This window comes from Bradyrhizobium sp. HKCCYLS20291 (assembly GCF_051167715.1).
GTDB lineage: Bacteria > Pseudomonadota > Alphaproteobacteria > Rhizobiales > Xanthobacteraceae > Bradyrhizobium.
In genome coordinates, this window is the sequence record NZ_JBNPTO010000003.1 from 1 (window position 1) to 57,671 (window position 57,671).

Sequence of the window (57,671 nt, forward strand, 5' to 3'; positions counted from 1 at the left end):
TCGGCCGTGATCAAGGGCCAGGCCACCGAAGTCATCGACGTCGGCCACTTCCTGCCGATGGCGTTCGCCGACTGGTTCATCCGCAAGGAGATGGCGACCGAGGCGCAGACGCAGTCGGTGCTCTTGGTCGACGACTCGCCGTTCTTCCGCAACATGCTGGCGCCGGTGTTGAAGTCGGCCGGCTACAAGGTGCGCACCGCGGCCTCGGCGCTCGAGGGCCTCGCGACGCTGCGCTCCGGGCACACCTTCGACATCGTCGTCACCGACATCGAGATGCCGGAGATGAACGGCTTCGAGTTCGCTGAGGCGATCCGCTCCGACCAGAACCTGAATCAGCTGCCGGTCATCGCGGTGTCGTCGCTGGTGTCGCCGGCGGCGATCGAGCGCGGCCGCCAGGCGGGGCTCTACGACTACATCGCCAAGTTCGATCGTCCCGGTCTGATCGCGGCGATGAAGGAGCAGATCGAGGAGCGGGCCCGTGCTGAAGCCAACCGACGCGCTGCTTAACAGCAGCGGCAGGGAGTAGCGTGCGATGAACAGCAAGATCGAAACCACCGAGGGTGCGGCCTCCGAGTTCGTCACCGCCATGATCGGCGGCCAGCTGTTCGGGCTGCCGATCTCGCGGGTGCAGGACGTGTTCATGCCGGAGCGGGTGACGCGGGTGCCGCTGTCGTCGGCCGAGATCGCCGGCGTCTTGAACCTGCGCGGCCGCATCGTCACCGTCGTCGACATGCGCGCACGGCTCGGGCTTGCCCGGGCCGACGACGGCAAGCCGCCGATGGCCGTCGGCGTCGACCTGCGCGGCGAGTCCTATGGCCTCCTGATCGACCAGATCGGCGAAGTGCTGCGGCTGCCCGAGGCGGGCCGGGAGGACAATCCCGTCAACCTCGATCCGCGCATGGCGAAATTCGCAGGCGGCGTGCACCGCCTCGATGGCCAGCTGATGGTCGTCCTCGACGTCGATCGCGTGCTCGAGATCCTGCCCAAAGCCGCAATCGCCGCCTAGCCCTTCAACCGTCCCATTAGGGAGATGAAAATGAGCAGCTGTCTGGTCGTGGATGATTCCAGCGTGGTGCGAAAGATCGCACGTCGTATCCTGGAGGAGTTGGGTTTTTCGGTCGTCGAGGCCGAAGATGGTGAGAAGGCGCTCGAGCTGTGCACCAAGAGCCTGCCCGAAGCCATTCTGCTCGACTGGAACATGCCGGTGATGGACGGCTACGACTTCCTCGGACGATTGCGCCGGCTGCCAGGCGGCGAAGGTCCCAAGGTGGTGTTCTGCACGACGGAAAACGACATCGACCACATCTCGCGCGCGCTGAACGCCGGCGCCAACGAGTACATCATGAAGCCGTTCGACAAAGAAATTGTCGCTGCGAAGTTCCAGGAAGTCGGCCTGATCCAGGCTCTGTCAGCCGAATCCGCCTGATCCCTTCGATTGCCCAGAAGAGGCCGCCCGTGAACCAGCCAGATTATGAATTCCTGCGCAAGATGCTTCGAGACAAGTCAGGTCTCGATCTGTCTGCCGACAAGCAATATCTGATCGAAAGCCGCCTGCTGCCGCTCGCGCGCAAAGCCGGCCTCGCCAGCATCAGCGATCTCGTCCAGAAGCTGAAGGACGGCTCGAGCACGCTCGTCAGTCAGGTCGTCGAAGCGATGACGACCAACGAGACGTTCTTCTTCCGCGACAAGGTGCCGTTCGATCATTTCCGCGACGTGATCATGCCGGAGCTGTTGAAGGCGCGCGCCAGTCGCAAGTCGATACGCATCTGGTGCGCCGCATGTTCGACCGGCCAGGAGCCGTACTCGCTGGCCATGTCGCTCAAGGAGATGAGCGCTGCGCTCAGCGGATGGCGGGTCGAGATCGTTGCCACCGATCTGTCCCAGGAAGTGCTGGAGAAGTCCAAGGCGGGTCTCTACAGCCAGTTCGAGGTGCAGCGCGGACTGCCGATCCAGCTTCTGGTCAAAAACTTCAAGCAGGCCGGCGAGCTTTGGCAGCTCAACTCCGACATTCGCGGCATGGTCCAGCATCGGCAGCTCAATCTGCTGCACGACTTCTCGCAGCTCGGAACATTCGACGTGGTCTTCTGCCGCAACGTTCTGATCTATTTCGATCAGGATACGAAGATCAACATCTTCGGACGGATCGCCAAGTTGATGGAGCCGGATGGATTCCTCGTTCTCGGTGCGGCGGAAACCGTGGTCGGCCTCACCGACGCGTTCAAGCCGCTCGCGGACCGGCGAGGGCTCTATCGTCCGAGCGGCATCGCGTCCACGGCCAAGCCTCCAGTCCCCGGCATGAGCAAGGTCGCGGCGGCGGGACATTGAGCCGCCGACGTCACAGTACAGCGGGACACGAAGATGTCTGAAGAGAACAAGGGCACCGAGCGCGTCACCTTCAGCCGGGGCTACGATGTCTGCATCATGGGCATCGACGGAACCTGGCGGCGCGACTGCCAGCTCAATGCCATCTCGGACAATGACGCGGTCCTGACCGTGGAGGGATCGATCCAGGGCCTGAACTTGAAGGAGTTCTTCCTGCTGTTGTCGTCGACGGGGCTCGCGTACCGGCGTTGTGAGCTGGTCCGCGTCAACGGGGCGGAGATGGATATTCAGTTCATCAAGGGCAAGAACAAGAAGAAGCGTGGAAGCGTGTCCTCCGGTCAGGAAGCGACGGTAGGCTAATGCGTGGCTGCGGCAGTTGGTTTGCGTTCGACGGATTGCGGCGACCCGGTCGTGCGCGCGAGCGCCCGGTTCCTGCGCAAATCCTAAGGTCGGCCACCGCTTTTCGCGGCACCGCTTTACGTGAGCGCAGGATCGGACGTGTATGACAACGATGTCAGTCAATTTTTCCGGGAACGACCCATGTCGGTCATGAGTTCAGAACTTGCAGGCAGCCGGCCGGAGGCCGCGGAGCAAGAGCGGCGGGCACTTCAGCTGCTCGTCGTCGATGACGACGCTGCGCAAAGGACCCTGATCTCGTTGGCGGCGAAGCAGGCCGGTCACGTCGTCACGATCGCCGCGAGCTGCAGCGATGCAATCCGCGAAATCGGCAAGAAGCGTTTCGATTGCGTAACCCTCGATCTCATGCTCGAGGATGGAGACGGGACCGCGGTCCTCAAGGCCATCGCCGACAGCCGCTTTGCAGGCTCGGTGATCGTCATCAGCGGCATGGATGCGGCAAAGCGAATCGCCGCCCGGCTCTATGCGCGTTCCCTGGGGATCGACCTGCAGAGTCTGCCGAAGCCGGTCGACTTGGCCGCACTCCGGATCTTCCTGGCGAACCTGGGCAAGACCGCGTTGGGGCTTCCCGTTGTACACACCTGGGGCGGAGTCGCCGCCGACGGAGTTGCTGCGAAGCACCGGTCTTGAACTTGCCGTACGGTCGGCGCTGGGAATAGAGCCCTCCCGCCGGGTTACACAGCTGCGGCGCCATCTGTCGATAGGCCAAACAAGGGCTAGAGGCGGCGCTGCGCCGGCTTCTTTGTGTTGACTGTCGTGCAGAGATTGCAGTGGTTGATCGAAATGTGACGCGCAGCTCTGATGCGCTTTGATGGCGAACGGCCGCCCTGGCCGCGAATTTGACTCCGATCATGACCAATTCGTACCGATGTGTTTTGCAAGGCAGCAAAACGCCGGAAGGAACGCCTTGAGATCGTGTCGAGTTCGTGTTCTCGTCATGGCGCTTCGCTGATCTGCTGCCGCTACTACTTGTGGGCTAAGGTCATAAGCCGTACAAATACGGGTGCTCAAAACGCCCGCCGAATATGGTATCATAAGACGCGTGCTTCATTGTTTCTTCTCCTTTGCAAGAGCAATCGCCCATGGCCGAACAAACAAATTCCCGCGGTGAGATTTTCGTCGTCGATGACGATCCGGCCGTGCGTGACACACTTTCGATGGTCCTGTCGTCGGGTGGCTACGAGGTGATCTGTTTTGCCGATGGCGCCGCGTTGCTGGCCGTCGCGCGCAGCCGGACACCGGCCTGTATCCTGCTCGATGTTCACATTCCCGGAAAATCCGGCCTCGACATTCTCAGGGAATTGCATGGTGAGGACTACCCGGCGCCTATTTTCATGATCTCGGGCCAGGGCGATATTCCGATGGCCGTGAATGCCATCAAGTACGGCGCCCTCGACTTCATCGAGAAGCCCTTCCGCGGCAGCGAGATCGTCGCGCGCCTGAACGAGGCCATCGGCGCGTTCGCGCGGCGACAGAAGGAAAACGCCTCGCCGAAGATCGGCTCGCTGCATTTTCCCGGACGGGAGCCGCTCACGCGGCGCGAGCGCGAGGTGCTGGAACAGTTCACGGCCGGAGCGTCGAACAAGGAGGCCGGGCGCACGCTCGGCATCAGCCCACGCACGATCGAGGATCACCGCGCCAACATCATGAAGAAGCTCGGCGCACGAAACGCCGCCGATCTGATTCGCATCGTCATGACGGCCTCGCGCACCAACTGACGGTGCGCCGGCGGTCGGTGCGGGGCGAGTCGCAGTCTTGAAGCGGTGCTGGAAACGGCCTCAATCCGCGGCGAGCGCCGTGCGGATCATCTTCGCGAGTTCGGATTTGCGATACGGCTTTGCCAGCAGCAGCAGTCCCTCGTCGAGCCGGCCGTGATGGACGATGGCGTTCTCGGTGTACCCGGAGGTGAACAGCACGCGCTGCCCCGGGCGGATGCGCTGGATCTCCGAGGCGAGCTGACGCCCGTTCATGGTGCCCGGCATGATGATGTCGGTGAACAGGAGATCGAACGGCTGGCCCTCATTGACGATCGACAGCGCTTCAGCGGCGTTCGCCGCCTCGAGGGTCGCATAGCCCAGCGCGTGCAGCTGGGCGAGAACATAGCCCCGGACCAGCCGGTCGTCCTCCACCACCAGGATCGTCTCGTGACCGCCCTTGACGGCCGGTGCAGCGCCTGACGACGGCGCGATCGCGCCCTCGCTTCCGGGCGGCAGATACATGCGGATGGTGGTGCCGTGTCCCTCCTCGCTGTAGATTCGAATATGCCCGGCCGACTGCTTCACGAAGCCGTAGACCATCGATAGTCCGAGGCCCGTTCCCTTGCCCGGCCCTTTCGAGGTGAAGAACGGATTGAACACCTTGTCGATGATGGCCGCCGGAATGCCGCTGCCGCTGTCGCTGACCGCGATCATCGCGTAGCGCCCCGGGCGGACGTCGTCGTACAGGCTCGCATAGTTCTCATCGAGATCGGCCCAGCCGGTCTCCAGGATGAGCTTGCCGCCGTTCGGCATCGCGTCGCGGGCGTTCAGTGCCAGGTTGATGATGGCGGTGGCAAGCTGGTTGGGATCGACGTGGGCTGCGCAGGTCTCCTCGCGGAACACCGATTCGATCTCGACCTGCTCGCCCAGCGTCGGACGCAGCAGTTTTGCCGTATCGATGACCAGCGTGTTGACGTCGACCTCGCGCGGCTGCAGCGGCTGCCGGCGTGCGAACGCCAGCAAATGCTGGGTGAGGTCGGCGCCGCGCCCGGCGGCCTCGTCGATCATCCTGGTGATTGCGGCGAGCTGCGGCTCCTTGGCGACAGCGGCGGCGAGGATCTCGATCGTGCCGGTGATCACGGTCAGGATGTTGTTGAAGTCGTGGGCGATGCCGCCGGTGAGCTGGCCGATCGCCTCCATCTTCTCGGATTGCCTGATGCGCTCTTCTGCGGCCACCTTGTCGGTCAGGTCGCGGAAGAAGCCGTTGAAGACGAATCCGTTGCGGGTCTTCAACGCGGTGACGCTCACCTCGGCCTTGAATTCGCGGCCGTCGCGGCGTCTCACCATCACCTCGCGCCGCCGTCCGATGCCCAGCGCGCTGGCCTGGCCTGTCAGCAGAATGCGGCCGAGCGCGGCGCGCAGCTCCTCGCCCTCTTCGCCGACGGTGATCAGGTCGAAGATGTCCTTCCCGATGATCTCCGCGCGCGGCCAGCCGAAGATCTTCTCTGACTGGGAGTTCCAGTTGAGAATGCGGCCCTTGTCGTCGATCTGGATGAAGGCATCGAGCGCAGTCTCGATGATGTTGCGGGCCAGCTGCTCGCTCTCGCGCAGGGTCTCCTGCGCCAGGCGGCTCTCCGTCATGTCGCGCCCGATGAAGAAGTGGCGCTGCACCGGCTCGGACCAGCTCGACGTCCAGGCCAGCGTCACCACGCGGCCGTCCTTGTGGATGTAGCGGCTGTCGGTGTTGAGCGCGCGGAGCCCCTGGCGCGAGGCTCGCAGCTCTTCGCGCGACTTGGCCAGATCGTCGGGATGAATGAAGTCGGCGCAGCTGCGGCCGATCATTTCGGCCGGCGCATAGCCGAGAATGGCCTCCACGCTCGGCGACACCTGCACCAGGACTCCGGTGCGGTCGGTGATCAGGATGAGATCCTGAGAGGTTTCGAATATGCGCCGGCGCTCTTCGGTCTGCTGCCGCAGCGCCTGCTCGGTCCTGCGGCTCTCGGTGATGTCGCGTGCGATCTTGGACGCGCCGATGATCTGGCCGGTCGGTGATTTGATCGGCGACACGCTGAGCGAAACCAGGATGGGCTCGCCGTCCTTGCGGATGCGCACGGTCTCGAAATGCTGGATCCGCTCGCCGCGCGCGACGCGGACCAGGATGTCCTGTGCCTCGGACATCCGGTCGGGCGGAACCACGAAATCGCTCGGGCGGCCGACGGCCTCTTCGGCGGAGTAGCCCAGCATGGTTTCGGCGGCCGGATTCCAGGCGGTGACGGTTCCGTCCAGCGACAGCGTCACGATCGCGTCGCTGGAGGATTCGACCGCGGCGCTGTAGAGCCGCTCGCGCGCAGCGAAATGATCGCGCGCGGCCTCGGTCAGGTAGTGCTCCTGGACCTCGCGCTCGAGTTCGGCCGTCTTGGTGCGCACCTCCTCGATCACGCGTGCGAAGGCCCGCGCCAGCACTCCGGTCTCGCCGATCGCTTCGAGGGGAATCTTCACCGGCTCGCCGCGTCCGACGCCTTCGACGGCCTGCGTCAGCTGATTGATCGGGCGGGTCAGGGATCGCGCGACCACGAAAGCGAGCGCGGCCGCGCACAGCATGGCGATCAGGCCGACCTCGATCGCCGTCTTGCGGATGGCGAGAGCCGGGGCCATGAAGGCCGTGTTCGGGATGGTCTCGATCACCGCCACCCATTCCTGCCCGGCGAGCATCGTCGGCGCGAAGGCGACCCCACCGGGACCTTCCGCCTCGTCGTGCACGATCCGCGCGAACCCCTCCATGGAACCGGCCGCGCTGGCCAGCGTCGGGAAATCGTCCTGCCACCGTGTCGATCCGCCGCGCTTGGAGGCGAACTCGCGATCGGATTCAGGATGGAAGAGATAGTCGCCGCGGGCATTCACGACGTACAGATGCGCGCCCGGCCGGGCCGCGTTGCGCAGATGCGCGAAGATCGGCCGCATGTCGAGATCGAGGATCAGGATGGCGAACGGCTTGCCGTCCGCCGCGAGCACCGGGGTGCCGACGCAGAGCATCGGGACGCCCGTTTTCGGATCCGTGGTGTTGCCGTCGAGAACGACCGGCGAGACCCGGATCTCGCCGGGCGGGAGGCGCAGCGTCTCCTTGATGTAGGGGCGTTCGCCGCGTGTGATCAGCTCGCTTTCGGGAACAATGCGAACACTGCCGCCCGGGCCGAGCCGGTCGACACGGATGATCTCGCGATAATCGTTCTCGATCCCGACCAGGCGGACCATGGCATAGGTCTGCTTGGCCTGCAGCTCGGCGAAATAGCGCGTCGCGACCCGCTCGCGCCAGGACTGTGCCGACAGGCCTTCACGCGGGTCCAGCCCGCCCGACTTCGATGTGCGAATGAGGGTCGCGAGATTGGGCTCGGCGCGATAGCCGTTGAGATCGTTGCGGGCGCCGCCGACATAGTTCTCGAGTTCCGTCGCCATCAGGCGAGAGTGCGACTCGATGCGGTCGAGCGCGCGCGGCAGCAGCGCGCGCTCCAGGCTGCGATAGCCGAGCCAGCCGACGGCGAACACCGCGACCGCGACTAGCAGGATCATCGCGATCGCCAGGCGTGTCGTCAGCGTGACGCGCCGGCCGAGACCCCGCGCCTCGCTCGCGCCGGCGGAACCGCTCAGCGCAGGCTCCTGGCCGATCTTGCTGTCAGGGGTTCGAAATAGCATCGGGGCCTGGCCGGGACGGAGCAGCGGTCTTGCCTGCGCGCTCCAGGCAATCGGAAACCATCGCCAGCAGACTTGCCGGTTTGAACGGCTTCGGCAAGGCCGACACCGCACCCAGCTTGGTCGCCATGGTAAGATAGTCGGGCTCGGCCATCGCATTGGGGGTGTGCGAACGGCCCGACGTCATCAGGATCGGCGTGTCCGGCGCCTGCTTCAGCATCAGGCGCATCGTCTCCAGGCCATCCATGCCCGGCATGAAAATGTCCATGACGACCAGGTCGAACTTCTCTTCGGCAAAGCGGGCGAGCGCCTTCTGGCCGTCACTGGCCACCGACACGGCATGGCTTCCCTGCTCGAGCAGGCGCTCGATCGTCATCTGCATGACTGGATCGTCGTCCACGACCAGAATCTTCGCCACGCTGCATCTCCCGAATGGCTGGCAGCAAGACCAACGGTCAGTTGTAGAGGTTTTGCCGAATTTGTGACGCTCCGCAAGCGCCTCGCAGAACAAGTCACATGTGCGGCTGGGGACGTCAGGGCGCAGCAGCCACATCAGCAGGATCTGGCGATCGATCTCGGGATGGACGTGGGTGCCCTGCTCAAACTGCGCCGCTGCCTGAATTTGAGGCACTCGCGCCGTAGTTGTACGGCGGGAACGCTTCACATTGGCTTAATCCCATCAATAGAAAAGTCATCACGGTTCCCGGAATGATTGCAATGAGCGGCGTGGGTACAGAGCGCGCCGCGTGGAGCATGCGATCTGGGGACAGGACTGTTGGAGATCGGCCCCGTGTCTCGAAATCGATGAGGCGGATCTCTGGACGTGGTGGGGGACGTAATGCTTGGTTTCATGTCGAATGCAAAAATCCAGAGCCGGCTGCTCGCCGGATTTGGCCTGGTTTGCCTGCTGCTCGCCTGTGCCGTGGGCTATTCGGCCTATGCGGTGTCGGATGCTTCGCAGCACTTTCGCAAGATCGTGGGGTTGAGGTCGCCGGTCGCCATCAGCAGCACGCAACTGGTCGCCAACCTCCATGCCACGCTCGCGGCCTTGCGCGGCTACCTGCTCACCGGAGATCCCGAGATGAAGCAGCGCCGTGCGGCGCTGTGGGCGGATTTCGACAAGGCGATTGCAGAGTTCGACAAGCTTGCCGCGGGCTTTGGCGTTCCGGCGAACCGGGCGTTGTGGGCGGAGGCCAAGCCGCTGCTCAACGAGTTCAGGGCGGCCCAGGACAAGGCCGAGAGTGCGGCCTTCACGCCGGATGCCTATCCCGCCACGAAGCTGCTCGGCGCCGAGGCATCGCCGCTGATCGCGACCATGTTCGCCGAGGTCACCAAGATGATCGAGGAGGAAAGCGGTCTGGAGGCGACGCCCGAGCGCAAGCGCCTGTTGAAGACGATGGCCGATTTGCGCGGCAACCTCGCCGCCGCAGGGTCGCAGCTCAGGCTCTATGTCGCCTCGGGTGATCCGTCGGACCGCGACAAGTTCACCGGCCCCTATGCCAACTACAAGAATGCCGTGGCGAGCCTGACGTCCCAGGCAGGCCTGCTGACCTCGTCGCAGAAGGCCGCCTTCGACAAGATCGCGCAGGCGAGCGAGGCGTTTGCACGGCTTCCCGACCGCATCTTCGCGCTGCGCCAGTCGCCGCAATGGAATGCCGCCGTGTTCCTGCTGGCGACCGAAGCCGCGCCGCGCGCCAACAAGCTGCTCGACTTGCTGGACGGCAGGCGGCGTGCGGACGGGACATTGGGGGACGGACTCAAGACCAACCAGCTGGACACGCTGGTGAAGGATTCTGCGGCCGTGACTGCGCTCATGGAGGGCCTGATGATCACCGAATGGTCGCTGCTGGCGATCGGACTCGCGCTGTCGCTCAGTATCGCGATCCTGGTGGCCCGCTCGATCACCAGGCCGATCCGGGAGCTGGTGGCTGATTCCGCCCGCTTGTCGGACGGCGATACCACGGTTGCGTTCAAGACCGCATCGCGTGGCGATGAGATCGGCGACGTCTCCCGGGCGGTGGCGGGGTTCCGCGACAATGTGATCGCGCAGCAGCAGGCATCGTCGAACTATGTCCGCGAGGCGGAAGCGCGCGAGGCGATGAACCGCAACATGGAAGAGGCGGTCGAAGCCTTCCGCATCAAGTCGACCGAGCTGTTGTCGGAAGTCGACGACAATGTCGGCGTGATGCGCAACACGGCCGAATCCCTCACCGGCATCGCCGGCCATGCGACCGAGCAGGCCGCTTCCGCGGCGGGCGCATCCGAGAAGACGGCCGTCAACGTGCAAACGGTGGCTGCGGCCGCGGAGCAGCTGACGAGCTCCATCGTCGAGATCGGCCGGCAGATCGAGCTGTCGAACGTGACGGTACGCAACGCCAACGCCACCACGGCACGATCCGAGGCCGAGATCGAGGGACTGGCACAGGCGGCGCAGAGCATCTCCACCGTCGTCGACCTGATCCAGGCCATCGCCGCGCAGACCAACCTGCTGGCGCTCAACGCGACCATCGAGGCGGCGCGCGCGGGTGAGGCCGGCCGCGGCTTTGCCGTCGTCGCACAGGAGGTCAAGTCGCTCGCCGAGCAGACCGCCAAGGCGACGCAGGAGATCAGCCAGCACGTGCAGGGCATCCAGAGCTCGACCAGCAATGCGGTCTCCTCGGTCAAGGAGGTCTCGACGGCGATGCGCCAGATGGCAGACGTGACCACCGCCATCGCCAGCGCGGTGGAGGAGCAGGGCGCCGCGACACGCGAGATCTCGCACAACGTTCAGATGGCGGCGTCGGGGAGCAAGACGCTGGCCTCCAACATCTCCACCGTCAGCGCGGCCATCGAGGAGACCAGCCAGTCGGCCGACAGTGTTCGCGGCGCATCCAACAACGTCTCGCGCGTGGCCGAGAGCCTTGCCGCGGAGGTTCAGGAGTTCTTCGTCAGGCTGCGCAGCGGCGCACTCGATCGTCGTGTGGTGGACGATCCGAACTACCGGGGTCCGGAACGCCGCGCCAACCGCAGTGCCGGACGGCGCCGGGCGGCCTGACGGTGCCTTGTGCCCGACCCTAGCCGCTATCCGCTGAGATAGTCCGGCCAGCGGTCGCGGATGGTGGCGAGGTCGCTCAGCGTTCCCGTGAGGTGCTCGCGCAGATGCGCCTGCGCTTCATCGGGCCGGCCCGCGGCGATCGCCTCCACGATCTGCTTGTGGTGGCGCAGGATGGTCTGCGCCTTGCCGGGCGACGGCAAATGCAGCCGGCGAAGCCGATCGATGTGGCCGCTGCGGCTGCGCACCAACGTCCACAGCTCGTGCTTGTCCGCGGCAGTGTAGAGGCGCTCGTGGAAGGCGTTGTCGGCCAGCATGAAGACGGCGAGGTCGCCGTCCCTTGCGAAACGTCGCTGCTGAGCGACCAGCCCGCTGAGTTCATCGGCAAGGGACTGCGCGGGCTCGGCTGCGAGCAGGCGCACGATCTCGAGCTCCAGCGCCTGCCGCAGGAACTGAGCCTGCTGCGCCCTGCCGACGTCGATGCGGCTGACCAGCGTCGCATGCTGCGGGAAGATCTCGACCAGACCCTCCTCGGCCAGCCGCATCAGCGCATCCCGGATCGGTGTCGAGCTCAAGCCGAACTCGGATTGCAGCGCGACGCGGGACAAGGGTGCGCCCGGCGGCAGGGCCAGCGCGATGATCTGATCGCGCAGCCGCTCGAACACCTGCGGCGCCGCGCGCCGGCTCGGATCGAGCCGCTCGGCAGCGGAAAGCGCAGGAGGCGTCGCGGGCAGGGCCATGGAGGTCGGACGTCCGGCTCGAATGTCGCAGGCGCAAGATCTGCGCTTGTCAGAGATGCACTAATGCATTAGTGCATCTGGTCGCCGGCCGTCAAGAAGGAGCCGGCGCGAGGAGGATGTCCCATGTTCGAGAAGTTCGGGCGCTCGGCCACACGCGCCGCCGGCCTGCTGGCCACGATGCTGATCGCAGCGCCCTGGAGTGCTGCGCAGGCGCAGCAGAAGACCGAGATCTCGCTGTCGCGCCAGCCCGGCATCTTCTACATGCCGAGCCACATCATCGAGAAGCAGAAGCTGATCGAGAAGCATGCTGCGGCGCTCGGCGTGCCCGGCGTCACCACGAAATGGCTGACCTTCTCCGGCGGCGGCGCGCAGACCGATGCGCTGCTGGCGGGCAGTGTCGACATCCTCAACACCGGAACCGGCAATCTCCTGCTGTTGTGGGACCGCACCCGCGGCGGCGTGAAGGGTATCGTCGCGACCTCGGCGCAGCCGATGACGCTGATCAGCCGCGACCCCAACATCAAGTCGATCAAGGATGTCGGCCCGACCGACAAGATCGCGGTGCCGACCGTGAAGGTCTCGACCCAGGCGATCGTGCTGCAGATCGCGGCGGCCGAGGCGTTCGGCGCCGACCAGTGGAACAAGCTCGACGCCAACACCGTGCAGCTCGGCCATCCCGACGCCTACACCGCGCTGAGCAATCCGCAGCACGAGGTTCACACCCACTTCTCGATCCCGCCCTTTACGTTTCTCGAACTGAAGAACGTTCCCGGCGCGCATGTCGTGTTGAACTCGCCCGAGGTGATGGGTGGTCCGCTCAGCCAGGCGCAGTTCTTCACCACCACGAAGTTCGCGGACGCCAATCCGAAGATCGTCCAGGCGGTGCGCGACGCCACCAAGGAGGCGCAGGACCTGATCCGCAGCGACACCAGGACGGCGGTCGAAATCTACAAGGAGATTACCGGCGACAAGACCTCGGTCGAGGACCTGCTCGCCTGGCTCAAGGAGCCCGGCATGATGGAATGGAACCTGGAGCCGCAGGGCACCATGAAGTTCGCGGCGCATCTCGCCAAGATCGGCACCATCAAGACCCAGCCGAAAGCCTGGACCGATTACTATCTGCCCGTCGCGCACGACCTGAAGGGCAACTGATGTCCGCGCTCCTCGACGTCGACGGCGTGACCCTGCGCTACAAGACTTCCAGTGCCGTCGTCACCGCGACCGAGCGCGTCGGCTTCTCCGTCGACCGCTCCGACCGCTTCGTGCTGCTGGGCCCCTCCGGCTGCGGCAAGTCGACCTTGCTGAAGGCCGTCGGCGGCTACATCAAGCCGAGCGAAGGGCGGATGCAGATCAACGGCCGCGAGATCACCGGTCCGGGCGCCGACCGCATGATGATCTTCCAGGAGTTCGATCAGCTGCTGCCCTGGAAGACCGTGCTCGCCAACGTCATGTTCCCGCTCCTGACGGCGCGGCGCATGCCGCGCAAAGACGCCGAGAGCAGGGCGCGCGCCTACATCGAGAAGGTCGGGCTGACCCGCGTCGTCGATGCCTATCCGCACACGCTGTCGGGCGGCATGAAGCAGCGCGTCGCGATCGCCCGGGGTATGGCAATGGAGCCGGACATTCTGTTGATGGACGAGCCGTTCGCGGCATTGGATGCGCTGACGCGGCGGACCTGCCAGGACGAACTCTTGCAGCTCTGGAGCGAGACCAAATTCACGGTGTTGTTCGTGACGCATTCGATCGCGGAAGCCATCAAGATCGGCAACCGCATCCTGCTGCTGTCTCCGCATCCCGGCCGGGTCAAGGCCGAGGTGATCGACGTCGACAAGGTCTCGGCCGAGGACGGCAGCGCCGCGCGGCTGGAGAAGCAGATCCATGATCTGCTGTTTTCTGAACCCGTAACGGCACATTGAGGGCCGCTCCCATGGCTGACGCCAAGATCATCCTGCGCGATACGTCGACGGCCAGCGCGACGCCGGCCAATGTCGAGCGCAAACTGAGTGTGCCCGAGCTGCTGTGGAACGATGGCTTCGTGCGCAAGAGCCTGATCATCGTCGTGCTCGCCGCCATCTGGCAGGCCTATGGCAGCTATCTCGACAATCCCTTGCTGTTCCCAACCTTCTCCGACACGATCGCAGCGTTGTGGGAGAAGCTGCGCGACGGCACCATCCCGATGCGCGCCTGGACGTCGCTGAAGGTGCTGTTCATGGGCTACGCCGCAGGCATCACGCTCGCGGCCATCCTGACCGTGCTGGCGATCTCGACCCGGATCGGGACCGACTTCCTCGAAACCATCACCGCGATGTTCAATCCGCTGCCGGCGATCGCGCTGCTGCCGCTGGCCCTGATCTGGTTCGGGCTCGGCAGCGGCAGTCTGGTGTTCGTGCTGATCCATTCGGTGCTGTGGCCGGTCGCGCTCAACACCCACTCGGGCTTCAAGAGCGTCTCCAACACGCTGCGCATGGTCGGCCGCAACTATGGCCTGACCGGTTTCTCCTACGTGATCCGCATCCTGATTCCGGCGGCGTTCGGCGCCATCCTCACCGGCCTGAAGATCGGCTGGGCTTTTGCCTGGCGCACCCTGATCGCCGCGGAGCTGGTATTCGGCGTATCCTCTGGCCAAGGCGGCCTCGGCTGGTTCATCTTCGAGAACCGCAACCTGCTCGAGATCCCCGCCGTGTTCGCCGGCCTCCTGACCGTCATCCTGATCGGCCTCGTGGTCGAGAACCTGATCTTCCGGACCATCGAGCGCAAGACTGTGCTGACCTGGGGCACCCAATCATGACCGAACGCAAGCAACCCGATCAGCTGCGCAGCGCGCGCTGGTTCGCGCCCGACGATCTCCGCTCGTTCGGCCATCGCTCGCGCGTGATGCAGATGGGCTATGCCCAGGAGGAGTGGAAAGGCCGCCCGGTCATCGCCATCGTCAACACCTGGTCGGATGCGCAGCCCTGCCACATGCACTTCAAGCAGCGCGTCGATGACGTCAAGCGCGGCGTGCTGATGGCCGGCGGCTTTCCGATCGAGCTGCCCGCGCTGTCGCTGTCGGAGTCGCTGCTCAAGCCGACCACGATGCTCTATCGCAACATGCTGGCGATGGACGTCGAGGAGCTTTTGCGCGGCCATCCCGTCGACGGCGTCGTGCTCATGGGCGGTTGCGACAAGACCACGCCGGCGCTGCTGCTCGGCGCCACCAGCATGAACCTGCCGGCGATCTATCTCCCCGCAGGGCCGATGCTGCGCGGCAATTGGAAGGGCAAGACGCTCGGCTCGGGCTCCGATGCCTGGAAATACTGGGACGAGCGCCGCGCCGGAAAACTGTCGGACGCCGATTGGAACGCGATGGAGGCGGGCATCGCCCGTAGCCACGGCACCTGCATGACCATGGGCACGGCGTCGACCATGACGGCGATTGCGGAAGCGATCGGTATGACCTTGCCGGGCGCGTCGTCGATCCCGGCGGCCGATGCCGAGCACATCCGCATGAGCTCGGAATGCGGCCGCCGCATCGTCGAGATGGTGTGGGAGGATTTGACGCCGTCGAAGATCCAGACCAAGGCGGCGTTCGAGAACGCGATCGCTGTGGCGATGGCGATGGGCTGCTCGACCAATGCGATCATCCATGTGATTGCGCAGGCGCGCCGCGCGGGTGCAGACATTGGTCTAGACGATTTCGAGACCGCAAGCCGCAAGGTGCCGGTGCTCGCCAACGTCCGGCCGAGCGGCGATACCTATTTGATGGAGGACTTCTACTACGCCGGCGGCCTGCCTGGGCTGATGAGCCGGATGGCGGAGCATCTCCACCTCGACTGCGTCACCGTCAATGGTCGCACGCTCGGCGACAACATCAAGGGTGCCGGCGTCTACAATGACGACGTCATCCGGCCGCAGTCGAACCCGATCTACCGCGAAGGCGCGCTCGCCGTGCTCAAGGGCAACCTCGCGCCCGACGGCTGCGTCATCAAGCCCTCCGCGTGCGAGCCGCGCTTCCTGAAGCACACCGGACCGGCGCTGGTGTTCGACGACTATCCGTCGATGAAGAAGGCGGTCGACGATCCCGATCTCGACGTGACCGCCGACCACGTGCTGATCCTGCGCAATGCCGGGCCGCAGGGCGGCCCGGGCATGCCGGAATGGGGCATGCTGCCGATCCCGACCAAGCTGGTGAAGCAGGGTGTCCGCGACATGGTGCGGCTGTCGGATGCGCGCATGAGCGGCACGAGCTACGGCGCCTGCATCCTGCACGTCTCGCCCGAGTCGTATATCGGCGGTCCGCTGGCGCTGGTCCGCAACGGCGACCTCATCACGCTCGACGTCGCCGCTCGCACGATCAATCTCGACGTTCCCGGGGCCGAACTAGAGCGTCGCCGTGCCGAATGGGTGCCACCGGCGCCGCGCTTCGAACGCGGCTATGGCTGGATGTTCGCCCGTCACATCAAGCAGGCCAATGACGGCTGCGACTTCGACTTCCTCGAGACTGATTTCGGCGCACCGGTGAAGGAGCCGGCTATTTATTAGTTGAACTGTCGTTCCGGGGCGCCGCGAAGCGGCAAGCTCGGAATCCAGAACCACGATCGGGCGTTGGGATTCCGGGCTCGCGTACCCCGGAATGACGACCGGAGAGAGCACGACATGACCAAACTCAGCACCGCCACCCGCAACAAGCTCAAGACCGTCTCCACGGCGACCGTCGCCACCGCGCTGTTCAAGCGCGGCCTGCGCATCCAGTGCATCCAGAACGTTCATCCCTTGAGCCCGGAGCAGCCGACCATGGTCGGCGAGGCCTTCACCCTGCGCTACATCCCGGCGCGCGAGGACCTCAACACCATCGAGGTGTTTCGTGACCGTGGCCATCCGCAGCGCAAGGCAGTGGAAGACTGCCCGCCCGGCGCGGTGCTGGTGATGGACAGCCGCAAGGACGCGCGCGCGGCCTCGGCCGGCGCCATCCTCGTCAGCCGGCTGCAGCAGCGCGGCGTCGCGGGCGTCGTCACCGACGGCGGCTTCCGTGATGCGGCCGATATTGCCAAGCTCGGCATTCCGGCCTTCCACCAGCGCCCGAGCGCGCCGACCAATCTCACCTTGCATCATGCCATCGAGATCAATGGCCCGATCGCCTGTGGCGATGCGCCGGTATTTCCCGGCGACGTCATCCTCGGCGATTCCGACGGCGTCATCGTCATCCCCGCCGGGATCGCCGACGAGATCGCCGACGAGACCTATGAGATGACTGCGTTCGAGGATTTCGTTGCAGAGGAAGTCGCCAAGGGCCGCTCCATCCTTGGCCTCTATCCGGCGACCGACCCGCAGACCCCCGCCGACTTCGCCGCGTGGCGAGCGAAGAACAACAGGTAATCGCTCCACATTCGGCTGTCGTCCCGGGCAAGCGACGGCGTCGCATCGCGACGCCAAAGCGCCGACCCGGGACCCATAGCCACAGGCCATCGTAGTTACAAAGAACGCCGCTCCAGCGTGCTTCAAAAACCGAAGACGGTGGTTATGGATCCCGGGTCTGCGTCCCGACAACGCTGTCGCGTTGCCTGGACTTGCCCGGGACGACAGCGGAGTTTGTCGCGACAGCCAGGTCCACTCCGGGTGCAACCGGTCGCGACTAAGCGCTCCGATCCGCCAGCCCCACCGCCCACAGCGCAAACGCATAGACGATCGCGATCTCGTCCAGCCGGTTGAAGCGGCCGGAAGCGCCGCCGTGGCCGGCGCCCATGTTGGTGCGCAGCACGACCGGGCCGCCACCGGTCATCGTCGCGCGCAGCCGCGCGATCCATTTCGCCGGCTCCCAATAGGTGACGCGCGGGTCCGTCAGGCCAGCCATCGCCAGGATCGCGGGATAGTCCTTGGCGGCGACGTTGTCGTAGGGCGAGTAGGACAGGATGGTACGAAAGTCCTTTTCGCTCTCGATCGGGTTGCCCCATTCGGGCCATTCCGGCGGCGTCAGCGGCAGGGTGTCGTCGAGCATGGTGTTGAGCACGTCGACGAACGGCACCTCGGCGACGATGCCGGCGAACAGCTCGCCGGAGCGGTTGGCGACCGCACCCATCAGCATGCCGCCGGCGCTGCCGCCATGGCCGACGATGCGCTTGGCGCTGGTGTAGTTGGCCGCGATCAGCGCCCGCGCGCAGGCCGCGAAATCGTCAAAGCTGTTGGTCTTCTTCTCGCGCTTGCCGTCAAGGTACCAGCCCCAGCCCTTGTCGGTGCCGCCGCGGATATGCGCTGTCGCATAGACGAAGCCGCGGTCGACCAGCGACAGCCGGTTGGCCGAGAAAGACGCCGGCATCGCGTGCCCATAGGAGCCGTAGCCATAGAGCAGCAGCGGCGCCACGCCATCGGCCTTGAAGTCGCGCCGGTGCAACAGCGACACCGGGACCTCGGCGCCGTCGTCCGCTCTCGCCATGATGCGCGTGGTGACGTAGTCCGCCGGGTTGTGACCGGACGGAATCTCCTGGCGCTTGCGCAGGGTCTTTGCGCGCGTCACCATATCGTAGTCCCAGACCTCCGACGGCGTGGTCATCGACGAGTAGGCAAAGCGCAGGTTGGTCGTGTCGAACTCGTAGGAGCCCATCGCGTCGAGCGAGTAGGCGCCCTCGGCGAAGGCGATCGCATGCTCCTCGCCCGACTTGAGATCGCGGATGACGATCGACGGCAGGGCGTTGGCGCGCTCCAGCCGCACCAGGTGACCTGAATAGAGATCGTGGTCGAGCACATAGATGCCGGCGCGATGCGCAATGAGATCGCGCCAATTGGCGCGCCCCGGCGAGGCCAGCGGTGCCGTCACGATCTTGAAGTCGATCGCGCCATCGGCATTGGTGAGGATGTAGAGTTCGTCACCGCGATCGGCGATCGAATATTGCACGCCGTTTTCGCGCGCGGCGACCAGCCGCGGCGGCGCCTCGGGCGCGTCGAGATCGATCAGCCGCTGCTCGGAGGTCTCATGGTCGCCGCCGGCGATGACGCAGAACCGGCCCGAGGTCGATTCGTGCACATGCGTGAACCAGCCGGTGTCCTTTTCCTCATACACCAGCACGTCGTCGGCCTGCTTCGTGCCGAGCCTGTGCCGCCACACCTGCATCGGGCGGTGATTGTCGTCGAGCTTGACGTAGAAGAAGCTCTTGCAGTCGTGCGACCACACCACGCCGCCGTCGGTCTCCTCGACGATATCAGCGAGATCATCGCCGCCGTCCCAGTCGCGAATACGGATGGTGAAATACTCCGAGCCCTTGGTGTCGGCGCTCCACGCCACGAGCTTGTGGTCGTGCGAATGCCGGCTGCCGCCGAACTTGAAGTACTCATGGCCGCGCGCCAGCGCGTCGCCGTCGAGCCCGATCGTCTCGGCGCCGCCATTGCGCGGCGTGCGGCAGAACAGCTCGTGCTGGCCGCCCTCGCGGTACTTGCGGAAGTACGCATAGGGACCATCAGGCGACGGCACCGAGGAATCGTCCTCCTTGATGCGGCCGCGCATCTCCGCGACGATTTTTTTCTGCAGCGGCGCGGTGTGGCCGAGCACGCTCTCCGCGTAGCCGTTCTCCGCCTCGAGATAGGCGCGGATATCGGCGTCGAGCAGCGAGGGATCGTGCAGCACCTCCTGCCAGCGCGCATCTTTCAGCCAGGCATAATCGTCCTGCACCGTGATGCCGTGGCGCGTGAATGAATACGGGCGGCGTGGCGCCACCGGCGTCTTGGTGCTGCTGTCAGTCATGTCGTCCCTTACGCGGTCACGCTCTCGCCGAGCCATTGGATCGCGGCGTCGAGGCCGCCGCGGCCGTGCGGGATCTTCAACGCCACTAGCGCCATTTCGATCACGCCGAGCGTGCCCAGCACCATCGGCGCGTTGACATGGCCCATATGGGCGATGCGGAACGCCTTGCCCTGCAGGTCGCCGATGCCGGTGCCGAGCACCACGCCGCACTGCTCCTTGCAGTAGGTCTGCAGCACCGCCGGATCATAGCCGCCGCCGACCAGCACCGTCGTCACCGTGTTGGAGCGCTCCATCGGCTCCTCGATGTTGAAGCCGATCACCTGGCCCTCGCTCCACTTCGCGACCGCACGGCGCACGGCTTCGCCGAGCAGCTGGTGGCGGCGGAACGCATGCGGCAATCCTTCGGCGAACAGCATGTCCATCGCCTGGCGCAGCGCGAACAACAGATGCACCGGCGCGGTGCCGCCATATTTGCGATAGTGCTCGGTGCCCTCGCGCTCGCTCCAGTCCCAATACGGCGTGCGCATGTTGGCGCGCTCATGCGCCTTCAGCGCGCGGTCGTTCGCCGCGACGAAGCCGAGGCCGGGCGGCGTCATCAGGCCCTTCTGCGAGCCGGACATCGCGACGTCGATGTTCCATGCATCCATCTCGAACGGCATGCAGCCGAGCGAGGCCACGGTGTCCACCATGTACAGCGCGGGATGGCCGGACGCCTTGACCGCGCGGCCGATCGCCTCGACGTCGTTGACGACGCCGGACGCCGTGTCGATCTGCGCCACCACGATCGCCTTGATCGCGTGCTCCTTGTCGGCGCGCAGCCGCGCCTCGACCTCGGTGGGCCGCACCGCGCGCCGCCAGTCTCCGCGCAGCACCTCGACCTCGGCGCCCATCGCCTTGGCCGCATGGCCCCAGCCGATCGCGAAGCGGCCGCTCTCCAGCACCAGCACCTTGTCGCCGCGTGACAGCACGTTGGAGAGCACGGCCTCCCAGGCGCCGTGGCCGTTGGCGATGTAGATGTAGGTCTTGCCCTTGGTCGCGAACAGGCGGCCGAGGTCCGACAGGATGCCGTCGGTCAGCTCCACCATCTGCTTGGAATAGATATCGAGTGCCGGACGGTGCATCGCCTGCAGCACCTCGTCGGGCATCGTGGTGGGTCCGGGGATGGCCAGAAACTCCCGGCCCGCGCGAACGGTCATTGTCGGTATCCTCAAAGCGCGATGTGGTCTAGCGATGGGTGGTGGCAGGCCCGGGCACGCCGCGGACCTGAAGCGGTTTTACGTGGCTCGGCGGCTTAAGAAAAGCCGGAGATCCCGGGGGGCTGGCATGCCGGTCGGCCAGCTAGCGCCGTGTTTCCCGACAACCCGCGGCTTCGGCATCCTCAACCGAGCAGAACCAGCGCGTGCCCTTGGCGACGTGCATCTTGATCTGCGCGTACCAGCGGCTCTTGGGGGTGTGATAGATGCACTCGCCGGCGCCGTTGACGTTGCCCTTGATGGTGCAGTCCGGCGACGGCGCGACCGGGCCGGAGGCGGAGGCGAGCAGGATGGCACGCGCGCCGTCCGGCGGCTTGGTGGCGCCGAGGATCGTGGTCTTCTTGTTGCGCACCCGCCAGTCCCATGGCGCGATGAACGCGCCCTGCCACATGCCGGCCTTGGCGGCGCGCGCCTCGGCTTCATCCGGCTCGTAGTCGTGCGACACTGTGCGGTAGGCCAGCGCCCAGCCGCTGCGCACCAGCCATTTCTGGATGTCCTCGCCATCGACGTCGCAGCGCGCCACCTGGCGTCCGCGGCGATCGATCGAGCGCGGATGACAGACCCAGCTCTTGCCGTCGGCATGCTTGATCAGTTCGTCGCGCGCGGCCACCCCGCAGGTCCAGCGCTCGCCGTTCTTGTTCAGGCACAACTGGTCGACGGACGGCGCATCGACGCCGCCGAGCCGCACCCGCGTCGTGCCGATCACGACGTTGTCGGCTTCGCGGACCTTGGCGATGCCGGTGATGTCGGCGGCGGAAGCGACGGTTGGCAGCAGCAGGAGAAGGGCGAGCAGGGCGGGTTTCATCGACATGAACGGCGCGGGTCATCCTTGGGATGGGCAATGCCCGTAATTGTGCGGCGGATCGGCTGGCTGTGCCAGCGCCGGGATGGCCCGGGCCGCTCAACTTCGCGCGATGGGCTGCTGACAGTAAGGCGCAAGCTATTGCCGCGACGGCAGTGAACTCCCCTCCCCCTCTTGCGGGGAGGGGTCGGGGGTGGGGGTCCGCGAGTCCCGCTCGCCTTGATGCCAAAGCTGCTACAGCAGCTCCGCGCGCGATCTCGAAGGGGGCACGTGCGACCATGCGTACTCACGACGTGCGGCGCCCGGAGACCCCCACCCCCGACCCCTCCCCGCTGCCGACAATCGCTGCGCGATTGCGGCGTGGGGGAAGGGAGCCGACCGCCTCTGTCGCCGAGATCTCTATCTCACCTCGCCGCAACCCGCCTTGCCAGCGCCAAGCCCATCAGCACGAAGGCGGAGGTCACCTCGGGGCCGCCGACGAGGATGCGGGTCGGGGTCTTCATCTTGTTCCACTCATAGGCGCGGTACGGATGCCGCCGGCCGCCTTCGCCGAAGCTGGCGATGATGCAATGCACCGCGGGTGCGAAGCTCGCCGCGTCGCCGCCGAGATGGCCGAGCGCGATCAGCGCCAGAGCGGCGTCGAACGGGTTCATCTCGCGCCCGATCAGTTCGTCCTCGACATAGGCGAGCACGCGCAACCGGATCGTCTCGAACGCACCATCCGGGTCGATCGCCTGCCGCGCGGCCGGGGGCAGCGCCATGAAGGCGTGATAGCAGCGGCCGAAATAGGCGCAGTACAGTTCCGGCAGATAGTAGATGTGCGCGCGCGGATCGGCGAAGGCGCCGCTGCTGACCAGCTTCAGCTGGAAGCCGATGATGCGGCGGATGAAGGCGAGCCGGTCCGCGGTCTCCAGGATCTGCCAGCGCGCGAGATTGCGGAACGAGACTTCGAGCACGTCGAGATTCAGGGTCGGATCGAGATCATTGCCGTAGGGCCGCTCGCCCACCATGCTGTCGATCCAGGTGGCGACACCGCCTTCGTAGTCGATATTGTCGTTGATCGGCACGGTCACGCGCGGCTCGTTGCTCCCGGCGCGCACCTGATAGCCGGCGTAGAAATCGACCAGCGGCTGGCTCAGGATCGGATCGTCCGAGCCGGCCTGCGTCGCCGCCGAGAACGAGCATGCAGTGGTGTCGCAATCCGGCACGTAGACGCCGAAGCCGAGGTCCTGCTTGATCTGGGTGAAGAAGCGCGAGAAGCGCGGATGCGGCGGCGGCGCCAGCGCGGTGACGACGTCGTAGCTCTTGCCGTCGGCGCCCCGCACCTCCTCGCGGCTGGTCTTGAGACAGAACTCCACCATCGCTGCGATGGCCGTGCGCGCGGCCGCCGTCTGTTCGGACGAGGCGAGGCCGGTCTCCATGTAGCTCAGCAGCGCCTCGGTGAAGAACGCGTCGTAATAGGCCGAGCGGTGGCGGATCTGTACCGGCTCCCACATCGGCTCGGCGATCCCCAGCCAGGGCGGATTGATCACCGCGGCGGCCGGCGAGCGGGCAATGAAGACGCGGGCGAGATTGAACAGCAGCGTCGAGTTCTTGTAGCCGCGCGCGTCGAGGCCCTGCAGGGCCATGAGCACCTCGCGCCCCTTCATGTCGGGGTCGCCGATCAGATTGAAGGCCGCATAGGTCGGAATGAAGCCGTTGCGCGCGTAGGAGCCGAGCAGGTCGGCGCCGCAGGCGCGGATCACCCGATCGATCTCGCCGTTGGCCGGCATCGCCACCGCCCCGGTCCGCCGCGGCGGGGCCGGGTGATGCAGCGTGACGCTGTCGACCAGCTCCGCGATCGGTGCGCCGACCGCGTCCCAGTCCGGCGTCGGATTGTCGCGGGCGAGAACCAGCGCCTGACGCAGCGCATTGAGACGGGCCGGATCGTTCAGCTCGGGCAGGCCGGCGCGGCGCAGCAGGGTGCGTAGCGCGGGATTGCCGAGCGCGGTCCGGTAGAACTTGGCGAGATGCGGGTCGCCGCTGCCGGGCTGGCGCAGGATGGGATCACAGACCTCGTAGAGCGAGGGACCGTCCTTCCGGGCCGTCAACGCGCGACAGGCGGCGCCGGCGAAATACTGCAAATTCAACGTGGGACTCGTGGGTTGGCGGGGCGACGTGCTGCTCGAAACGCTAAGGCAAAACGGCTCGTCACGCGCAGGCATGAGGCAAACTGACATGGGGCGTGGCCAAAGACAACGTGACCCGGATCACGGCGGCTTCTGTGGATTTGGCGGCAATGTGGCAGCCCCGCGGTCCTGCCGCGACGCTTTGGAGGTCCGGATCATGGTTAAATTCGCCTTAAATTCCAAGTGCTTGAAATGTCAATGGTGTTTGGATGTTGCTCCGCCGGCGCGTTCGGGTTAAGCCTTTCTTCGTTGCGGTGCCGCAAATTCCGCGCAATTCGACGACACATCGTCTCGCAACCCCTCAAACCTCAGAGGCGTCAGTGCGACCAAAGGGTGCGGACCCCCACGGGTTCACAGCCTTGGCCACGACGGATCGGCTCGGACCAGGATTGACGTGATGACCGCAGGGCAGCCTTCTCTCTCTCGCCGTTCGGCCGTGATCGCCGCCGTGCTGATGGGCACGGTGTCGCTCGCGATCGGCGCGCATGCTGCCTTGAACAAGCGTTTCATTGAAGCGCCGCAGACCGCGGCGGCCGAGCAGAATGTCGTGTCGACCGGCAATGGCACCCGCCTCGCGCTGGTCATCGGCAACGGCCACTATCCCGACGCCAACGCGCCGCTCGCGCAGCCGATCAACGACGCCCGTGCGCTCACCGGCGCACTGCGCCGTGACGGCTTCGACGTCGACGTCGTCGAGGATGCGAGCCGCGACGACATGAACCGTGCGCTCGAGCGGCTGAAATCCAGGATCAAGCCGGACTCGGTGGTCATGCTGTTCTTCGGCGGCTATGCGATTCAGGCCGGCCGCGACAGCTACATGATCCCGGTCGATGCCAAGATCTGGCGCGAGTCCGATGTGCGCCGCGAGGGCACCAGCATCGAGAAGGTGCTCGACGCCGTCAGCGAGAAGGGCGCGCGCGCCAAGCTCGTGGTGATCGACGCCTCGCGCCGCAATCCCTATGAGCGCCGCTTCCGCTCCTACTCGCACGGCCTGGCGCCGATCAGCGCTCCGGCCAATGCGCTGATCCTGTCCTCGGCGACCCCTGGCAAGGTGGTGGACGATCCGGCCGCGCAGCCCAACAGCGTGCTGGTGACGGAACTGCTCGGCCAGCTCGGCAAGACGCCGAGCGCCGAGGCCGTGTTCAACAAGACCCGCAACGCGATCGCGCGCAATTCCGACGGCGGTCAGGTCCCGACGGTGTCGTCCTCGCTGGTCGAGGACATCCGCCTCGGCACCGATGTCGCCAATGCCGGCAGTTGATTGATCCCTTTCGACCGTATCGCGCTACAGGCGGACGGCACGTCCGACATTTTTGTCGACGCATCCGGTATCTTACGGGCTCAGCGCGCCCAGCCCCTCCGTCCAAAGCATTGTACCGGGCTTAAGCCGTTCTAAAAGCACATTATTGTATACATGCGGTGATTGCTGCATGGCCGGCTACGCGCGATGTGCGGCGTCGCGTCGAGGTCCAGCTGCGCTCGCGATTAACGAGTCATTTCGAGTTCCGCGCAAATTTGCACGGGCGCAGCACGACACTCCTCCTCGAACCCCATCTTCCCGCCGCTGCCGTGCGCGCAGGCCAGCCGATGTCGCTTGGTCGAACACCTGCTCCACAGCAATTGCAGAGTCAGATTCACATGCCCGCACTCCCTACCGAGCGCCGCAATGATGCGGCCAGCTCTCGTCTTGCGACCTCCTCCGCTTTCTCGCTCCTCAACGGCACGATCCGCGCGCGTCTGATGACGCTGGTGATCGCGCTCCTCATCGCCATGCTGGTGATCGGCGCTGCCGGCATCCTCGCCACCCGCGACAGCAACGCGGCGATGGGTTCGATGTACGACGATCGCGTGGTCTGCCTCGGTCAGCTGTCGGAGATCAACGAACGCCTGCGCGACAACATCGCGGCGCTGCTCGAGGCCGGGCATCTCGCCCGTGCCGGCCAAAGCACCGCCGGCATCGGCGGCCGCATCGAGGCGAACACCACCACGATCGACAAGATCTGGTCCGACTACATCGCGACCTATCTCACGCCCGAGGAGAAGATCGCCGCCGACAAATATCAGCAGGCGCGCAAGGATCTGGTCGGAAAGGTGATCCGGCCGGCGCTCGCGCTGGTCGCAGACGGCAAGTCCGAGGCGGCGGCATCGCTCGTCATCACGACCGGCGGGCCGATCATCACCGCGGCCAAGACGCATCTCGACACGCTCATCAACATCCAGCTGACCGAGGCGAAGAGCCTGCACGACACGGCTGAGCATCGCTACAGCATCGTGCTCGCGCTTGCGCTGCTCTTGATCGCTGCCGGGCTGTTGACCGGCGCGCTGATGGGCCGGTCGGCGATCCGTGCCGTCACCGGCCCGATCAACATGCTCAATCAGGTTATGGAGAGGATCGGCCGCGGCACGTTCGACAATGCGATTGCTGTGATCCGCGACGACGAGCTCGGCCAGCTCACGCGCGGTGTGCAGGCGATGCAGGCCAAGCTCGCCGAGGACCGCGATGCTGCCGCTGAGAACGATCGCCGCGTGGCCGCCCAGCGCCGCGCCGACATGCAGCGGCTGGCGGGCGAGTTCGAGGCTGCCGTCGGCGAGATCGTCGACACGGTGTCGGCGGCGTCATCGCAGCTCGAGGCGTCGGCCAGCACGCTCAACGATACCGCGAGCCGCTCCCAGCAATTGACGGTCTCGGTTGCGGCCTCGTCGGAGCAGGCCACCGCCAACGTGCAGTCGGTGGCGTCGGCGAGCGAGCAGCTGTCATCCTCGGTCAACGAGATCAGCCGCCAGGTGCAGGAATCGGCGCGCATGTCCAACGAGGCCGTCCATCAGGCGCGCAGCACCAATGATCGCGTCAGCGAATTGTCGCATGCGGCCGCGCGCATCGGCGACGTCGTCGAGCTCATCAGCAGCATCGCCGGCCAGACCAATCTGCTGGCGCTCAACGCCACCATCGAGGCGGCGCGCGCCGGCGAGGCGGGGCGCGGTTTTGCCGTCGTAGCCACCGAGGTGAAGGCGCTCGCCGAGCAGACCTCGAAGGCGACCGGCGAGATCGGCCAGCAGATCGCAGGCATCCAGGCGGCGACCCAGGACTCGGTCGGCGCGATCCGTACCATCACCAGCACCATCGAGCGGCTGTCGGAGATTTCGTCCACGATCGCCGCCGCAGTCGAGGAGCAGGGCGCCGCGACCCAGGAAATCTCCCGCAACGTGCAGCAGGCCGCCCAGGGCACTCACCAGGTCTCGTCCAACATCACCGACGTGCAGAAGGATGCGTCGCGCACCGGCACGGCGTCGTCGGAGGTGCTCGCCGCGGCGCAGTCGCTGTCGCGCGACAGTCACCGGCTGAAGCAGGAGGTGGTCCGCTTCCTCGGCACGGTGCGCGCCGCCTGAGCAACGCATCGCCGCGCCACGGCCGTTGCAGGTCGGGCGCGGCCGTGCCCAAGGCCAGGCCGCCGCGAGTAACGCTCTATTTTATTTCGCCGCCGGGTCGTTGCTCGCCATGACCGGCCGCACCGGATCGCCCTCGCGCAGCAGGGCGCCGGCGCGGCTGACCACGACGTCGCCTTCGGCGAGGCCCTCGCGCACCTCGACCTGGCCGCCGGCCATCAGGCCGATCTCGACCCGCTTGGTCTCGACCCGCTGCGCCTTGACCACCTGCACCACGGTGCCGTCGGCATCGTAGAGGATCGCGGTCAGCGGCACGGCGACGCCGCAGCTCTGGCCGATCTTGATGGCGGCGCGGCCGAACGCGTTGACCAGCAGGCGGCTGCTGCCGGTGATGGCGATGAAGGCCTGGCCGAGCTGGCTGTTCGGCTCCACCGTCGGCGCGATGCGGCGGATCTTGCCGTCGACCTCGCCGGCGCCGACGATGCGGATGCGCGCGGCCTGGTTGACCGCGAGCTTGTTCAGCTGCGCTGATGGCACCAGCCCGACCAGATCATATTCGTTGCGGGCGATGATCGAGAACAGCGCCTCGCCGCGGCCGGAGGCGAACGCGCCGATGGTGGCGGTGGAAGTCAAGATGGTGCCGGCGGCCGGCGCCTGGATCATGATCGAGCCGCCTTCCGGCGCCGTCAGCCGCGCCAAATTCTGGCCGGCCGTAACGGTGTCGCCGGCATCGACCAGCACCTCGGCCACCTTCAAGCCGGGACGGTCGGGCCGCACCGAGGTCTCGTCGCGCGCGAGCACCATGCCGGACACTTCGACCGTGTTGTCGAAGCAGGCCTTGGTGGCCTTCAGCACATTGACGGCGGCGCCCTTGGGGGCATCGGGCGTGTCGGCCGCAACTGCGGCCTGCGCCAGCACCGTGAGGCTTGCGGCGAGCAGCGCCAGCCGCCGCGCCGTCGGGGCCAGTCCGGAATGTCCCATGCAAAACCGATCCTCGCGTTGCCATTCATCTTTGTCATGGCGTCGTCCGGAAATAGCAGACGCGCAGCCACCGGGCCAGCAGACCCATCGTCTCCCTCCGTAGTCGCGCCAGGCCCTCGCGACGTTCACCGGCGATAGGGGCCCGGCCGAACTTCTGTCCCACTGCCACGTTGTCTGCGGCGAATCTGACCTTCGCGCCCCGGAATCACCCAGCATGATCAGGCTCTCGATACCGCTTCTGCTCGCCGCGGCGCTCGCGACGCCCGCAACGGCGGCGGAGCTCACGGCGGATGCCGTCAACAACGCTGAAATGCGCAAGCGCCCGCCTTCCCAGGAGAAGATGGATCCGGTGGCGATCCGCGCCCAGGTGCTGCTCGATCGTGCCCACGTCTCGCCCGGCGAGATCGACGGCCGCTTCGGCGACAATGCGCGCAAGGCGCTGGCAGCGTTCGCCCGCGCCAAAGCGATCGACAGCGGATCGAAGCTGACCCCGGAGCTATGGGACGCGTTGCGCCAGGACCAGGCGCCGGCGATCGTCAGCACCAAGATCACGAAGGATGACGTGAAGGGCCCGTTCCTCGAGAAGCTGCCGCAGCGCATGGAGGACATGAAGGACCTGCCGCGGCTCGGCTACACCTCGCCGCGCGAAGCACTGGCGGAGAAGTTTCACATGAGCGAGGCGCTGCTCGCCGCGCTCAATCCGAACAGCAAGTTCGACAAGGACGGCGAGCAGATCGCCGTCGCCAACGTGATGAAGCCCGATGAAAAGGTGCCCGAGATCACCAGGCTCGACATCGACAAGGCGAGCGAGACGGTGCAGGCCTTCGCCAAGGATGGCAAGCCGGTCGCGGTGTTTCCGGCCACTGTCGGCAGCGACGACAAGCCGACCCCGGTCGGCAGCTTCAAGGTGGATTCGATCGATGCCGATCCGAACTACCGCTACAACCCGGACTACAAGTTCAAGGGCGTCAAGGCGCGCAAGCCGTTCGACATCAAGCCCGGCCCCAACAATCCCGTCGGCGCTTACTGGATCGGCCTGTCAGTCGGCAACGGCTACGGCATCCACGGCACCGCCGAGCCCTCCAAGGTCGGCAAGTCGGAATCCCACGGCTGCGTCCGCCTGACCAACTGGGACGCAAAGTTTCTCGGCGAGCACCTGTCGAAGAAGGCGACCGTGGAGCTGCGGTGAGCCCTTAGCGTCGCTTTCGCGATGCCCACCGAACTTTGATGGTGCCAAGCCGCATCGGCAACCCCCGCTGTCGTCCCGGCCTTGAGCCGGGACCCATAACCACAGGGAGTGGTTTGAGGCAGACTGGTCTTCGACAGCTCGCGCACCACGACTGCCGCGGAGTATGGATCCCGGGTCGGCGCCACGCCGCGCTGTCGCGCGACGTGACTTGCCCGGGACGACGATAGTGGGTGAATAGCGGCACCGACGGTGCCGTAGGGTGGGCAGAGGCGCGCGCGATGCTGTTAGTTATGGCCCCGATCTATCGCGCGCCGTGCCCACCATTCACAGCCATGGTGCCGGTGGTGGGCACGGCGCGTCGATCGCTGTGCATGCCGCGACACCGCGCAATGCGCCTTTGCCCGCCCTACGGGCTGGTGGGCGTGACTAAGCGAGTTGACTCATCTGGCGTACTGACGGACGGCGCCGTCACGTCGCAAACGAGCGCTTCGGCGCCACGTGCAGCGCGTAGGCGTCGGCGGCTTCGCTGACGCGCGGGTAGAGTTCGGTCACCAGCGGGTCGTGGCCGGGGATGAAGCGGTCGGGATGACCGGCGAGGCGCTCGATGATCTCCCAGGCCTGCGCCATGTCGCCGATGTTGTAGACGATCGGAAATGGGCTGCGGCGCTGCAGGTTGGCGTAGTAATGTGCGGCGTCGGAGGCGAGCACGACGGGGCCGCGGGCGGTCTCGACCCGCACCACCTGCAGCCCGTCGGAATGGCCGCCGACGCGGTGCACGGTCACGCCGGGGACCACCTCGCCGTCGCCGGAATGGAAGGTGACGCGCTCGCCATAGACGTGGCGCACCATCGTGGTGACGTGCTCGACCGAGAACGGGTAGCGCAGCATGCCGGTGCACATGCAGCGTCCCGTCGCATAGGCCATCTCCCGCTCCTGCAGATGGAACCGCGCTCCCGGGAAGCGGTCGAGATTGCCGGCATGGTCGTAATGCAGGTGCGTCACGATGACGTCGCGGATGCCGGCGGCGTCGACGCCGAAGGCGGCGAGCGAATCGACCGGATTGCGCGTCAGCTTGCGATGGCGGATCTCGGCTTCGGCGGCGTTGAAGCCGGTGTCGACGAGGATGTCGCGCCCGTCGCAGCGGATCAGCCAGACGAAATAGTCGAGGTCCTGCGCCATCGTGTCGTGCGGGTCCGGCTGCAGGAAGTTCATGCTCGGCGTGCGCGGCGACATCGTCGCATAGCGCAGCGCGTAGATCTCGGTGGCGTTCCCCATGGTGGTCTTTCTCGTTGCTGATGCCGTTGGGCCGGCATCGAGCCATCGCCGCGCGCCGCGGTCAATCATGGCGAAGCGAACCGGATCGCTTGACGGATCGACACAGTGTGAGGCGGCTCACCGTCGTTCGCCTCGGGTCACCGTATTGTTCCTCTCGCGGCGATCGAAGGACGACGAAAAGTCTGCCGGTCGTGGCGATTCTTCAACCGTCCCAAGCGGTTGACGGATCGTCACGGCGATTTGATAATGCCTGACGCGTGGGATAAGGTCGCCGCGGCGCAAGCTGGACGGCGCCTGTTGCTGGACCGCTGGACCGCCATCGTGATGACGCTTCGCCTGCTGTTGCTGCTCGGTTTGATGTTCGCCATGGCGTTCTCTGGTCCCGCCCGGGCGGCCGGTGACCGCTTCGCCCTCGTGATCGGCAACGCCAAGTATCCGGATGCCGAAGCGCCGCTCAAGGAGCCGATCAACGACGCCCGCGATCTCACCGACGAATTGAAGCGCGACGGCTTCAGCGTCGACACCCTCGAGAACGCCACCGGCGATGCGATGCGCCGCGGCCTCGAGCGGCTGTATGGCAAGATCAAACCCGGCTCGGTGGCGCTGCTGTTCTTCTCCGGCTTCGGCATCCAGTCGAGCCGCACCAGCTACATGGTCCCGGTCGACGCGCAGATCTGGCAGGAGGCCGATGTGCGGCGTGACGGCATCAGCCTCGAGCAGGTGCTGCAGGAGATCAACAGCCGCGGGGCCGGCGTGAAGATCGCTCTGCTCGATGCCTCCCGCCGCAACCCCTATGAGCGGAGGTTCCGGACCGCGTCGTCCGGACTGGCCCCGGTGATCGCGCCGAGCGGTACGTTGGTGATGTATTCCGCCGCGCTGTCCTCGGTGGTGTCCGATACCGGCCGCGACCGCAGCCTGTTCGTGCAGGAGCTCCTCAAGGAGATCCGGGTGCCCGACCTGACCGCTGAGGAGACGCTGAACCGCACCCGCGTCGGTGTGACGCGGGCCTCGCGTAGCGAGCAGGTGCCGTGGATCTCGTCCTCGCTGGCGGAGGATTTCTCCTTCGTTCCGGGCGCGGGCGGCGCACGGCCGAATCCTCCGGCCGAAATCAGCACCGCGCCGGCTCCCGCGCCCGTCCCGACGCCGGCTCCCACGCCGAAGGTCGCGGCGGCGCCGCCTGTGCCCGTGCCGGCACCGCCGCCGCCCGCGCCGCCGCCGCCAGTGCAGAAGATCGAACCGCCGGCTCCGCCCGTGTTGCCCGTACCGCCGGCGCCGACGTCTGAACCCACGCCGGTGCCGCCGGTCGCGAACCTCGCGCCTCCCGCTCCGACGCCGCCCGCGCCACCGCCTCCTGCCCCGACGCCTCCTGCTCCGGTCGCGCCTTCTGATCCGTTTGCCGACGATCCGGTGATCAAGGGCCTGACCGAGAAGCTCGCCAAGAATCCGGAGGACGCCGGCTCGCTGTATCGGCGCGGCCAGGTCTATGCCAGCAAGGGCGCCTATGCGTCTGCGATCCGCGATTTCGACGAGACCATCCGGATCAATCCAAAGGACGTCGAGGCGCTCAACAACCGCTGCTGGGCGCGGACCGTGGTCGGCGATCTGCAGTCGGCGTTGCGCGATTGCAACGAGGCGCTGCGGCTGCGACCGAATTTCGTCGATGCGCTGGACAGCCGCGGCCTGGTCAACCTGAAGAGCGGCGCGGCCAAGAACGCGATCGCCGATTTCGATGCGGCGCTGAAGATCAATCCGCGGCTGACGTCATCATTGTACGGGCGGGGCCTCGCCAAACAGCGCAACGGCGCGGCGCAGGAAGGCGCGCTGGACATCGCCAACGCCAAGGCGATGGATCCGAACATCGTCCGCGAATTCGAAAGCTACGGCGTGCGCTGATTTTTTGCGCCCGCCCGCCGGCCGCCTCGAACCATGCGGCGCGCCGGGCCGACATAAACGCGAACAGCCGGACTCGCGAGCGGGCGCTCGCGGCGAGGCAGAACATGAGTTCGCGTGAGTTGCGCGCGAGGAGGATTGGCAATGACCGCACCAAAGATTTCGACCAAAGCTCCCGGCCTGACCGGTCTGCTGGTGGCCGCCAGCCTGGGCATGTTCGCATCGTTCGGCATCACGCAGGCCTTCGCGGCCGAAGACGTGACCGAAGATCAGATCGTCCGCGCCCTCGCCGGACCGAAGAAGCCGCTGACGCGCGGGCTGTCGATGGCTCCGCCGTCCGAAGAGGCGGCGCCTGCGGCGAACCCGCAGCAGGACAAGTTTCTGCAGAGCATCCGTGGCCGCTCGACGCGCTCGCTGTCGACGGCGGAACGCGAGGAGATTGCGGCCGTCGCCAAGACCAGGCCGAACATCGATCTCGAGATCACCTTCGACTACAATTCCGCCAACATCAGCCAGAAGTCGATGGCCTCGGTGCAGGCGCTCGGCCGGGCGCTGACCAGCGCCGATCTCAAGGGCTCGACCTTCGTCGTCGCCGGACATACCGATGCCGTGGGCGCTGACGCCTACAATCAGGATCTCTCCGAGCGTCGCGCCGATGCGATCAAGCGCTATCTGGTCGACAAGTTCGGCATCGCCGGCGCCGATCTGGTCACGGTGGGCTACGGCAAGAGCAAGCTCAAGGACCCGGCGCAGCCGCGCGCCGAAGTGAACCGCCGCGTCCAGGTCGTCAACATGCAGAGCAAGACGGCGGCCGCCAAGTAGCGCCGCGTCTGCACGCCGTCGGGGGTCGCGTGGCGAGAGACCGAGGTCACCGGATGCGTCCCGCAGGCTTGCGGGGCGCATCGTCTTGTCGCAGTGGATTCCGTCTCGCCAGCGCCGGCGTCCGCTGCATCGTGAAACCGCATCCCGCGCCGACCGGACCCGCTCTTCGATGACCCTGCCGAAATCGCTCAAAACCGCGGCCAGCGCGGTGGTCTTCGTGGCCCTGTTCGCGGGCTATTACTTGTACGAGCATCGCCCGCATCCCTCGCACGAGGAGCCGCGCATGCAGGCCCAGGTGCTGGTGACCAAGGCGGCCAAGGCCTGCTTCTCCGATCTCGTCCGCGTCACCGGCTTCGTCGTGCCCCGCCGCGAGGCCGTGGTCGGCGCCGACCAGGAGGGATCGCGGGTCACGGACGTGCTGGTCAAGGAAGGCGACACCGTCACCGAGAACCAGGAGCTCGCCCGCCTGACGCCGCCACCGCCGCAGCCGGGGGCGCCTGCCGCGGCGGCCGGCCGTCCCGTGTCGCTGCGCGCGCCGGCCGCCGGCCTCGTCACCGAAGTCCGCACCATCGTCGGCGCGCCGGCGTCGCCGCAGGCCGGGCCGATGTTCCGCATCGCCGTCAACGGCGAGCTGGAGCTCGACGCCGAAGTCCCCAGCGTTCACCTCTTGAAGCTCAGCACCGGCGTGCCGGTCCGCGTCACCCGCGACAATCTTCCCGACATCGTCGGCAAGCTGCGCGTGGCCTCGCCGCAGGTCGACCGGTCGACCCAGCTCGGCCATGTCCGGATCACGCTGACCAGCAATCCGTCGCTGAAGCCCGGCATGTTCGCCCGCGCCAACATCGATGCCAGGCGCAGTTGCGGCGTCGCCATTCCGAACACCGCGATCGACCATCTCACCGTCCAGGTCGTGAAGGGCAATACGGTCGAGACCCGCAAGGTCCGGGTCGGGCTGGTGTCCGATACGTCGACCGAGATTCTGGACGGTCTCACCGAAGGTGAGATCGTGGTCGCCGACGCCGGCAGCTCGCTGCATGACGGCGACCAGATCAAGACCATGTTCGCCGAAGACATCGATCGCACGCGGGTACGCTGATGGCACTGAATATCTCGGCATGGTCGATCCGGAACCCGCTGCCGTCGATCCTGTTCTCGATCATCCTGCTGATCCTCGGCTGGATGAGTTTCACCAAGCTCGCGGTGACGCGGCTGCCGAACGCCGACATCCCGGTGATCTCGGTGGCGGTGGCGCAGTTCGGCGCGGCTCCGTCCGAGCTCGAATCGCAGGTCACCAAGATCATCGAGGACGGCGTCTCCGGCGTCGAGGGCGCGCGGCACATCCAGTCGCTGATCACCGACGGCCTGTCGGTCACGACGATCACCTTCGCGCTGGAGACCAACACCGATCGCGCCATCAATGACGTCAAGGACGCGGTGACGCGGGTCCGTTCCGACCTGCCGCAGAACGTCACCGAGCCCCTGATCTCGCGCGTCGACAAGATCGGCCTGCCGATCGTGACCTATGCCGCGATCGCGCCGGGCAAGACGCCGGAGCAGCTGTCGTTCTTTGTCGACGATGTCGTCAAGCGCGAGCTGCAGGGCGTCCGCGGCGTCAGCCAGGTCGAGCGCATCGGCGGTGTCGAGCGCGAGATCCTGGTCTCGCTCGATCCCGACCGGCTGCAGGCCATGGGCCTCACCGCCGTCAATGTCAGCCAGAGCCTGCGCGGCACCAATGTCGACGTCGCCGGCGGCCGCGCCGAGATCGGCAAGAACGACCAGGCGATCCGCACGCTCGCCGGCGCCAAGACGCTGAACGAGCTGTCCAACACCATGATCCCGCTGTTCGGCGGTGGCGAGGTCCGGCTCGCCGATCTCGGGACGGTCACCGACACCATCGCCGATCGCCGTACCTTCGCGCGCTTCAACGGCGAGCCGGTGGTGGCGCTCGGTATCAAGCGCGCCAAGGGCGCCAGCGACGTGGTCGTCGCCGAGGCCGTGCAGAAGCGCATCGACCAGGTGAAGGCCGCCCACCCTGATGTGGATCTCAGGCTGATCGATACCTCCGTCGAATTCACCAAGGGCAACTACGACGCCGCGATCTCGACCCTGTTCGAGGGCGCGATCCTCGCCGTCATCATCGTGCTCTTGTTCCTGCGCGATCTCAGGGCGACGATCATCGCGGCGATCTCGCTGCCGCTGTCGATCTTCCCGGCATTCTGGGCGATGGACATCCTCGGCTTCTCGCTGAACATGGTGTCGTTCCTGGCGATCACGCTGTCGACCGGCATCCTGGTCGACGACGCCATCGTCGAGATCGAGAACATCGTCCGCCACATGCGGATGGGCAAGTCGCCCTATCGCGCCGCGCTCGACGCCGCCGACGAGATCGGCCTCGCGGTGATCGCGATCAGCCTGACCATCATCGCGATCTTCGCGCCGGCCAGCTTCATGTCCGGCATCGCCGGGCAGTTCTTCAAGCAGTTCGGCATCACCGTTTCGGTGCAGGTGTTCTTCTCGCTGCTGGCGGCGCGGTTCGTCACGCCGATGCTGGCGGCCTACTTCATGAAGCACCACGACCATGACGATCCGCCGCCGGGCTTCATCCTGCGGGCGTATCAGCGCATCGTGACCTGGTCGGTGAAGCACTACTACATCACGATCCTGCTCGGCGTCGGCATCTTCGCGGCCTCGATCTGGAGCACGACGCTGCTGTCGAAGGGCTTCCTGCCGGCGCAGGACGCGGCGCGCTCGCTGCTCGCGATCGAGCTGCCGCCGGGGGCGCAGCTCGCCTACACCGAGAAGGTCACCGAGGACATCGTGGCGCGGCTGCGCAAGCGGCCCGAGGTGCGCAGCGTGTTCGTCGATGGCGGCCGGCTGCAGGGAGCGATGGAGGTCCGCCGCGCCGGGATGATCGTCAACTACACGCCGAAGACCGAGCGCAAGATCACCCAGAAGGAGCTCGAGCTCCAGATCACCAAGGATCTCGAGACCATCCCGGACATTCGCTTCTGGTTCACCGACGAGAACGGCCTGCGTCCGATCAAGCTGGTGCTGACCGGCTCCGATCCCAAGCTGGTCGACAACGTCGCGAGCGAACTCGCCTCGCAGATGAAGCGGATTTCGATCATCTCCAACGTGGTGTCCGACACCTCGCTCGACCGGCCGGAATTGCGCGTGCAGCCGCGCGCCGATCTGGCCGCGCGGCTGGGCGTCTCCACGGAAAGCCTGTCGCAGACGATCCGCGTCGCCACCATCGGCGATGTCGGGCCCGCGCTCGCCAAATACGACGCCGGCGGTCGCCTGGTCCCGATCCGCGTCCAGCTGGAGGATGCGGCGCGCAGCGACGTGAAGATCCTCGAACAGCTGCGGGTGCCGCTCGGCCAGTTCGGCGAAAAGGGCGGCGTGCCGCTGGCGGTCGTCGCTGACATCAAGCTCGATCAGGGCCCGACCAGCATCAGCCGCTACGATCGCGGCCGCCAGGCCACGGTCTCGGCCGATCTCGTTGGCCTCGCGGCGCTCGGCGATGCGACCAAGCTGATCGACGATCTGCCGGTCAGAAAGACGATGCCCGCGAGCGTCAAGCTGATCCCTTCGGATGACGCCGAAAGCCTGAACGAGCTCGCCTCAGGCTTCATCACCGCGATCACCGCGGGCATGATGATCGTCTACGCGGTGCTGGTGCTGCTGTTCGGCACCTTCCTGCAGCCGATCACCATCCTGTTCTCGCTGCCGCTCTCGATCGGCGGCGCGATCGGCGCGCTGATGCTGACGGGCAAGCAGCTCACCATCCCGGTCTATATCGGCATGATGATGCTGATGGGCATCGTCACCAAGAACGCGATCATGCTGGTCGAGTTCGCGATCGAGGCGATCCACGCCGGTAGCCGGCGCGACGAGGCGATCATCGATGCCGGCATGAAGCGGGCGCGGCCGATCGTGATGACCACGATCGCGATGGTCGCCGGCATGATGCCGAGCGCGCTCGCGGTCGGCGCCGGCGGCGAATTCCGCTCGCCGATGGCGCTGGCGGTGATCGGCGGCCTGGTGTTCTCGACCGTGCTGTCGCTGCTGTTTGTGCCGGCGATGTTCCTGGTGATGGACGACGTCGGCGCGCTGTTCGCGCGGCTCGGCCGCAAGCTGGTGGTGTCGTCAGGCGATGCTGCGGAGGCCGATCATGCGGCGCCACCGGAGCACGCGCCGAAGCCGCCGCCATCGGTGATCTCGCCGGCAGCGGAATGACAGCGTTGCTCAGTCCGTCTCAGGCAGGCGGCTGCGGGCGCTGACATCCTCGGGAGTGGCCGGGCGCTCCTTCGACGGCGTGATCGCAGGCGGCACGATCAGCGCGACAAATCCCTGGCTGGCACCGTGCCAGCCGAACAGCTTGGTCCGCAGCGTGAAGCCGACGCGCACCGAGCCTTTCGCCCGCGCCGCCGCGGCCGTCATGCCGGCGATGCAGGAGACGTCGGTGTCGTAGCACAGCGCCGCCCAGCCCTGCGGGTTCAGCGCCGCATCGGGAAGCCGCAGCTCGTACGGATGCACCAGGCTCATTTCGTAGAGCGGATGGTCAGGGCTGTAGAACGCCGCGGCGAACGCCAGGCCATCGTCGCCGCCGACGATGGCGAGAGGCTGGTCCGACGCCGTCCGCCACAGCCGGTCGAGCTCGGCCACAGCGGGTGCATAGAAATTGCGGCCCTCGTTGAGCGGGACGTAGATCCGGTACAACGCATGCAGCGGCGCAACCACGGTGACGGCCAGCGCCGCGATCGCCAACGTGATCGCGGCGAGATTGATCGTGTGGTCGCGCGGAGCCTGATAGCTGGCGCCGCAGACGATGACGATGACGAACAGGAACACCCCCTGCAGGCCCCAGAGCGGTGGCATGTCGGTGCCGAAGGTCGCGGACACCAGGGCCGGAAACAGAACGGTGCCGAAGCTGATCATGGCGATCAGCCGCAGCCCGGAGCCGAGACTGAGCGCATCGTTCAGCACGCGCGCGGGGCGAGGGCGGGTCATGGCCAGCCATATCAGCCCGGGGATGCCGACGATGCCGGCCATCGCCAGCACGAAGCCCGCGGCTTCCACCAGGGCGGCCGCGTGCGTTTTGCCGACGTGATGTTCGATCGCGTGCGAGAACGGCTGCGCACCGGTCTCGGCCAGCCAGATCAGGTGGGGCGCCAGTACGACCAGTCCGGCGAGCGACGCGATCCACGGCGCGGCCGAGCCGAAATAGGCCCGCCGCTCGCGGTGGCACAGGGCGGCGACCGCGAAGCTGCCGATCAGGAAGATCGAGTAGTATTTGCCGAGCATGGCGAACGCGGCGGTCACGCCGGCAGCGACCGCCCAGCCGGCGTGGCGGGTCTCGAACGAGCGCAGGAAGCACCAGGTCGCGAGCGGCCAGGTCGACAGCAGCACGGCGTTCGCATTGAAGCGCTGCGCGTGCAGTTGATAGATCGGCGGCAGCATCAGCAACAGCAGCACGATGAGGCGCTTGTCGCCGCGCGCGAAACGCCGCGTGATCAGGTCGACGGCCCACAAGCCGATCGCCGCGTTGACCAGCGCCAGCAGGTTGAAGGACCAGTTCGTCAGCGGGAACACGGCCGTCCAGGCCCGCGCCACCCAGCTCATCAGCGGCGGGTGCTTGGTCGAGCCCCAGTCGAAGCTGCGCCCCAGCGACCAGGTCTCGATCACATCCTGGTGGAGATCGCCTCCGACATAGGCAATCGAAAAATACGCCATCCAGGCCGCAACGAACCCGACGATCAGCAGCGACACGGTCCAGCAGTCGTCGACGGCGTCGATCCAGGCCGAAAGAGCCCTGCGCCACCTGGCAATCGAGCCGCCTGTCTCGATCACGATTGCCGGTAACGCAAGGCTCATGACGTCGCTTCCAACTCAGTTGTTCTGGCGCGGCAAGCCCGCCGGCGCGCGCGAGCACACCGGTGAGGGACATCGCTGCTGCCGGATCGACCCCTGGTTAGAACTGTTAAAAAGCGTTCATGTCGCAAATCGTGAGCCGTGGTGGCCCAAATGCGATCATGTTTGGCCGCCGATGTTACCTGCAGCAGCACAGCGCGCGATTCCCGCCGCGAACCCGACCAGGAATCGACGGATTCGTTGCACGCTGCGCCGGCGCTTGCGCTGGCGAGACTGCTCGACACGACGATGTGTGAGCCGGCGCGGCCGCGTCAGACCGCGCGACGCGCTGACGCGCGTCGTCGACTACTCGTTGCGGGCGATGGTGTTGAGCCTGGTCAGGTCGTGCAGCAGGATGCGGCCGCGTTGCAGGTCGAGGATCTTGTCCTTGCGCCAGGCCTGGAGCTGACGGTTGACGCTCTCGCGCGCGGCGCCGACGAAGATGCCGAGCTGCTCCTGCGAGATGTGCACCTCGGAGCCGAAATCCTCGGCCAGCGCGCACAGCCGGCGCGCGAGGCGAATCGGCAGCGGCTGCAGCACCGACTCCTCCATCCGCTCGCTCTGCCAGCGGATGCGCTGGCACAACAGCTGGATGATCTTGATCGCGACCTTCGGCTCGCGCTCCAGGAAGCTCAGGAAATCCTCGCGCCGGAGCACGAACAGTTCGGTGACCTCTCCCGCCGTCGCGTCCGCAGTGCGCTCCTGCCCGTCGAGCACCGCGACCTCGCCGAACAGATCGCCCGGTCCCATGAAGTTGAGCGTCAGCCGGCTGCCATCGGTCGCACCGGTCTCGATGCGGACCTGGCCGCGCCGGACCCCGAACAGGGCATTGCCGGGGTCGCCCTTCTGGAACAGCACCTCCCCCGCGGAGAGGTGCTGGGTGTGGCACAGGTTCGAGATGCGCTGAAGCTCGTCGGCACCGAGGTCGGCGAACATCGGGTTCATCTTCAGAATGACCGCAAATTCGGCCTGCTTGCTCATCGGTATACCCATAGCAATGGTTTGAAAGCCCCAGTTACCGAAACCCCTCCGGCAGAAGTGTGTCATAAGTCACATAAAGGCGCGTGGGCTTCCGACTAGTTTGGTCGCTGTCGGGGCGGCTCTGGTTCCGAGATTGAATTTGAACCGGGTTGGCGTTGCCGCATGCTAACCCGTGTAGGCCGCTCGCGCGCCGCGATTGGGACATCGACATGAAGGCATTGAAGATCGCTGGCGGGTTGGTTGGCGCCGTCATCGTCGTGATCGCACTGGCGCTCGCGTTCGGACTGCCGGCGGGCTTCCTGACGGTGGCCATCCAGGACCGCGTCGAGCGCGACACCGGTTATCGCCTGAGCGTGGCGGGTTCCGCGAGCGTCAGCGTGTGGCCATCGCTGCGTGCAACGCTGACCGATATCACGCTGCAGGATGCGAAGGATCGGGACGGCAGCAATCGGCTGACCATCGGCAGGCTGCAGGCGGACATGACGCTGTCGAGCCTGTGGTCCGGCCGGCCCGACATCAGCGACATCATCATCGAGAAGCCGACCCTGTATATGCCGCTGCTGCGCGAGCGCCTGCGGGACACTGCGCCGCGTGCCCGCTCGGCGGCGAAGCCGGAGGCGGCGCCCGCCGTCCGGATCGAGCGGGTCACGGTCAAGGACGGCGCCGTCATTCTGTCCAACCCGCGCGACCGGGTCGAGAACCGGCTCGACGGCATCGGCGCGGCGGCCTCGCTGAGCGACGGCAAGATCAAGATCACCGGGACCGCCCAGGCCGGCGGCAGCCCCGTGACGTTCGACATCACGGCGGCCGCGCCGGCAATGCCGGTGGACCGGCAGACGCTGCCGGTCGAGTTCAAGATCGGCATGGCCAGCGCATTCCGCGGCGTGCTGGCCGGCCGCGCCGACGTCCGGCTCAACGGGCCCGTGGTGATGATCAACGGCCTCAGCGGCACGCTTGGGGATGGCGACTTCAATGGCTGGGCCTCGGTCGATCTCGCCAGCAAGCCGCTGGTGAAGCTCGATCTCGACGTGCGCCGGCTGGATATTGGCAGTCCGGCGACACATCGCGCCGCGGGTACTCCCGGCTGGAGCACGGCGGCGATCGATCTGCGCGGTCTCAACTATGTCGATGCGCGCGTGAAGCTGTCGGCGACGGATGTCGGCGTCGCCGGAGCGCGCCTCGGTCCGCTCGATGTCGAGGCGTCGCTGGCCGGCGGCTTGCTGAAGGCGACCATCGCCAATCTCGGCGCCTATGGCGGGCAGGCCAGCGGTGAGCTCGTCGTCGACGCCTCCACCGGCAATCCGGCCTACGCGATGCATTGTGATCTCGTCGGCATCCGGGCGCTGCCGTTGCTGCAAAACCTCGCCGAGTTCGACAAGCTCGACGCCCGGCTGCAGGGCAAGCTGGCGCTGCGCTCGACCGGCGCGAGCCAGCAGGCGATCATGAGCAATCTGAGCGGCTCGGCGTTTCTGCTGTTCCAGGACGGCGTGATCCGCGGCATCAACATCGCGCAGATGATCCGCTCGCTGACCACCAATCCGCTGTCGGGCTGGCAGGACGCCAAGGACTTGTCGACCGACCTGACCCAGCTCTCGGCCTCGTTCCAGGTCGAGCGCGGCCAGGCGGCGACCAGCGACCTCAATCTGATCGGGCCGCTGGTGAAGGTGACGGGCGGCGGCACGATCGATCTCGGCAATCGGGCGCTGGCCATGCGCGTCGAGCCGAAGCTGGTGATGACGACGGAAGGCCAGGGCCGCGCCTCGGATCCGGTCGGTCTCGGCATTCCCGTCGTGATCGAAGGCCCGTGGAGCCAGCCGCGCTTCTATCCCGACATGGCCGGCATCCTCGACAATCCGGATGCGGCCTATGCCAAGCTCAAGCAGATGGGGCAGGGCCTGTTCGGCAAGGATGGCGCCGGGCTCAACAACCTGATCAACGGCCTCGGCGGCCTGCTTGGGGGCGCCGCGCCCAACGCCGGCACCACGCCCCCCTCAGGCACGGCTCCGAACACGCAGGCGCCCGCTGCGGGTCAATCCGATCTGCTCGGCGGCCAGCTTGGTGCGGCGATCGGCAATCTGATCCAGCAGGGACTGCAGCAGGGCGGCACGCAGCCGCAGCCCAGAAGCCGCGGCCGGACCGTGGTGCCTTCCGAGGGCGGCGCTCCGCTGCTGCAGCCGCCGCAGGCCAATCCGGCGCCGCAGGCCGAGCCGGACCAGACCTCGCGGGATCGGTCCGAGCCATCTCCGGACAGCGCGCAGGACAGCCAACCGATGAACGACGTTCTCAAGCGGATTTTCAACCGGTAGCATAAGACCTCAATCTTTTGATGGCCTCCTCCGAATGGGGGAGGAGGATTGTCGCCGCCCATGCGACCATCAACGGACATGGCCGACGTCCGCCAGCGAGCCCGCCTCGCCTCACATTCTGTGCTAGACCAGGGCCGGCGGCGAAATCGCTCAGAGCAGACTGGTGCTGCCGCCAGAGTGTCGCTGCCGCGAGGATGGCAGCGAACGCGCCCGTCCGGGGTTTTAGCCTCGGCGAAGACGCGCGAGGGGTCCGGATGAACGAGGTCGAGAACAGAGGCTGGTCGCTGCGGCAGGGCCTGTTCGCCAAATATGTCGTCTCGCTGGTCGGGCTCGTGGTGTTCGTGCTGGCGGTGAACGGCGCGACCGAGACCTGGATCAGCTATCAGGCCACCAAGGCGAGCCTGACGGCCGCGATGGCCGAGAAGGCCGATGCGAGCGCGCGGCGGATCGACCAGGCAGTGTCCGACCTGCAGCGCCAGATCAGCTGGGTGACGCGCGCGAGTGCCAAGACGCTGGAGGACCGCCGCGCCGACTATGTGCAGCTCTTGAGCCAGGCGCCGGCCGTGCGGCAGCTCTATCAGCTCGACGGCCAGGGACGCGAGCAGCTCCGGGTCTCCCGCACCTCGATCTCGTTCTCGTCGGGCACCGACCTGTCGCGCGACCTGCGCTTCACCGAAACCGTCACACATGGCAGCAATTTCTCGGCCGTCACCTTCAAGGGCGCGCAGCCGATGATGTCGATCTCGGTCGCGCATTCCGGCTTCAACGCCGGCGTGACGGTGGCCGACATCGATCTCGACTTTCTCGACGACTTCATGACCGAGGCGCAGGTCGGCAAGGTCGGGGTCGCCTATATGGTCGATCCCAAGGGTCTGGTGCTGGCGAGCTCGACGAAGGGGCCGGCCGTGGGGCAGGATCTGTCCAAGCTGTCGCAGGTCGCGGCGGTGCTCGCGCCCGACGGACAGCCGCTGGCCTCCGGCACCGACAGTGAGGGGCGCGCGGTGCTGTCGGCAGCCGCGACGCTGCCCAAGCTCGGCTGGGCGGTGTTCTTCGAGCAATCGACGGCGCATGCGCTGGCGCCGATCCGCGATCAGCTGCTGCGTGGCGCGCTGCTGATCGCGCTCGGCCTCGCCGTGGCGACGCTGGCCGGCTCGTTGCTGGCGCGCCGGATGCTCGTTCCGATCACGGCCTTGCGCGCCGGTGCGCGCCGATTGGGCGCGGGAGATTTCGACCAGCGCATCGAGGTGAAGACCCACGACGAACTGGAGGAGCTGGCCGATCAGTTCAACAGCATGGCGGGCCAACTCGCGCAGTCCTACGCGGTCCTGGAAGCCAAGGTCGAGGAGCGCACGCGCGATCTCGCCCAATCGATCAACGAGCTGAAGGTGCTGGAAGAGGTCGGGCGCGCGGTGTCGTCCTCGCTCGATGTCAACGCGGTGCTGCCCACGGTGGCGGCGCGCGCGCTCGAAATCACCCATGCCGACGCGGTCCTGATCTATTCCTACGAGGCTGCGACGCGCAGCTTCAAGCTGGTGGAAGCCAAGGGCATCGGCCGCGCCCAGGATGCGGCCTACAATACGCTGGATGAGGAAGCGAGCCTGCTGGCCGAGTCGGTCCGCAGCGGCGAGCCGATCGCGATTGCCGAGCTCCAGACCGCGCCCGACCATCCGCTGCGCGACGTTGCAGTGGCGGCAGGCTTTCATGCCGTGCTGTTCACGCCGCTGGTCGATCAGCAGGGCGTGCTCGGCGCGCTCGTCGTGCTCAGGCGGACGGCCGGCGCGTTTCCGGCAAACCTGATCGGCCTGATGCGCACCTTCGCCCACCAGGCGGTGCTGGCGATGCGCAACGCGCGGCTGTTCACCGAGGTCGATCAGAAGGGCCGCGAGCTGGCGCTGGCGCACGGCACCGTGCAGCAGCAGGCGGCGAAGCTCACCGAGCAGACCGAGCAGCTGCGCGAATGGAACAAGTCGCTGGAGGACAGGGTCGAGAAGCAGCTCGCCGAGATCGAGCGTATCCGCAGGCTCGAGCGCTTCCTGGCGCCGCAGGTCGCGCAGATCATCGCCTCCTCGGATGGTCATGATGCGCTGCTGGAAAGCCATCGCCGCGAGGTGACCGTGGTGTTCTGCGATCTGCGCGGCTTCACCGCGTTCACGGAGACCACCGAGCCGGAAGAGGCGATGAATGTGCTGCGCGAATATCACGCAGCGCTCGGCAAGCTGATCTTCAAATATGAGGGCACGCTCGACCGCTACGCCGGCGACGGCGTGATGATCCTGTTCAACGCGCCGATCCCGTTCGACGACCACGCCACCCGCGCGGTGAAGATGGCGCTGGAGATGCGCGAGGAGATCGGCGGGCTGACCGAGCGCTGGAAGAACCGCGGCCACAGCCTGGGCTTCGGCGTCGGCATCGCGCTCGGCTACGCCACGATCGGCCAGGTCGGCTTCGAGCACCGGCTGGAATACGCCGCCATCGGCAGCGTCACCAACCTCGCCTCCCGGCTGTGCGACGAGGCCAAGGCCGGCCAGGTGATCGTCTCACGCCGCGTGTTCGGCGTCGTCGAGCAATCGGTCGACGCCAGGCCGATCGACGATCTGCACCTGAAGGGCTTCAACCACCCGGTGCTGGCGATGGAGATCCTGCGCTGGCGTGAAGAGGGCACCGAGACCGTCGATGTGGCCGCGGAGCGGCGCCGGTCACAGGCGACATGAGGCCGTGAGCCGTCGCGTCTCGAACCATGAGGCCTCATTGTTTCCGAAAAAAATTTATCGGAAATTATGATTACCTTCGCGCATCCCGTCTCGATGCAAGGGGCGTAGCGCGCGATCGTCACGACACGCGAGGCGGGGATGCGATGGCCGCGAGAGCTCGCAGCATGTCCTGACCGGATGTGCGGACGAACGGGCGCTTGCGGACGGTCAAGTCGCGTGGTCCTGGCCTCCCGAAGCTGAGGTCAAGTTCGCGCCGCTGGTGATGCACGGCGTGGACGACGGTGGCCAACGAGCCGGTGCACCGGGGAGATCGCGAAGCAGCCGTAAGCCCATCGCGCAGGGAATGCCGGATGTTCGGCTGAACCTGTGGTACCTGCCGCCTGCATTTTTTTCGCAGGCGGGCCATGGGTGAGGCCTTCACCCGGCATTCCCTGCGCCCTTGCGTTCTCGCGAGGGACGAACTGATGGATCATCTCGGGCATCATGTGCCGCGAGACAGCACTTCCATGAATCTGACCGAACTTCGCTGTTTGAATCGTGAATGCGCCCCACCCACCATCGTCGTTCCGGACAAGCCGTGACGCGCGAAGCACGTCGCGGCGCCGATCCGGGATCCATACGCCGCGGCGGATGTGAGTTGCGAGATGCCAACCACCAGCCTGCCCCAAACAACTCCCTGTGGTTATGGATCCCGGCGTTCGCCGGGATGACGGCGGAGTGTGTTGATGCCGTTTCGTTCGGCAACTCAGCGTGTGCAATGATTGTTAGCTGTGACGCTGGTTCAACACCCGTCATTGCGAGCGCAGCGAAGCAATCCAGGGGCCGAGTCTGCGGCTCTGAATTGCTTCGTCGCTTTGCTCCTCGCAATGACGACGCTGGGATCAGTTATGACCGCCCAGCTGCCGTAGGGTGGGCAAAGGCGCCTGGGAGGTGTTCGTTGCTGGACTACGCTGTCGCGCGCCGTGCCCACCGCGATCGTTTGACGAAGAACGGTGGGCACGCGTCGCCTTCGGCGACGCTTTGCCCACCCTACGTTTTCGCAACTAATAGGCCTGCTTGGCGTCGGCTTCCTCGCTGGTCTGGATCAGATCCAGGCTCGCCTCGATCTTGCCGATCAGCCGGTCGAACACCTTGCGCTCGTCCGCCGACAAACACGCCATGATCTCGCGTTCGCGCTGCTGCAGGCGCGGGATCAGTTCCTCGTACAGGGTCTTGCCCTTGCGCGTCAGCCGCAGGCGAAACTCGCGCCGGTCCTCGGCATTCTCGACCCGCTCGATCAGGCGGCGTTCCAGGAGCGACGTCACCGCGCGGCTGATAGTTGATTTGTGGGTGCGGGTGCAGGCTGCGACATATTGCGCGCTGCAGGCCTCGCGGCGGAAGCCGAGCGTCGCCAGCACCCGCCATTCCGGAATGTCGAGGCGATAGCGCTCGCGATACTCGCTCGCCAGCGCGGCGCTGACCTCGGCGGCCAGCCGATTGAGCCGGAACGGCGCGAACTTGAACAGATCGAGCCGCTCCTCGCCCTGCGGCAGTGCGGCATTCTGCTCGCCGTCGGCGGGTTTCGCCGGCCGCCTGGACGCCGCGGTGGGTGAGGTCGCCACGTTCGCGCTCCGATTTTTTTGAGTTGACGCGGCCGAGGCCGTCGGCTTTAGAATAGTTGCAGGTGAGACTATCTGGCAAGACAATCTGGAAGTCGGTCGTCTGGCAAGCTGGACGCAGGCCTCACCTGAGGAAATGTCGGTCGCTTCGATCTTCAAGAAACCATAAGGCGAGCAAGCCATGGTGCAGACCAATCCGGGGCAGGGCGCGAGCCAGGCAAAGGTTCAGTTCGGCTATATCAGACACCGCGATCAGGATCAGGCCACGCCGGCCGAGCATCCCGTCGTCGTGGTGGGCGCCGGTCCCGTCGGCCTGTCGTTCGCGATCGATCTCGCGCAACGCGGCCATGCGGTCGTCGTGCTCGACGACGCCGACCGCATCGGCGAGGGCTCGCGCGCGATCTGCTTTTCCAAGCGTTCGCTGGATTACTGGGACCGCCTCGGCGTCGGCGACCGCATGGTCGACAAGGGCGTGGTCTGGAACGTCGGCCGCATCTTCCACGGCCCGTCCGAGCTCTATCAGTTCAACCTGCTGCCGGAGCCCGGCCACAAGCGGCCGGCCTTCATCAACCTGCAGCAGTTCTACGCCGAGGCCTACCTGGTCGACCGCGTCAACGCGCTGCCGTCGATCTCACTGCGCTGGCGCAACAAGGTGACGGCGTTGGAACAGCGCAATGATCACGCGGTGCTGACGATCGAGACGCCGGACGGCCCCTATCGTGTGTCGGCCCAATATGTCATCGCCTGTGACGGCGCGCGCTCGTCGCTGCGCCAGATGGTCGGCGCCGGCTTCTCGGGAAAAGTGTTCGAGGATCAGTTCCTGATCGCCGACGTCAAGATGACGGCGGAGTTCCCGACTGAGCGCTGGTTCTGGTTCGATCCGCCGTTCCACGCCGGACGCTCGGCGCTGCTGCATCGCCAGCCCGATGATATCTGGCGCATCGATCTGCAGCTCAGCCGCTTTGCCGATCCGATCGTGGAAAAGCAGCCTGACAACGTCCGTCCGCGCATTGCGCGCATGCTCGGTCACGATCAGTTCGAATTCGAATGGATCTCGCTCTACAAATTCCAGTGCCGTCGCATGGAGCGGTTCATCCACGGCCGCGTGATCTTCGCGGGCGACTCCGCCCATCAGGTCTCGCCGTTCGGGGCGCGCGGCGCCAATTCGGGACTTGAGGACGCGGAGAACCTGGCCTGGAAGCTCGACCGCGTGCTGAGCGGATCCTCGCCTGAGGCGCTGCTCGAGACCTATCATCTGGAGCGGAGCGCGGCCGCCGACGAAAACATCCGGGAGTCCACGAGGGCCACGGATTTCATGGCGCCGAACTCACACCAGGAAGCCCGGTTGCGCAAGGTGGTGCTCGCGCTCGCCCGGGAGACCGAGTTCGGCAAGCGCATGGTCAATGGCGGCCGGCTGTCGGTTCCTTCGGTCTATGATACGCCGTTGTCGACCGAGGACGAAGCCGTCTGGCAGGCCGGGCCCTGCCCGGGAACATCGATGCCGGATGCGCCGCTCAGGGCTGCGGACGGACGGCAGCTTCATCTCACCGATGCGTTCAATGCTCTCGGCCGTCGCTTCACCCTGCTGTCGTTTGCCAATGGCGGGGCCATCGACGTGCCCGACGACGTCGGTGTCGTCAGCATTGGTGGCCCGGATGGGCTTGCCGACAGCGAGGGCTTTGCGGGCCGGCGCTACGCTGCGGAACCCGGCACATCCTATCTGTTGCGCCCGGACGGCTATGTCGCGGCGCGCTTCCGGCACCCCAGCCGTGCCGCGATCGAAGCCGCGGTCGCGCGCGCTTGCCGGATCAACTGAGGGAGCCGCACCGATGTCACTCTCGACTGCGTCCAATTTCGCCAAGCCCGACGATGCCTTTCGCGCCATCGTCGAAGCCCATCGCGGCCTCTCGGACCTCGAAAGCGCCGATCTCGATGCGGCATTGGTCCTGATCCTCGCCAATCACATCGGCGACATCGGCGTGCTGCACGGGGCGATCGCGCTCGCGAAACGCAGCATGGCCGATACCAGTCAACAGCAACAACAGCAGCAGCAATAGGCTGCGGCGTACACAGGGAATGAACTGATGGCGAAAGGTTTCGCATCCACCACCGACATGGCCGAGAAGAAGGTCACCTTCTCCGAGATCGGCCCGGACCTCTATGCCTTCACGGCGGAGGGCGATCCGAACTCGGCCGTGATCGTCGGCGACGACGGCTGCATCGTGTTCGACGCGCAGGCGACGCCGGCGATGGCGGGCAAGGTGATCGAGCGAGTGAAGACGGTCACCGACAAGCCGATCAAATATGTCGTGCTGTCGCATTATCACGCCGTGCGCGTGCTCGGCGCCTCGGCCTATCACGCGCAGGGCATCGTCGCCTCGCAGGAGACGCACCGGCTGATCGTCGAGCGCGGCCAGCAGGATTGGGATTCCGAGTATGGCCGTTTCCCGCGGCTGTTCCAGGACGCCGAGAGCATTCCCGGCCTGACCTGGCCGACGCTCACGTTCGAGGGCGAGATGATGATCCATCTCGGCAAGCGCGAGGTGCAGCTGATCCAGCTCGGCGCCGGCCACACCTCGGGCGATATCGTTGCCTGGGTGCCGGACGCCGAGGTGATGTTTTCAGGCGATCTCATCGAATATCACTCGGCCTGCTATTGCGGCGACGCTTATTTGCGCGAATGGCCGTCGACCCTGAACGAGATCCGCGACTTCAATCCCAAGGCGATCGCGCCCGGCCGAGGCGATGCGCTGAAGGGCGAGGCCACCGTGCGCGAGGCGATCGCGATGACGCGCGACTTCGTCAGTTCGCTGTATGGCGCGGCCGAGTTGTCGGTCGCCAAGGGACGCAGTCTCAAGGAGTCGATGGCCGCGACCCGCGAGGTCATGGATCCCAAGTTCTCGAGCTTCGCGATCTACGAGCACTGCCTGCCGTTCAACGTGTCGCGCGCCTATGACGAAGCCAGCGGCATCGACGATCCCGTGATCTGGACCGCCGAACGCGACCGCGAGATGTGGGCCCGCCTGCAAGGAGAAGGATGATGAACGTCAACACATCGCCTGACCAACTTCATCGCGCCTCAGGCCAGGTCACCCCGGGCTACATGTCCGGATTCGGCAATTCGTTCGAGACTGAGGCGCTGCCCGGCGCACTGCCGATCGGGCGCAACTCGCCGCAGCGCTGCGCCTACGGGCTCTATGCCGAGCAGCTGTCCGGCTCGCCATTCACGGCGCCGCGCGGCTCCAACGAGCGCTCCTGGCTGTATCGCATCCGCCCGTCGGTAAAGCACTCCGGCCGCTTCGCGAAGGTCGATGCCGGGCTGTGGCGCACCGCGCCGTGCCACGAGCAGGAGATCACCGTGCAGCAGCTGCGCTGGGATCCGACGCCGATGCCATCGGGCGAGGTCACGTTCCTGCAGGGCGTACAGACCATGACGACCGCCGGCGACGCCGCGACGCAGGCCGGCATGGCGACGCATGTCTACGTCATCACCAAGTCGATGGTCGACCAGCACTTCTACAATGCCGATGGCGAGCTGATGTTCGTGCTGCAGCAGGGCCGCCTGCTGTTCGTCACCGAGTTCGGCCGCATCGACGCCGAGCCTGGCGAAATCGTCGTGATCCCGCGCGGCGTGAAATTCCGGGTCGAGATTCCGGCGGGACCTGCGCGCGGTTATCTCTGCGAGAACTACGGCGGCGCGTTCACTTTGCCGGAGCGCGGCCCGATCGGCGCCAACTGTCTCGCCAATGCCCGCGACTTCCTGACGCCGGTCGCCTCGTACGAGGACAAGGACACGCCGACCGAGCTCTACGTGAAGTGGGGCGGCGCGCTGTTCAAGACCGAGCTGAAGCACTCGCCGATCGACGTCGTCGCCTGGCACGGCAACTACGCGCCCTACAAATACGATCTGCGGACGTTCTCGCCGGTCGGCGCCATCGGCTTCGATCACCCGGATCCGTCGATCTTCACCGTGCTGACCTCGCCTTCGGAGACCGCCGGCACCGCGAACATCGACTTCGTGATCTTCCCGGAGCGCTGGATGGTGGCCGACAACACCTTCCGCCCGCCGTGGTATCACATGAACATCATGTCCGAGTTCATGGGCCTGATCTACGGCGTGTACGATGCGAAGCCGCAGGGCTTCGTGCCGGGCGGCATGAGCCTGCACAACTGCATGCTGCCGCATGGCCCGGATCGCGAGGCGTTCGACCACGCCAGCAATGGCGAGCTGAAGCCCGTGAAGCTCACCGGCACAATGGCCTTCATGTTCGAGACCCGCTTCCCGCAGCGGATCACCAAGCATGCCGCGGAGTCCGGGACCTTGCAGAGCGACTACGCCGATTGTTGGAATGGATTGGAGAAGCGGTTCGATCCGAACCGGCCATAACAAAGACTCTCGCCGTCATTCCGGGGCGCCGCGACAGCGGCGAGCCCGGAATCCATAACCACGACAGGCCGTGTGGATGGAAAGCTGAGCCACAACCAACTCGCCTCACACATCTTCCTGTGGCTATGGATCCCGGGCTCGGCCCTGCGGGCCGCCCCGGAATGACGCCGGAAGGCTTGGCGCGAACGCAGGAACACAACGTGACCCACCCCAACGACCCCTCGCTCCGCTCGTTCATCCCGGTCGATCCGTCGTCCGACTTCCCGATCCAGAACCTGCCCTATGGCGTGTTCTCCGCCGCCGACTCGCCGAAGCAACGCGTCGGCGTGGCAGTCGGAGAGTTCGTGCTCGATCTCGCCGTTCTGGAAGACGAAGGTCTGCTCGATCTCTCGCCGGCCTACGAAGTGTTCGCGCAAGCCTCGCTCAACGCCTTCATGACGCTCGGTCCCGCCGTGTGGTCGAAGACGCGGGCCGCGATCAGTGCGCTGCTTCGCGACGACAATCCGCGGCTGCGCGACGACAAGCCGCTGCGCAGCCGGGCGCTGCTGCCGCGCTCGAACGTGACGATGCACCTGCCATTCCATGTCGCAGGTTACACCGATTTCTACTCATCGAAGGAGCACGCCACCAATGTCGGCGTGATGTTCCGCGGCAAGGACAATGCGCTGCAGCCGAACTGGCTGCACATGCCGATCGGCTACAACGGCCGCGCCTCGACGGTGATAGTGTCCGGCACCAAGGTGCGCCGTCCCCGTGGCCAGCTGAAGCCGCCGAGCGCTGATGTCCCGAGCTTCGGTCCGTGCAAGCGGCTCGATTTCGAGCTGGAGATGGGCGTCGTCATCGGCCAGTCGTCGGCGCTCGGCGAGATGCTCAGCAAGGCGCAGGCTGAGGCGATGATCTTCGGCTTCGTGCTGCTCAACGACTGGAGCGCGCGCGACATCCAGCAATGGGAATATGTGCCGCTCGGGCCGTTCCAGGCCAAGGCGTTCGCGACCTCGATCAGCCCATGGGTCGTCACGCGGGAAGCGCTTGAGCCGTTCCGTATCGCCGGACCGGCGCAGGACCCGACGCCGCTGCCCTATCTGCAGCAGAAGGCCGCGCAGAACTACGATCTCGCGCTCGATGTGGCCCTGCGTGCTGATGGCAGCAACGCCGCGCAGACCATCTCGCAGACCAACTTCAAGTACATGTACTGGTCGAGCGTGCAGCAGCTGATGCACCACGCCTCGTCCGGCTGCGCCATGAGCGTCGGCGATCTCCTGGGCAGCGGCACGATCTCCGGCCCGGAGAAGCATCAGCGCGGCAGCCTTCTGGAGATCAGCTGGAACGGCACCGAGCCGCTCGAACTCGCCGGCGGGGTGAAGCGTACGTTTCTGGAGGATGGTGATTCTCTCGTGATGCGCGGCTGGTGCCAGGGGCAGGGCTACCGCGTCGGCTTCGGCGAGGTCGAGGGTACGATCGTTGCAGCCGCCGAATAGCTACCTCATCCACCGCCGTCATTCCGGGGCGCGCGCAGCGCGAGCCCGGAATCCATACTCACAGGCGGACATGTCGTGCGAGCTGCTCGTGGCTATGCATTCCATCCACACGTCCAGTGGTGGCTATGGATTCCGGGCTCGGCTCTGCGTGCCGCCCCGGAATGACGAGGAGAGAGATCAGCGATTCTCCGGCAAGACGTCCTTCACCCCAGCCACGAACGCCGCGACCTCCTCGTCCGCGTATTTCAGATGCACGCGCTTGTCGGACGGTGTCTGCTTCGCCGTGCAGACCCCAGCCCGCCATTCCCGCGCCGGCCGGATCGGCCGCGGCGCGAAGCCACCGCCGCAGTTCGGGCAGACGTTGAACAGCTGCGTCTCCACGCAGTCAGCGCAGAAGGTGCATTCGTACGAGCAGATCCGCGCATCCGTCGCGGACGGCGGCAGGTCCTTGTCGCAGTACTCACAGTTGGGCCGAAGCTGCAGCGCCATGGTCGTCTCGCGGGTCTGGGAACGCGACGATTGTTGCAGAAGCATGGGCTAGGGGGAATGGCACAATTCCCTCGTTTCGCGACACGCCGGTCAGCCGGGAGACAGCGACCCCAGCGGCAGCTTCGCGCTCTCCTTCAAGCGGTCGAGCACGATCGAGGAGCGCACATGGGCGACGCTCTGATGCGGCATCAGCACGTTGTTGACGATGTCGGACAGGCTCTTGAGGTCGCGCAGCACCACCTTGAGCAGATAGTCGGAATCTCCGGTGAGCGCATAGGCCTCCTGAATGTCGTCGACGCGGTTGACCAGCGCGCGGAACTTCTGGGCGTTGTCGGGCGAATGCGTCGCCAGCGTGATCTGGATGAAGGCGATCAGCTCGAAGCCGAGCGAGCGGGCGGCGAGCTCAGCGCGATAGCCGGCGATGACCCCGTCCTCCTCCAACCGCATCCGCCGCCGCGAGCATTGCGAGGCCGAGAGGCCGGCGATCTCGGCCAGCTCCTGGTTGGTCAGGCGGCCGTCGTCCTGCAGCGCGGCGAGGATACGGAGATCGAAGCTGTCGACCGAAATCATGCGTCAAATTCCAAGAATGTGCACGGATCGTGCATAGATCTACGAAAATGACAATGGTTTGCATGCCCCGTGCGCGCGTTTCGGGAGATCATTGGCTAAGACAGCCAAGGGAGCTTCCGCCGATGGGTCCGTTTCCGCACGATGCGCCGCCTGCCACCATCTCCGCCGACAACCCGATGGGTACGGATGGTTTCGAGTTCGTCGAATATGCCCATCCCGACGCCGGCGAGCTGCATGCGTTGTTCAAGCTGATGGGCTTTGCGGCGGTCGCGCGCCACAAGACCAAGGCGATCACGCTGTATCGCCAGGGCGACATCAACTACCTCGTCAACGAGGAGCCCGGCAGCCACGGCCACGACTTCGTCGCCGCGCACGGCCCCTGCGCGCCGTCGATGGCGTTCCGTGTCGTCGACGCTGACAAGGCCTATGCCCGGGCGATCGCGCTCGGCGCCGAGCCGGCCGATCTGTCGCCGCAGCAGAAGACGCTCGACGTGCCCGCGCTCAAGGGCATCGGCGGCAGCCTGCTGTATCTGGTCGATCGCTATGGCGCCAAGGGTTCGGCCTACGATCTCGAATTCGACTGGACCGGTGCGCGCGACCCGCGGCCTGCGGGCTCGGGCCTGTACTACATCGACCATCTGACTCACAACGTGCACCGCGGTCGCATGGACGTGTGGGCCGGCTTCTACGAGAAGCTGTTCAACTTCCGCCAGATCCGCTTCTTCGACATCGAGGGCCGAGCCTCCGGCCTGTTCTCTCGCGCGCTGACCAGCCCCGACGGCAAGATCCGGATCCCGATCAACGAGGATGCCGGCGACGCCGGTCAGATCGAGGAATATCTCAAGACCTATCGCGGCGAGGGCATCCAGCACATCGCCTGCGGCGCGCGCGACATCTACGCGACCGTCGAGGGCTTGCGTACCTCCGGCCTGCCGTTCATGCCGTCGCCGCCCGAGACCTATTTCGAGCGCATCGATGCGCGGCTGCCGAAGCATGGCGAGGACATAGCACGCCTGAAGCGCAACGGCATCCTGATCGACGGCGAGGGGGTCGTTGCCGGCGGCCACACCAAGGTGCTGCTGCAGATCTTCTCCGCCAATGCGATCGGCCCGATCTTCTTCGAGTTCATCCAGCGCAAGGGCGACGACGGCTTTGGCGAAGGCAACTTCAAAGCGCTGTTCGAGTCGATCGAGGAAGACCAGATCCGCCGCGGCGTGCTGAAGGTCGAGGCGGCGGAGTAGGTGTGCAGGTGGGCCGGTCTGATCGAACTTACCGTCCCGCCTTCCACGCACTCACCAGCGCCCCGATCTCCGTCACCTCCGGCTCGCGGATGTTGGACGGGGTCCGCGAGAACCGCGGTGCGGGGGCGGGCTGCGTCACGCCGTGACGCTCGACGAAGACACCACGCGCGGCCATGTGAGCGTGCTTCGGGGCTTCCGCCATCGTCAGCACCGGCGCGAAGCAGATGTCGGTGCCTTCCATGATGCTGCACCACTCCTCGCGCGTCTTGCTCTTGAAAACCGCGACCAGCTTCTCCTTCAGCGCCGGCCAGGCGCGCGGATCCATCTGGGCGTCGAAGGCGGGATCGGAGAGGTCGGCGTGCTGGCGCAGCAGCGCGTAGAACTGCGGTTCGATCGAGCCGATCGAGATGAAATTGCCGCAGGCGCACTCGTAGACGCCGTAAAAGTGCGCACCGCCATCGAGGAGGTTGCGCTCGCGTCCCTCGGTCCAGCGGCCCATCGCGGTGAGATCGAAGAACATCGCCAGCAGCGACGCGGCGCCGTCGCACATCGCGGTGTCCACGACTTGGCCCTTGCCGGACTTCGAGGCTTCCAACAGCGCGGCGAGCACGCCGACCACGAGATAGAGCGCGCCGCCGCCGAAATCGCCGACGAGGTTGAGCGGCGGCACCGGGCGCTCCTTCGGGCCGATCGCGGCCAGCGCGCCGGTGATCGAGATGTAGTTGATGTCGTGGCCGGCCGCCTGCGCCAGCGGTCCTTCCTGGCCCCAGCCGGTCATGCGACCGTAGACCAGCCTTGGATTGCGCGCGAGCACGACATCGGGACCCAGCCCGAGCCGCTCCATGACGCCGGGACGAAACCCCTCGATCAGCGCGTCGGCGCCGGCAAGCAGGTCGAGCACATCCGCGATGACGGCCTTATCCTTGAGATCGAGCTCGATCACCTTGCGGCCGCGGCCGGCGACGGACTTCATGGTCTTGCGCGCGCCGATGCGATCGAGCGTGACGACCTCAGCGCCCATGTCGGCCAGCAGCATGCAGGCGAACGGACCCGGTCCGATGCCGGCGAACTCGACGATGCGGACTCCGGAAAGCGGGCCGGTGGCGCGGGTCTGAGTGTTTGGTGCGGTCTTGTCGAGCACGTCGTTGTGTCCTTGCTTCGCGCGTCTTGTCGCTTGCGTGTCCTGATCTGCAATTGTCCTGCGTGCATCAGGCCAACGCAAGCGCGCTGTATGCCGCAAAGCAAAACGGCGCGCATTGCTGCGCGCCGTGTGGAATTTGTTGTGCCGCTCTGCGGAATGATCCGCGGCTTACACTCAGCCCGCAGCTTGAACCGCGCGCTGCGCCATCACCTTCACCAGATTGGCGCGGTAATCGGCCGAGCCGTGGATGTCGCTGAGCAGGCCCGACGCGGACACGCTCACGCCGTCGATGGCCGATGCCGACCAGTTCGACTTCAGCGCCGCCTCGATCGCCGACACCCGCATCACGCCGCTCTGCGAGGCGCCAGTGGCGGCAACGCGGACATCGCCGCCCTTGGTCTTGGTGACGAACACGCCGGTCAGCGCGAAGCGCGACGCCGGGTGGCGCATCTTGGCGTAGCCGGCCTTCTCGGGAACCGGGAACGACACCTCGGTGATGATCTCGCCGTCTTCCAGCGCCGTCGTGAACAGGCCCTTGAAGAAATCATCCGCCGAGATCGACCGCTTGTTGGTCTTCACGGTGGCGCCGAGCGAGACCAGCGCGGCGGGGAAATCCGCCGCCGGGTCGTTGTTGGCGATCGAGCCGCCGATCGTGCCGCGCGAGCGCACGGCGGGATCGCCGAGCACCGAGGTGAGATGGGCGATCGCGGGGATCGCCTTCTTCACGTCGGCATTGGTCATGATGTCGTAATAGGTCGTCGCCGCCTTAATGATGAGCGTGTCGCCCGAGAGCTGCACGCCGATCAGGTCCTTGATCTTGCCGATGTCGATCACATCGGAGGGACTGGCGAGGCGCTGCTTCATGACCGGGATCAGGGTGTGACCACCGGCAAGAAACTTGGCTTCGCTGCCCTTGGCGAACAGCGCTGCAGCCTCGTCGACCGAGGAGGCGCGATGATAGGTCGTCTGGTACATGGTTGCTCCTCCCGTTCGATCAGGCGTTGCCGTGGATCGCGTGCCAGACGCGATCCGGCGTTGCCGGCATTGCAAGCTTGTTGTTGCCGATCGCATCCGTGATCGCGTTGATCACGGCCGCCGAGGCGCCGATCGCGCCGGCCTCGCCGCAGCCCTTCACGCCGAGCGGGTTGCCCGGGCAGAGGGTCGTGGTGTGGCTGAGCTTGAACGACGGCACGTCGTCGGCGCGCGGCATCGCATAGTCCATGAACGACGCGGTGACCGGCTGGCCATTGCTGTCATACATGGCATGCTCAAGCAGCGCCTGGCCGATGCCCTGGACGAGGCCGCCATGAACCTGGCCCTCGACGATCATCGGGTTGATCAGCCGGCCGAAATCATCGGCCGCGACGAAGTTGACGAACGACGTCTTGCCGGTGGCCTCGTCGACCTCGAGCTCGCAGATATAGGTGCCGGCCGGGAAGGTGAAGTTGGTCGGATCGTAGAAGGCGCTCTCCTTCAATCCGGGCTCC

At 66.2% G+C, this 57,671-nt stretch carries 45 protein-coding genes (1 of these 45 running past the window's edge); 28 read left to right on the top strand and 17 right to left on the bottom strand.

All coding sequences use genetic code 11. The features are described from left to right. The 7 genes from ACQR07_RS07965 to ACQR07_RS07995 all read left to right on the top strand — a co-directional run. A partial coding sequence (locus tag ACQR07_RS07965; RefSeq protein ID WP_434901780.1) for a response regulator occupies nt 1–507 on the top strand: 507 nt, incomplete at its 5' end. A gap of 25 nt (nt 508–532) precedes the next feature. Continuing rightward, nucleotides 533–1,006 (top strand): chemotaxis protein CheW, encoded by a 474-nt coding sequence (locus ACQR07_RS07970; protein ID WP_434901781.1) that lies wholly within the window; start codon nt 533–535, stop codon nt 1,004–1,006. A 30-nt stretch (nt 1,007–1,036) separates the two neighbouring features. Continuing rightward, entirely contained in the window at nt 1,037–1,426 is a 390-nt protein-coding gene (locus tag ACQR07_RS07975) for a response regulator (protein ID WP_434866296.1), read from the top strand. 29 nt (nt 1,427–1,455) lie between these two features. After that, nucleotides 1,456–2,325, top strand: coding sequence for a CheR family methyltransferase (locus ACQR07_RS07980; RefSeq protein ID WP_434901782.1), 870 nt, complete (start codon nt 1,456–1,458; stop codon nt 2,323–2,325). A 33-nt stretch (nt 2,326–2,358) separates the two neighbouring features. Next, the gene (locus tag ACQR07_RS07985) at nt 2,359–2,682 is read left to right on the top strand and encodes a PilZ domain-containing protein (RefSeq protein ID WP_434866294.1); all 324 of its coding nucleotides are present in this window, start codon (nt 2,359–2,361) and stop codon (nt 2,680–2,682) included. Nucleotides 2,683–2,862: 180 nt separating this feature from the next. Further along, nucleotides 2,863–3,369 carry a response regulator gene (locus tag ACQR07_RS07990; protein WP_434902263.1) on the top strand — a complete coding sequence of 169 codons (507 nt, stop codon included), beginning with the start codon at nt 2,863–2,865 and terminating at the stop codon, nt 3,367–3,369. A 452-nt stretch (nt 3,370–3,821) separates the two neighbouring features. Continuing rightward, nucleotides 3,822–4,457, top strand: a complete 636-nt coding sequence (locus ACQR07_RS07995; protein ID WP_434866292.1) for a response regulator transcription factor — start codon at nt 3,822–3,824, stop codon at nt 4,455–4,457. A 60-nt stretch (nt 4,458–4,517) separates the two neighbouring features. Here the strand turns inward: ACQR07_RS07995 and ACQR07_RS08000 are convergent, their stop codons facing one another. Together ACQR07_RS08000 and ACQR07_RS08005 are read right to left on the bottom strand one after the other, a co-directional pair. Further along, a complete protein-coding gene (locus tag ACQR07_RS08000) occupies nt 4,518–8,126 on the bottom strand; it encodes a PAS domain S-box protein (RefSeq protein ID WP_434901783.1) in 3,609 nt (1,202 codons plus the stop codon). Next, complete coding sequence (locus tag ACQR07_RS08005; RefSeq protein WP_434901784.1) at nt 8,107–8,541, bottom strand: response regulator; 435 nt, start codon at nt 8,539–8,541, stop codon at nt 8,107–8,109. The genes ACQR07_RS08000 and ACQR07_RS08005 overlap by 20 nt, the downstream gene beginning before the upstream one ends. 432 nt (nt 8,542–8,973) lie before the next feature. Here ACQR07_RS08005 and ACQR07_RS08010 point away from each other — a divergent pair, with 432 nt between their 5' ends. Then, complete coding sequence (locus ACQR07_RS08010; RefSeq protein ID WP_434901785.1) at nt 8,974–11,157, top strand: HAMP domain-containing methyl-accepting chemotaxis protein; 2,184 nt, start codon at nt 8,974–8,976, stop codon at nt 11,155–11,157. A 26-nt stretch (nt 11,158–11,183) separates the two neighbouring features. Here ACQR07_RS08010 and ACQR07_RS08015 read toward each other — a convergent pair whose 3' ends face one another. Then, on the bottom strand, nt 11,184–11,894 hold the full coding sequence (locus ACQR07_RS08015; RefSeq protein WP_434901786.1) for a GntR family transcriptional regulator: 711 nt from the start codon (nt 11,892–11,894) through the stop codon (nt 11,184–11,186). A 123-nt stretch (nt 11,895–12,017) separates the two neighbouring features. On the opposite strand from ACQR07_RS08015, the gene ACQR07_RS08020 reads away from it, so the two are divergent. The 5 genes from ACQR07_RS08020 (at nt 12,018) to ACQR07_RS08040 (ending at nt 17,249) form a co-directional block, all read left to right on the top strand. Then, nucleotides 12,018–13,046 carry an ABC transporter substrate-binding protein gene (locus ACQR07_RS08020; protein WP_434901787.1) on the top strand — a complete coding sequence of 343 codons (1,029 nt, stop codon included), beginning with the start codon at nt 12,018–12,020 and terminating at the stop codon, nt 13,044–13,046. Continuing rightward, the gene (locus tag ACQR07_RS08025; protein ID WP_434901788.1) at nt 13,046–13,810 is read left to right on the top strand and encodes an ABC transporter ATP-binding protein; all 765 of its coding nucleotides are present in this window, start codon (nt 13,046–13,048) and stop codon (nt 13,808–13,810) included. The genes ACQR07_RS08020 and ACQR07_RS08025 overlap by 1 nt, the downstream gene beginning before the upstream one ends. Nucleotides 13,811–13,821: 11 nt before the next feature. Beyond that, on the top strand, nt 13,822–14,682 hold the full coding sequence (locus ACQR07_RS08030; RefSeq protein ID WP_434901789.1) for an ABC transporter permease: 861 nt from the start codon (nt 13,822–13,824) through the stop codon (nt 14,680–14,682). After that, nucleotides 14,679–16,415 carry an L-arabinonate dehydratase gene (gene araD, locus ACQR07_RS08035; protein ID WP_434901790.1) on the top strand — a complete coding sequence of 579 codons (1,737 nt, stop codon included), beginning with the start codon at nt 14,679–14,681 and terminating at the stop codon, nt 16,413–16,415. The genes ACQR07_RS08030 and araD overlap by 4 nt, the downstream gene beginning before the upstream one ends. 114 nt (nt 16,416–16,529) lie before the next feature. After that, a complete protein-coding gene (locus ACQR07_RS08040) occupies nt 16,530–17,249 on the top strand; it encodes a ribonuclease activity regulator RraA (RefSeq protein ID WP_434901791.1) in 720 nt (239 codons plus the stop codon). A gap of 256 nt (nt 17,250–17,505) precedes the next feature. Here ACQR07_RS08040 and ACQR07_RS08045 read toward each other — a convergent pair whose 3' ends face one another. The 4 genes from ACQR07_RS08045 to ACQR07_RS08060 form a co-directional block, all read right to left on the bottom strand. Then, nucleotides 17,506–19,605, bottom strand: a complete 2,100-nt coding sequence (locus ACQR07_RS08045; protein ID WP_434901792.1) for a S9 family peptidase — start codon at nt 19,603–19,605, stop codon at nt 17,506–17,508. Nucleotides 19,606–19,613: 8 nt separating this feature from the next. Further along, a complete protein-coding gene (locus ACQR07_RS08050; protein ID WP_434901793.1) occupies nt 19,614–20,801 on the bottom strand; it encodes a pyridoxal-phosphate-dependent aminotransferase family protein in 1,188 nt (395 codons plus the stop codon). Between the two features lie 142 nt (nt 20,802–20,943). After that, nucleotides 20,944–21,669 (bottom strand): thermonuclease family protein, encoded by a 726-nt coding sequence (locus ACQR07_RS08055; protein ID WP_434901794.1) that lies wholly within the window; start codon nt 21,667–21,669, stop codon nt 20,944–20,946. Between the two features lie 395 nt (nt 21,670–22,064). Then, nucleotides 22,065–23,789 (bottom strand): hypothetical protein, encoded by a 1,725-nt coding sequence (locus ACQR07_RS08060; protein ID WP_434901795.1) that lies wholly within the window; start codon nt 23,787–23,789, stop codon nt 22,065–22,067. 436 nt (nt 23,790–24,225) lie between these two features. Here ACQR07_RS08060 and ACQR07_RS08065 point away from each other — a divergent pair, with 436 nt between their 5' ends. Then, on the top strand, nt 24,226–25,089 hold the full coding sequence (locus tag ACQR07_RS08065; protein ID WP_434901796.1) for a caspase family protein: 864 nt from the start codon (nt 24,226–24,228) through the stop codon (nt 25,087–25,089). A gap of 377 nt (nt 25,090–25,466) precedes the next feature. Next, nucleotides 25,467–27,215, top strand: a complete 1,749-nt coding sequence (locus tag ACQR07_RS08070; RefSeq protein WP_434901797.1) for a methyl-accepting chemotaxis protein — start codon at nt 25,467–25,469, stop codon at nt 27,213–27,215. 81 nt (nt 27,216–27,296) lie between these two features. Here ACQR07_RS08070 and ACQR07_RS08075 read toward each other — a convergent pair whose 3' ends face one another. Further along, complete coding sequence (locus tag ACQR07_RS08075) at nt 27,297–28,193, bottom strand: efflux RND transporter periplasmic adaptor subunit (RefSeq protein ID WP_434901798.1); 897 nt, start codon at nt 28,191–28,193, stop codon at nt 27,297–27,299. A gap of 214 nt (nt 28,194–28,407) precedes the next feature. On the opposite strand from ACQR07_RS08075, the gene ACQR07_RS08080 reads away from it, so the two are divergent. Then, on the top strand, nt 28,408–29,382 hold the full coding sequence (locus ACQR07_RS08080; RefSeq protein ID WP_434901799.1) for a L,D-transpeptidase: 975 nt from the start codon (nt 28,408–28,410) through the stop codon (nt 29,380–29,382). A 468-nt stretch (nt 29,383–29,850) separates the two neighbouring features. On the opposite strand, the gene ACQR07_RS08085 is transcribed toward ACQR07_RS08080, so the two are convergent. After that, nucleotides 29,851–30,657, bottom strand: a complete 807-nt coding sequence (locus tag ACQR07_RS08085; protein WP_434901800.1) for an N-acyl homoserine lactonase family protein — start codon at nt 30,655–30,657, stop codon at nt 29,851–29,853. A gap of 324 nt (nt 30,658–30,981) precedes the next feature. Here ACQR07_RS08085 and ACQR07_RS08090 point away from each other — a divergent pair, with 324 nt between their 5' ends. The 4 genes from ACQR07_RS08090 (at nt 30,982) to ACQR07_RS08105 (ending at nt 37,608) form a co-directional block, all read left to right on the top strand. Beyond that, a complete protein-coding gene (locus tag ACQR07_RS08090; RefSeq protein ID WP_434902264.1) occupies nt 30,982–32,550 on the top strand; it encodes a caspase family protein in 1,569 nt (522 codons plus the stop codon). A 141-nt stretch (nt 32,551–32,691) separates the two neighbouring features. Continuing rightward, nucleotides 32,692–33,369: an OmpA family protein gene (locus ACQR07_RS08095; protein WP_434901801.1), complete on the top strand. Its 678-nt coding sequence runs from the start codon at nt 32,692–32,694 to the stop codon at nt 33,367–33,369. A 169-nt stretch (nt 33,370–33,538) separates the two neighbouring features. Next, complete coding sequence (locus ACQR07_RS08100; RefSeq protein ID WP_434901802.1) at nt 33,539–34,465, top strand: efflux RND transporter periplasmic adaptor subunit; 927 nt, start codon at nt 33,539–33,541, stop codon at nt 34,463–34,465. Then, nucleotides 34,465–37,608, top strand: a complete 3,144-nt coding sequence (locus ACQR07_RS08105; RefSeq protein WP_434901803.1) for an efflux RND transporter permease subunit — start codon at nt 34,465–34,467, stop codon at nt 37,606–37,608. The genes ACQR07_RS08100 and ACQR07_RS08105 overlap by 1 nt, the downstream gene beginning before the upstream one ends. 9 nt (nt 37,609–37,617) lie before the next feature. Here ACQR07_RS08105 and ACQR07_RS08110 read toward each other — a convergent pair whose 3' ends face one another. Together ACQR07_RS08110 and ACQR07_RS08115 are read right to left on the bottom strand one after the other, a co-directional pair. Next, on the bottom strand, nt 37,618–39,246 hold the full coding sequence (locus ACQR07_RS08110) for a glycosyltransferase family 39 protein (protein WP_434901804.1): 1,629 nt from the start codon (nt 39,244–39,246) through the stop codon (nt 37,618–37,620). A gap of 342 nt (nt 39,247–39,588) precedes the next feature. Further along, the gene (locus ACQR07_RS08115; RefSeq protein ID WP_434901805.1) at nt 39,589–40,263 is read right to left on the bottom strand and encodes a Crp/Fnr family transcriptional regulator; all 675 of its coding nucleotides are present in this window, start codon (nt 40,261–40,263) and stop codon (nt 39,589–39,591) included. A gap of 209 nt (nt 40,264–40,472) precedes the next feature. Between ACQR07_RS08115 and ACQR07_RS08120 the strand changes: the two genes are divergently transcribed. Together ACQR07_RS08120 and ACQR07_RS08125 are read left to right on the top strand one after the other, a co-directional pair. Then, entirely contained in the window at nt 40,473–42,569 is a 2,097-nt protein-coding gene (locus ACQR07_RS08120; protein ID WP_434901806.1) for an AsmA family protein, read from the top strand. Nucleotides 42,570–42,823: 254 nt separating this feature from the next. Continuing rightward, nucleotides 42,824–45,280 (top strand): adenylate/guanylate cyclase domain-containing protein, encoded by a 2,457-nt coding sequence (locus tag ACQR07_RS08125; protein WP_434901807.1) that lies wholly within the window; start codon nt 42,824–42,826, stop codon nt 45,278–45,280. 1,043 nt (nt 45,281–46,323) lie between these two features. Here ACQR07_RS08125 and ACQR07_RS08130 read toward each other — a convergent pair. After that, entirely contained in the window at nt 46,324–46,881 is a 558-nt protein-coding gene (locus tag ACQR07_RS08130; RefSeq protein WP_434901808.1) for a MarR family winged helix-turn-helix transcriptional regulator, read from the bottom strand. Between the two features lie 178 nt (nt 46,882–47,059). Here ACQR07_RS08130 and ACQR07_RS08135 point away from each other — a divergent pair, with 178 nt between their 5' ends. From ACQR07_RS08135 to fahA, 5 genes are all read left to right on the top strand, one after another. After that, the gene (locus ACQR07_RS08135; protein WP_434901809.1) at nt 47,060–48,694 is read left to right on the top strand and encodes an FAD-dependent oxidoreductase; all 1,635 of its coding nucleotides are present in this window, start codon (nt 47,060–47,062) and stop codon (nt 48,692–48,694) included. A gap of 13 nt (nt 48,695–48,707) precedes the next feature. Continuing rightward, nucleotides 48,708–48,935: a DUF2783 domain-containing protein gene (locus ACQR07_RS08140; RefSeq protein ID WP_434901810.1), complete on the top strand. Its 228-nt coding sequence runs from the start codon at nt 48,708–48,710 to the stop codon at nt 48,933–48,935. A gap of 27 nt (nt 48,936–48,962) precedes the next feature. Then, the gene (locus tag ACQR07_RS08145) at nt 48,963–49,919 is read left to right on the top strand and encodes an MBL fold metallo-hydrolase (protein ID WP_434901811.1); all 957 of its coding nucleotides are present in this window, start codon (nt 48,963–48,965) and stop codon (nt 49,917–49,919) included. Beyond that, complete coding sequence (gene hmgA / locus ACQR07_RS08150; RefSeq protein ID WP_434901812.1) at nt 49,919–51,265, top strand: homogentisate 1,2-dioxygenase; 1,347 nt, start codon at nt 49,919–49,921, stop codon at nt 51,263–51,265. Before ACQR07_RS08145 ends, hmgA begins: the two co-directional genes overlap by 1 nt. Before the next feature lie 200 nt (nt 51,266–51,465). Continuing rightward, a complete protein-coding gene (gene fahA / locus ACQR07_RS08155; protein WP_434901813.1) occupies nt 51,466–52,743 on the top strand; it encodes a fumarylacetoacetase in 1,278 nt (425 codons plus the stop codon). A gap of 177 nt (nt 52,744–52,920) precedes the next feature. Here the strand turns inward: fahA and ACQR07_RS08160 are convergent, their stop codons facing one another. Both ACQR07_RS08160 and ACQR07_RS08165 read right to left on the bottom strand, forming a co-directional pair. Further along, nucleotides 52,921–53,232, bottom strand: coding sequence for a DUF1272 domain-containing protein (locus tag ACQR07_RS08160; RefSeq protein WP_434901814.1), 312 nt, complete (start codon nt 53,230–53,232; stop codon nt 52,921–52,923). A 90-nt stretch (nt 53,233–53,322) separates the two neighbouring features. Continuing rightward, nucleotides 53,323–53,802 (bottom strand): Lrp/AsnC family transcriptional regulator, encoded by a 480-nt coding sequence (locus ACQR07_RS08165; RefSeq protein WP_434901815.1) that lies wholly within the window; start codon nt 53,800–53,802, stop codon nt 53,323–53,325. 122 nt (nt 53,803–53,924) lie between these two features. On the opposite strand from ACQR07_RS08165, the gene hppD reads away from it, so the two are divergent. Further along, nucleotides 53,925–55,043, top strand: coding sequence for a 4-hydroxyphenylpyruvate dioxygenase (hppD, locus tag ACQR07_RS08170; RefSeq protein ID WP_434901816.1), 1,119 nt, complete (start codon nt 53,925–53,927; stop codon nt 55,041–55,043). 28 nt (nt 55,044–55,071) lie between these two features. Here the strand turns inward: hppD and ACQR07_RS08175 are convergent, their stop codons facing one another. The 3 genes from ACQR07_RS08175 to ACQR07_RS08185 all read right to left on the bottom strand — a co-directional run. Continuing rightward, a complete protein-coding gene (locus tag ACQR07_RS08175) occupies nt 55,072–56,184 on the bottom strand; it encodes a CaiB/BaiF CoA transferase family protein (RefSeq protein WP_434901817.1) in 1,113 nt (370 codons plus the stop codon). 174 nt (nt 56,185–56,358) lie between these two features. Beyond that, nucleotides 56,359–57,159, bottom strand: a complete 801-nt coding sequence (locus ACQR07_RS08180) for an FAD binding domain-containing protein (protein WP_434901818.1) — start codon at nt 57,157–57,159, stop codon at nt 56,359–56,361. 19 nt (nt 57,160–57,178) lie between these two features. After that, nucleotides 57,179–57,671, bottom strand: partial view of a xanthine dehydrogenase family protein molybdopterin-binding subunit gene (locus tag ACQR07_RS08185; protein WP_434901819.1) — the final stretch only. The gene runs 1,853 nt beyond the window's last position; the window shows 493 of its 2,346 coding nt (coding positions 1,854–2,346); its start codon lies off the right edge, out of view; its stop codon occupies nt 57,179–57,181.

Excerpts from the sequence above, each read along its gene's own strand:
- ACQR07_RS08115 (WP_434901805.1), bottom strand. The coding sequence starts at position 40,263 with ATGAGCAAGCAGGCCGAATTTGCGGTCATTCTGAAGATGAACCCGATG.
- hmgA (WP_434901812.1), top strand. The coding sequence starts at position 49,919 with ATGAACGTCAACACATCGCCTGACCAACTTCATCGCGCCTCAGGCCAG.
- ACQR07_RS08095 (WP_434901801.1), top strand. The coding sequence starts at position 32,692 with ATGACCGCACCAAAGATTTCGACCAAAGCTCCCGGCCTGACCGGTCTG.
- ACQR07_RS08070 (WP_434901797.1), top strand. The coding sequence starts at position 25,467 with ATGCCCGCACTCCCTACCGAGCGCCGCAATGATGCGGCCAGCTCTCGT.
- ACQR07_RS08065 (WP_434901796.1), top strand. The coding sequence starts at position 24,226 with ATGACCGCAGGGCAGCCTTCTCTCTCTCGCCGTTCGGCCGTGATCGCC.
- ACQR07_RS08015 (WP_434901786.1), bottom strand. The coding sequence starts at position 11,894 with ATGGCCCTGCCCGCGACGCCTCCTGCGCTTTCCGCTGCCGAGCGGCTC.
- ACQR07_RS08105 (WP_434901803.1), top strand. The coding sequence starts at position 34,465 with ATGGCACTGAATATCTCGGCATGGTCGATCCGGAACCCGCTGCCGTCG.
- ACQR07_RS08030 (WP_434901789.1), top strand. The coding sequence starts at position 13,822 with ATGGCTGACGCCAAGATCATCCTGCGCGATACGTCGACGGCCAGCGCG.
- ACQR07_RS08045 (WP_434901792.1), bottom strand. The coding sequence starts at position 19,605 with ATGACTGACAGCAGCACCAAGACGCCGGTGGCGCCACGCCGCCCGTAT.
- ACQR07_RS08160 (WP_434901814.1), bottom strand. The coding sequence starts at position 53,232 with ATGGCGCTGCAGCTTCGGCCCAACTGTGAGTACTGCGACAAGGACCTG.
- ACQR07_RS08145 (WP_434901811.1), top strand. The coding sequence starts at position 48,963 with ATGGCGAAAGGTTTCGCATCCACCACCGACATGGCCGAGAAGAAGGTC.
- ACQR07_RS08010 (WP_434901785.1), top strand. The coding sequence starts at position 8,974 with ATGTCGAATGCAAAAATCCAGAGCCGGCTGCTCGCCGGATTTGGCCTG.
- ACQR07_RS07975 (WP_434866296.1), top strand. The coding sequence starts at position 1,037 with ATGAGCAGCTGTCTGGTCGTGGATGATTCCAGCGTGGTGCGAAAGATC.
- ACQR07_RS08125 (WP_434901807.1), top strand. The coding sequence starts at position 42,824 with ATGAACGAGGTCGAGAACAGAGGCTGGTCGCTGCGGCAGGGCCTGTTC.
- ACQR07_RS08000 (WP_434901783.1), bottom strand. The coding sequence starts at position 8,126 with ATGCTATTTCGAACCCCTGACAGCAAGATCGGCCAGGAGCCTGCGCTG.
- ACQR07_RS08050 (WP_434901793.1), bottom strand. The coding sequence starts at position 20,801 with ATGACCGTTCGCGCGGGCCGGGAGTTTCTGGCCATCCCCGGACCCACC.
- ACQR07_RS08025 (WP_434901788.1), top strand. The coding sequence starts at position 13,046 with ATGTCCGCGCTCCTCGACGTCGACGGCGTGACCCTGCGCTACAAGACT.
- ACQR07_RS08080 (WP_434901799.1), top strand. The coding sequence starts at position 28,408 with ATGATCAGGCTCTCGATACCGCTTCTGCTCGCCGCGGCGCTCGCGACG.
- ACQR07_RS07970 (WP_434901781.1), top strand. The coding sequence starts at position 533 with ATGAACAGCAAGATCGAAACCACCGAGGGTGCGGCCTCCGAGTTCGTC.
- ACQR07_RS07990 (WP_434902263.1), top strand. The coding sequence starts at position 2,863 with ATGTCGGTCATGAGTTCAGAACTTGCAGGCAGCCGGCCGGAGGCCGCG.
- ACQR07_RS08090 (WP_434902264.1), top strand. The coding sequence starts at position 30,982 with ATGACGCTTCGCCTGCTGTTGCTGCTCGGTTTGATGTTCGCCATGGCG.
- ACQR07_RS08120 (WP_434901806.1), top strand. The coding sequence starts at position 40,473 with ATGAAGGCATTGAAGATCGCTGGCGGGTTGGTTGGCGCCGTCATCGTC.
- ACQR07_RS08055 (WP_434901794.1), bottom strand. The coding sequence starts at position 21,669 with ATGTCGATGAAACCCGCCCTGCTCGCCCTTCTCCTGCTGCTGCCAACC.
- araD (WP_434901790.1), top strand. The coding sequence starts at position 14,679 with ATGACCGAACGCAAGCAACCCGATCAGCTGCGCAGCGCGCGCTGGTTC.
- ACQR07_RS08180 (WP_434901818.1), bottom strand. The coding sequence starts at position 57,159 with ATGTACCAGACGACCTATCATCGCGCCTCCTCGGTCGACGAGGCTGCA.
- hppD (WP_434901816.1), top strand. The coding sequence starts at position 53,925 with ATGGGTCCGTTTCCGCACGATGCGCCGCCTGCCACCATCTCCGCCGAC.
- ACQR07_RS08165 (WP_434901815.1), bottom strand. The coding sequence starts at position 53,802 with ATGATTTCGGTCGACAGCTTCGATCTCCGTATCCTCGCCGCGCTGCAG.
- ACQR07_RS07995 (WP_434866292.1), top strand. The coding sequence starts at position 3,822 with ATGGCCGAACAAACAAATTCCCGCGGTGAGATTTTCGTCGTCGATGAC.
- ACQR07_RS08020 (WP_434901787.1), top strand. The coding sequence starts at position 12,018 with ATGTTCGAGAAGTTCGGGCGCTCGGCCACACGCGCCGCCGGCCTGCTG.
- ACQR07_RS08085 (WP_434901800.1), bottom strand. The coding sequence starts at position 30,657 with ATGGGGAACGCCACCGAGATCTACGCGCTGCGCTATGCGACGATGTCG.
- ACQR07_RS08040 (WP_434901791.1), top strand. The coding sequence starts at position 16,530 with ATGACCAAACTCAGCACCGCCACCCGCAACAAGCTCAAGACCGTCTCC.
- ACQR07_RS08075 (WP_434901798.1), bottom strand. The coding sequence starts at position 28,193 with ATGGGACATTCCGGACTGGCCCCGACGGCGCGGCGGCTGGCGCTGCTC.
- ACQR07_RS08100 (WP_434901802.1), top strand. The coding sequence starts at position 33,539 with ATGACCCTGCCGAAATCGCTCAAAACCGCGGCCAGCGCGGTGGTCTTC.
- ACQR07_RS08135 (WP_434901809.1), top strand. The coding sequence starts at position 47,060 with ATGGTGCAGACCAATCCGGGGCAGGGCGCGAGCCAGGCAAAGGTTCAG.
- ACQR07_RS08110 (WP_434901804.1), bottom strand. The coding sequence starts at position 39,246 with ATGAGCCTTGCGTTACCGGCAATCGTGATCGAGACAGGCGGCTCGATT.
- ACQR07_RS08140 (WP_434901810.1), top strand. The coding sequence starts at position 48,708 with ATGTCACTCTCGACTGCGTCCAATTTCGCCAAGCCCGACGATGCCTTT.
- ACQR07_RS07985 (WP_434866294.1), top strand. The coding sequence starts at position 2,359 with ATGTCTGAAGAGAACAAGGGCACCGAGCGCGTCACCTTCAGCCGGGGC.